73 protein-coding genes and 2 pseudogenes (2 of these 75 cut by a window edge) are annotated in these 52431 nt (G+C 52.5%); 62 read left to right on the top strand and 13 right to left on the bottom strand.

The features are described from left to right. The 42 genes and pseudogenes from AC6ESO_RS22025 to AC6ESO_RS21820 form a co-directional block, all read left to right on the top strand. A protein-coding gene (locus AC6ESO_RS22025) for a hypothetical protein (protein WP_497093270.1) crosses the window boundary here: on the top strand, positions 1-108 show its 3' portion. 96 nt of this gene lie to the left of the window's left edge; 108 of the gene's 204 nt are visible here — the last part of the coding sequence; its start codon lies beyond the left edge, outside the window; the stop codon is at positions 106-108. Then, entirely contained in the window at positions 80-313 is a 234-nt protein-coding gene (locus AC6ESO_RS22020; RefSeq protein WP_497093269.1) for a hypothetical protein, read from the top strand. The genes AC6ESO_RS22025 and AC6ESO_RS22020 overlap by 29 nt, the downstream gene beginning before the upstream one ends. A gap of 218 nt (positions 314-531) precedes the next feature. Continuing rightward, positions 532-975: a hypothetical protein gene (locus AC6ESO_RS22015; protein ID WP_497093268.1), complete on the top strand. Its 444-nt coding sequence runs from the start codon at positions 532-534 to the stop codon at positions 973-975. Further along, a complete protein-coding gene (locus tag AC6ESO_RS22010; protein WP_497093267.1) occupies positions 972-1181 on the top strand; it encodes a hypothetical protein in 210 nt (69 codons plus the stop codon). The genes AC6ESO_RS22015 and AC6ESO_RS22010 overlap by 4 nt, the downstream gene beginning before the upstream one ends. After that, entirely contained in the window at positions 1165-1383 is a 219-nt protein-coding gene (locus AC6ESO_RS22005; RefSeq protein WP_497093266.1) for a hypothetical protein, read from the top strand. Before AC6ESO_RS22010 ends, AC6ESO_RS22005 begins: the two co-directional genes overlap by 17 nt. A 14-nt stretch (positions 1384-1397) precedes the next feature. Then, complete coding sequence (locus AC6ESO_RS22000) at positions 1398-2588, top strand: DUF2800 domain-containing protein (RefSeq protein ID WP_497093265.1); 1191 nt, start codon at positions 1398-1400, stop codon at positions 2586-2588. 25 nt (positions 2589-2613) lie between these two features. Beyond that, a complete protein-coding gene (locus AC6ESO_RS21995) occupies positions 2614-3183 on the top strand; it encodes a DUF2815 family protein (RefSeq protein ID WP_497093264.1) in 570 nt (189 codons plus the stop codon). Between the two features lie 255 nt (positions 3184-3438). Further along, on the top strand, positions 3439-3954 hold the full coding sequence (locus AC6ESO_RS21990) for a pyrophosphohydrolase domain-containing protein (protein ID WP_497093263.1): 516 nt from the start codon (positions 3439-3441) through the stop codon (positions 3952-3954). Next, positions 3951-5891 carry a DNA polymerase gene (locus tag AC6ESO_RS21985; RefSeq protein WP_497093262.1) on the top strand — a complete coding sequence of 647 codons (1941 nt, stop codon included), beginning with the start codon at positions 3951-3953 and terminating at the stop codon, positions 5889-5891. Before AC6ESO_RS21990 ends, AC6ESO_RS21985 begins: the two co-directional genes overlap by 4 nt. 48 nt (positions 5892-5939) lie before the next feature. Then, positions 5940-6458: a hypothetical protein gene (locus AC6ESO_RS21980; RefSeq protein WP_497093261.1), complete on the top strand. Its 519-nt coding sequence runs from the start codon at positions 5940-5942 to the stop codon at positions 6456-6458. 29 nt (positions 6459-6487) lie between these two features. Then, positions 6488-8851, top strand: coding sequence for a virulence-associated E family protein (locus AC6ESO_RS21975; protein WP_497093260.1), 2364 nt, complete (start codon positions 6488-6490; stop codon positions 8849-8851). 312 nt (positions 8852-9163) lie between these two features. Continuing rightward, positions 9164-9457: a VRR-NUC domain-containing protein gene (locus tag AC6ESO_RS21970; protein ID WP_497093259.1), complete on the top strand. Its 294-nt coding sequence runs from the start codon at positions 9164-9166 to the stop codon at positions 9455-9457. Beyond that, positions 9454-10818: an SNF2-related protein gene (locus AC6ESO_RS21965; RefSeq protein ID WP_497093258.1), complete on the top strand. Its 1365-nt coding sequence runs from the start codon at positions 9454-9456 to the stop codon at positions 10816-10818. The genes AC6ESO_RS21970 and AC6ESO_RS21965 overlap by 4 nt, the downstream gene beginning before the upstream one ends. Before the next feature lie 153 nt (positions 10819-10971). Beyond that, positions 10972-11205, top strand: coding sequence for a hypothetical protein (locus tag AC6ESO_RS21960; RefSeq protein ID WP_497093257.1), 234 nt, complete (start codon positions 10972-10974; stop codon positions 11203-11205). 1 nt (position 11206) lies between these two features. Then, a complete protein-coding gene (locus tag AC6ESO_RS21955) occupies positions 11207-11596 on the top strand; it encodes a DUF3310 domain-containing protein (protein ID WP_497093256.1) in 390 nt (129 codons plus the stop codon). Positions 11597-11932: 336 nt separating this feature from the next. After that, positions 11933-12349 (top strand): HNH endonuclease, encoded by a 417-nt coding sequence (locus AC6ESO_RS21950; RefSeq protein WP_497093255.1) that lies wholly within the window; start codon positions 11933-11935, stop codon positions 12347-12349. A gap of 157 nt (positions 12350-12506) precedes the next feature. Further along, entirely contained in the window at positions 12507-13013 is a 507-nt protein-coding gene (locus tag AC6ESO_RS21945) for a phage terminase small subunit P27 family (protein WP_497093254.1), read from the top strand. Continuing rightward, positions 13010-14707 (top strand): terminase large subunit, encoded by a 1698-nt coding sequence (locus AC6ESO_RS21940; protein WP_497093253.1) that lies wholly within the window; start codon positions 13010-13012, stop codon positions 14705-14707. Before AC6ESO_RS21945 ends, AC6ESO_RS21940 begins: the two co-directional genes overlap by 4 nt. A 13-nt stretch (positions 14708-14720) precedes the next feature. Then, complete coding sequence (locus tag AC6ESO_RS21935) at positions 14721-16004, top strand: phage portal protein (protein WP_497093252.1); 1284 nt, start codon at positions 14721-14723, stop codon at positions 16002-16004. After that, positions 15994-16617, top strand: a complete 624-nt coding sequence (locus tag AC6ESO_RS21930) for an HK97 family phage prohead protease (RefSeq protein ID WP_497093251.1) — start codon at positions 15994-15996, stop codon at positions 16615-16617. Before AC6ESO_RS21935 ends, AC6ESO_RS21930 begins: the two co-directional genes overlap by 11 nt. 15 nt (positions 16618-16632) lie before the next feature. Further along, a complete protein-coding gene (locus tag AC6ESO_RS21925) occupies positions 16633-17844 on the top strand; it encodes a phage major capsid protein (RefSeq protein WP_497093250.1) in 1212 nt (403 codons plus the stop codon). A 51-nt stretch (positions 17845-17895) separates the two neighbouring features. After that, on the top strand, positions 17896-18297 hold the full coding sequence (locus AC6ESO_RS21920; protein WP_497093249.1) for a hypothetical protein: 402 nt from the start codon (positions 17896-17898) through the stop codon (positions 18295-18297). A 109-nt stretch (positions 18298-18406) separates the two neighbouring features. Further along, positions 18407-19057: a glycosyltransferase family 2 protein gene (locus tag AC6ESO_RS21915; protein WP_497093248.1), complete on the top strand. Its 651-nt coding sequence runs from the start codon at positions 18407-18409 to the stop codon at positions 19055-19057. Beyond that, complete coding sequence (locus AC6ESO_RS21910) at positions 19054-20457, top strand: glycosyltransferase (RefSeq protein WP_497093247.1); 1404 nt, start codon at positions 19054-19056, stop codon at positions 20455-20457. Before AC6ESO_RS21915 ends, AC6ESO_RS21910 begins: the two co-directional genes overlap by 4 nt. Further along, positions 20442-20690: a hypothetical protein gene (locus AC6ESO_RS21905; RefSeq protein ID WP_497093246.1), complete on the top strand. Its 249-nt coding sequence runs from the start codon at positions 20442-20444 to the stop codon at positions 20688-20690. The genes AC6ESO_RS21910 and AC6ESO_RS21905 overlap by 16 nt, the downstream gene beginning before the upstream one ends. Further along, on the top strand, positions 20638-21213 hold the full coding sequence (locus tag AC6ESO_RS21900) for a head-tail connector protein (protein ID WP_497093245.1): 576 nt from the start codon (positions 20638-20640) through the stop codon (positions 21211-21213). The genes AC6ESO_RS21905 and AC6ESO_RS21900 overlap by 53 nt, the downstream gene beginning before the upstream one ends. Further along, on the top strand, positions 21210-21575 hold the full coding sequence (locus AC6ESO_RS21895; RefSeq protein ID WP_497093244.1) for a phage head closure protein: 366 nt from the start codon (positions 21210-21212) through the stop codon (positions 21573-21575). The genes AC6ESO_RS21900 and AC6ESO_RS21895 overlap by 4 nt, the downstream gene beginning before the upstream one ends. Then, positions 21572-21940 carry an HK97-gp10 family putative phage morphogenesis protein gene (locus AC6ESO_RS21890; protein ID WP_497093243.1) on the top strand — a complete coding sequence of 123 codons (369 nt, stop codon included), beginning with the start codon at positions 21572-21574 and terminating at the stop codon, positions 21938-21940. Before AC6ESO_RS21895 ends, AC6ESO_RS21890 begins: the two co-directional genes overlap by 4 nt. Continuing rightward, positions 21937-22341: a DUF3168 domain-containing protein gene (locus AC6ESO_RS21885; protein WP_497093242.1), complete on the top strand. Its 405-nt coding sequence runs from the start codon at positions 21937-21939 to the stop codon at positions 22339-22341. Before AC6ESO_RS21890 ends, AC6ESO_RS21885 begins: the two co-directional genes overlap by 4 nt. A 24-nt stretch (positions 22342-22365) precedes the next feature. Beyond that, positions 22366-22788, top strand: a complete 423-nt coding sequence (locus AC6ESO_RS21880) for a phage tail tube protein (RefSeq protein WP_497093241.1) — start codon at positions 22366-22368, stop codon at positions 22786-22788. A 30-nt stretch (positions 22789-22818) separates the two neighbouring features. Next, entirely contained in the window at positions 22819-23178 is a 360-nt protein-coding gene (locus tag AC6ESO_RS21875; protein WP_497093362.1) for a hypothetical protein, read from the top strand. Beyond that, positions 23175-23234, top strand: a pseudogene (locus tag AC6ESO_RS21870) (hypothetical protein); the annotation flags it as partial. The gene AC6ESO_RS21875 and the pseudogene AC6ESO_RS21870, both read left to right, overlap by 4 nt. A 33-nt stretch (positions 23235-23267) precedes the next feature. Beyond that, entirely contained in the window at positions 23268-23483 is a 216-nt protein-coding gene (locus AC6ESO_RS21865; protein ID WP_497093361.1) for a hypothetical protein, read from the top strand. A gap of 52 nt (positions 23484-23535) precedes the next feature. Then, the gene (locus tag AC6ESO_RS21860) at positions 23536-25761 is read left to right on the top strand and encodes a phage tail tape measure protein (protein WP_497093240.1); all 2226 of its coding nucleotides are present in this window, start codon (positions 23536-23538) and stop codon (positions 25759-25761) included. Positions 25762-25773: 12 nt separating this feature from the next. Next, positions 25774-27768 (top strand): hypothetical protein, encoded by a 1995-nt coding sequence (locus AC6ESO_RS21855; protein WP_497093239.1) that lies wholly within the window; start codon positions 25774-25776, stop codon positions 27766-27768. Beyond that, the gene (locus AC6ESO_RS21850; RefSeq protein WP_497093238.1) at positions 27762-28238 is read left to right on the top strand and encodes a hypothetical protein; all 477 of its coding nucleotides are present in this window, start codon (positions 27762-27764) and stop codon (positions 28236-28238) included. The genes AC6ESO_RS21855 and AC6ESO_RS21850 overlap by 7 nt, the downstream gene beginning before the upstream one ends. A 12-nt stretch (positions 28239-28250) precedes the next feature. After that, positions 28251-30023 (top strand): hypothetical protein, encoded by a 1773-nt coding sequence (locus tag AC6ESO_RS21845; protein WP_497093237.1) that lies wholly within the window; start codon positions 28251-28253, stop codon positions 30021-30023. Between the two features lie 17 nt (positions 30024-30040). Continuing rightward, on the top strand, positions 30041-30367 hold the full coding sequence (locus AC6ESO_RS21840; RefSeq protein WP_497093236.1) for a hypothetical protein: 327 nt from the start codon (positions 30041-30043) through the stop codon (positions 30365-30367). Between the two features lies 1 nt (position 30368). Continuing rightward, positions 30369-30539 carry a hypothetical protein gene (locus AC6ESO_RS21835; RefSeq protein ID WP_497093235.1) on the top strand — a complete coding sequence of 57 codons (171 nt, stop codon included), beginning with the start codon at positions 30369-30371 and terminating at the stop codon, positions 30537-30539. Between the two features lie 34 nt (positions 30540-30573). Further along, positions 30574-31521 (top strand): annotated as a pseudogene (locus tag AC6ESO_RS21830) (S8 family peptidase); the annotation flags it as partial. A 201-nt stretch (positions 31522-31722) separates the two neighbouring features. Beyond that, the gene (locus AC6ESO_RS21825) at positions 31723-32130 is read left to right on the top strand and encodes a phage holin family protein (protein WP_497093234.1); all 408 of its coding nucleotides are present in this window, start codon (positions 31723-31725) and stop codon (positions 32128-32130) included. Further along, positions 32117-32893 (top strand): DUF1906 domain-containing protein, encoded by a 777-nt coding sequence (locus AC6ESO_RS21820; RefSeq protein WP_497093233.1) that lies wholly within the window; start codon positions 32117-32119, stop codon positions 32891-32893. The genes AC6ESO_RS21825 and AC6ESO_RS21820 overlap by 14 nt, the downstream gene beginning before the upstream one ends. Before the next feature lie 39 nt (positions 32894-32932). Here AC6ESO_RS21820 and AC6ESO_RS21815 read toward each other — a convergent pair whose 3' ends face one another. The 9 genes from AC6ESO_RS21815 to AC6ESO_RS21775 form a co-directional block, all read right to left on the bottom strand. Next, a complete protein-coding gene (locus AC6ESO_RS21815) occupies positions 32933-33094 on the bottom strand; it encodes a hypothetical protein (RefSeq protein ID WP_497093232.1) in 162 nt (53 codons plus the stop codon). Positions 33095-33338: 244 nt separating this feature from the next. Continuing rightward, complete coding sequence (locus tag AC6ESO_RS21810) at positions 33339-33488, bottom strand: DUF7336 domain-containing protein (RefSeq protein ID WP_497093231.1); 150 nt, start codon at positions 33486-33488, stop codon at positions 33339-33341. A 12-nt stretch (positions 33489-33500) separates the two neighbouring features. Next, a complete protein-coding gene (locus AC6ESO_RS21805) occupies positions 33501-33782 on the bottom strand; it encodes a DUF5362 family protein (protein WP_497093230.1) in 282 nt (93 codons plus the stop codon). Between the two features lie 53 nt (positions 33783-33835). Continuing rightward, positions 33836-34051, bottom strand: coding sequence for a hypothetical protein (locus AC6ESO_RS21800; protein WP_497093229.1), 216 nt, complete (start codon positions 34049-34051; stop codon positions 33836-33838). Next, a complete protein-coding gene (locus AC6ESO_RS21795; protein ID WP_497093228.1) occupies positions 34044-34259 on the bottom strand; it encodes a hypothetical protein in 216 nt (71 codons plus the stop codon). The genes AC6ESO_RS21800 and AC6ESO_RS21795 overlap by 8 nt, the downstream gene beginning before the upstream one ends. Before the next feature lie 24 nt (positions 34260-34283). Next, the gene (gene thyX / locus AC6ESO_RS21790; protein WP_497093227.1) at positions 34284-34955 is read right to left on the bottom strand and encodes an FAD-dependent thymidylate synthase; all 672 of its coding nucleotides are present in this window, start codon (positions 34953-34955) and stop codon (positions 34284-34286) included. Beyond that, entirely contained in the window at positions 34936-35163 is a 228-nt protein-coding gene (locus AC6ESO_RS21785) for a hypothetical protein (RefSeq protein ID WP_497093226.1), read from the bottom strand. The genes thyX and AC6ESO_RS21785 overlap by 20 nt, the downstream gene beginning before the upstream one ends. Positions 35164-35186: 23 nt before the next feature. After that, complete coding sequence (locus AC6ESO_RS21780) at positions 35187-35378, bottom strand: hypothetical protein (RefSeq protein WP_497093225.1); 192 nt, start codon at positions 35376-35378, stop codon at positions 35187-35189. Continuing rightward, positions 35375-35560, bottom strand: coding sequence for a helix-turn-helix domain-containing protein (locus tag AC6ESO_RS21775; RefSeq protein ID WP_497093224.1), 186 nt, complete (start codon positions 35558-35560; stop codon positions 35375-35377). The genes AC6ESO_RS21780 and AC6ESO_RS21775 overlap by 4 nt, the downstream gene beginning before the upstream one ends. Positions 35561-35710: 150 nt before the next feature. Between AC6ESO_RS21775 and AC6ESO_RS21770 the strand changes: the two genes are divergently transcribed. Then, on the top strand, positions 35711-36082 hold the full coding sequence (locus AC6ESO_RS21770; RefSeq protein ID WP_497093223.1) for a YhjD family protein: 372 nt from the start codon (positions 35711-35713) through the stop codon (positions 36080-36082). Between the two features lie 76 nt (positions 36083-36158). Here AC6ESO_RS21770 and AC6ESO_RS21765 read toward each other — a convergent pair whose 3' ends face one another. Genes AC6ESO_RS21765 through AC6ESO_RS21755 form a run of 3 tightly spaced genes read right to left on the bottom strand, consistent with a single transcriptional unit; the run spans position 36159 to position 36703 of the window. Next, positions 36159-36317 (bottom strand): helix-turn-helix domain-containing protein, encoded by a 159-nt coding sequence (locus tag AC6ESO_RS21765; RefSeq protein ID WP_497093222.1) that lies wholly within the window; start codon positions 36315-36317, stop codon positions 36159-36161. After that, on the bottom strand, positions 36314-36532 hold the full coding sequence (locus AC6ESO_RS21760; RefSeq protein ID WP_497093221.1) for a hypothetical protein: 219 nt from the start codon (positions 36530-36532) through the stop codon (positions 36314-36316). Before AC6ESO_RS21760 ends, AC6ESO_RS21765 begins: the two co-directional genes overlap by 4 nt. Then, positions 36533-36703 carry a hypothetical protein gene (locus AC6ESO_RS21755; RefSeq protein ID WP_497093220.1) on the bottom strand — a complete coding sequence of 57 codons (171 nt, stop codon included), beginning with the start codon at positions 36701-36703 and terminating at the stop codon, positions 36533-36535. Positions 36704-36954: 251 nt separating this feature from the next. On the opposite strand from AC6ESO_RS21755, the gene AC6ESO_RS21750 reads away from it, so the two are divergent. From AC6ESO_RS21750 to AC6ESO_RS21685, 14 genes are all read left to right on the top strand, one after another. Beyond that, positions 36955-37680, top strand: coding sequence for a phytanoyl-CoA dioxygenase family protein (locus AC6ESO_RS21750; RefSeq protein WP_497093219.1), 726 nt, complete (start codon positions 36955-36957; stop codon positions 37678-37680). Beyond that, complete coding sequence (locus AC6ESO_RS21745; RefSeq protein ID WP_497093218.1) at positions 37677-37901, top strand: hypothetical protein; 225 nt, start codon at positions 37677-37679, stop codon at positions 37899-37901. Before AC6ESO_RS21750 ends, AC6ESO_RS21745 begins: the two co-directional genes overlap by 4 nt. Positions 37902-38029: 128 nt before the next feature. Next, on the top strand, positions 38030-38830 hold the full coding sequence (locus tag AC6ESO_RS21740) for an AraC family transcriptional regulator (RefSeq protein WP_497093217.1): 801 nt from the start codon (positions 38030-38032) through the stop codon (positions 38828-38830). 106 nt (positions 38831-38936) lie between these two features. Beyond that, the gene (locus AC6ESO_RS21735) at positions 38937-39599 is read left to right on the top strand and encodes an MBL fold metallo-hydrolase (RefSeq protein ID WP_497093216.1); all 663 of its coding nucleotides are present in this window, start codon (positions 38937-38939) and stop codon (positions 39597-39599) included. Beyond that, the gene (locus tag AC6ESO_RS21730) at positions 39596-40072 is read left to right on the top strand and encodes a CcdC family protein (RefSeq protein WP_497093215.1); all 477 of its coding nucleotides are present in this window, start codon (positions 39596-39598) and stop codon (positions 40070-40072) included. Before AC6ESO_RS21735 ends, AC6ESO_RS21730 begins: the two co-directional genes overlap by 4 nt. Before the next feature lie 19 nt (positions 40073-40091). Beyond that, the gene (locus AC6ESO_RS21725) at positions 40092-40433 is read left to right on the top strand and encodes a DUF1801 domain-containing protein (protein WP_494819901.1); all 342 of its coding nucleotides are present in this window, start codon (positions 40092-40094) and stop codon (positions 40431-40433) included. A 23-nt stretch (positions 40434-40456) separates the two neighbouring features. Continuing rightward, positions 40457-41113, top strand: coding sequence for an HAD family hydrolase (locus AC6ESO_RS21720; RefSeq protein ID WP_497093214.1), 657 nt, complete (start codon positions 40457-40459; stop codon positions 41111-41113). 250 nt (positions 41114-41363) lie between these two features. Then, positions 41364-41807, top strand: coding sequence for a MarR family winged helix-turn-helix transcriptional regulator (locus AC6ESO_RS21715; RefSeq protein ID WP_497093213.1), 444 nt, complete (start codon positions 41364-41366; stop codon positions 41805-41807). Between the two features lie 17 nt (positions 41808-41824). Beyond that, positions 41825-43396: an MDR family MFS transporter gene (locus tag AC6ESO_RS21710; protein WP_497093212.1), complete on the top strand. Its 1572-nt coding sequence runs from the start codon at positions 41825-41827 to the stop codon at positions 43394-43396. 134 nt (positions 43397-43530) lie between these two features. After that, complete coding sequence (locus AC6ESO_RS21705) at positions 43531-44259, top strand: hypothetical protein (protein ID WP_497093211.1); 729 nt, start codon at positions 43531-43533, stop codon at positions 44257-44259. An 87-nt stretch (positions 44260-44346) separates the two neighbouring features. Further along, entirely contained in the window at positions 44347-44871 is a 525-nt protein-coding gene (locus AC6ESO_RS21700) for a DinB family protein (protein ID WP_497093210.1), read from the top strand. A 155-nt stretch (positions 44872-45026) separates the two neighbouring features. Beyond that, positions 45027-45503 carry a DinB family protein gene (locus tag AC6ESO_RS21695; RefSeq protein WP_497093209.1) on the top strand — a complete coding sequence of 159 codons (477 nt, stop codon included), beginning with the start codon at positions 45027-45029 and terminating at the stop codon, positions 45501-45503. Between the two features lie 20 nt (positions 45504-45523). Then, positions 45524-45934 (top strand): VOC family protein, encoded by a 411-nt coding sequence (locus AC6ESO_RS21690; protein WP_494819894.1) that lies wholly within the window; start codon positions 45524-45526, stop codon positions 45932-45934. 74 nt (positions 45935-46008) lie between these two features. Beyond that, on the top strand, positions 46009-46602 hold the full coding sequence (locus AC6ESO_RS21685) for a YdeI/OmpD-associated family protein (RefSeq protein ID WP_497093208.1): 594 nt from the start codon (positions 46009-46011) through the stop codon (positions 46600-46602). On the opposite strand, the gene AC6ESO_RS21680 is transcribed toward AC6ESO_RS21685, so the two are convergent. Further along, complete coding sequence (locus tag AC6ESO_RS21680; protein ID WP_497093207.1) at positions 46599-46964, bottom strand: MmcQ/YjbR family DNA-binding protein; 366 nt, start codon at positions 46962-46964, stop codon at positions 46599-46601. The genes AC6ESO_RS21685 and AC6ESO_RS21680 overlap by 4 nt on opposite strands. Before the next feature lie 333 nt (positions 46965-47297). Here AC6ESO_RS21680 and AC6ESO_RS21675 point away from each other — a divergent pair, with 333 nt between their 5' ends. The 5 genes from AC6ESO_RS21675 to rpoN form a co-directional block, all read left to right on the top strand. After that, the gene (locus tag AC6ESO_RS21675) at positions 47298-48098 is read left to right on the top strand and encodes a phosphodiester glycosidase family protein (RefSeq protein ID WP_497093206.1); all 801 of its coding nucleotides are present in this window, start codon (positions 47298-47300) and stop codon (positions 48096-48098) included. A gap of 141 nt (positions 48099-48239) precedes the next feature. Next, the gene (locus tag AC6ESO_RS21670) at positions 48240-48530 is read left to right on the top strand and encodes a chorismate mutase (RefSeq protein WP_497093205.1); all 291 of its coding nucleotides are present in this window, start codon (positions 48240-48242) and stop codon (positions 48528-48530) included. A gap of 158 nt (positions 48531-48688) precedes the next feature. Beyond that, positions 48689-50050 (top strand): 4-aminobutyrate--2-oxoglutarate transaminase, encoded by a 1362-nt coding sequence (gabT, locus tag AC6ESO_RS21665; RefSeq protein WP_497093204.1) that lies wholly within the window; start codon positions 48689-48691, stop codon positions 50048-50050. A gap of 14 nt (positions 50051-50064) precedes the next feature. Continuing rightward, positions 50065-51492 (top strand): aldehyde dehydrogenase family protein, encoded by a 1428-nt coding sequence (locus AC6ESO_RS21660; RefSeq protein ID WP_497093203.1) that lies wholly within the window; start codon positions 50065-50067, stop codon positions 51490-51492. A gap of 49 nt (positions 51493-51541) precedes the next feature. Then, positions 51542-52431 carry the 5' portion of an RNA polymerase factor sigma-54 gene (rpoN, locus tag AC6ESO_RS21655; RefSeq protein WP_497093202.1) on the top strand. 445 nt of this gene lie beyond the right edge of the window, so the window shows 890 of its 1335 coding nt (coding positions 1-890); it begins with the start codon at positions 51542-51544; the stop codon falls past the right edge of the window.

Raw genomic sequence — 52431 nt, 5'->3', positions numbered from 1 at the left:
GTAAGAATGCCGAGCGACGGCGCTGAGCTGGAGAGCCTGTCGGGGCCTTGCATTACGATCATTAAAGGAGGTGACAAAGATGCAAACAACGGAACGCCGAATAGTTGAGCTTGAACATATCCGCGATTGGGTTCACAGCCATCCCGAGAAGGTCGACGCCGAAGTCCGGCCCGCTGCTATCGATTGGATTAACGGTGAAATCGCACAAATGAAAAAGAGCCTCAGCGGGGTAGGAGCCGCAGAAGCTCAAAAGGCGAAAGGCATGGATTTGATTCATTTTATCACACGTCGATTGAAAGCAGCAAGCCTATGAGCGAGCGGCGAGGGTTTAACGTCCTGCTAGATGGCGAAGAGGCGACGTATATCATGGAGGCGCTCCGCTGGATGGCGCTCACCACAAAGAACCAAGGCAAGGCCGACAAGTGTACCTTACTCTCTAACCGGGTTTGGGAAGCTAAGGCCGCATTTCACGCAACAACCTACGAGCAGATGAGAGCTCGATACAATTTACCTAACCGGGAGGATAACTAAATGATTACAATCACGATCACAGCGTCAACGAAAGACGAATTTCAATCACACCTCAAGACCCTAATCGCCGGGCTCGGCGCTACGCCTGCCGAGGCTTCGAATGTAACGGTCGAAGTGGACGGCAAAGTAATTGCTTCCTCCGTTACTCCGACAAAGAAGGAGCGCAAGGTGAAAGCCGCCGACGCCGTTCCGGTTAACGATCCGGGGCCGGACGTCGAGCCTGTCGCCGATCCAGAACCGGAGCCGGAAGCTGAGGACGCTGTCCCTTCGAGCCAATGGACGAAAGAGGACGTCGAGGCGAAGCTCAAGGAGCTGGCGCGTAACGGCAAGAACGACGGAGTCAAGGCAATCATCACAGGCTGCGGTGCTGCTAGGCTCTCCGCTATCGACCCGATGCATTATGATCGCGTTATGGAAGAGGCCGAAGCGCTGGAGGCCGAATGACAAGGGACTTGGATCACGACCTTGTGATTGTCGAGAACGCCAAGACGGATACGCTGACTTTTGTGCTTAACTGCCGGGAGGGCTGGCGTCATGCCATCCTTCGGGCCATCGAAGCAGAGGAGCGGATCGACAAGTTAGAGAACGAGCTCCGCATGATTCACGATCACTATCGAGGAGGTAACGGCCCGGATGGTAATCATGCCTAAGCGTACGTATCGTCAAAAGTACCGTTATACCGTGCGCTATAAAGGGTACCGCGGAAACGGATCAATAGGTTTTGTTGGCTCTATCTGTGTAGCTACTGATAAGGCGGTTCTCTCGCCCAGAGATGAGATAATGCTCTCCGAACAAATTAGTGAGGAAAACGACGGTGCGGTGATTGAGATTACTGGCATCTCCAAGGCTTAGAAAGGAGCGTCCAAATGGAAATAGCACATTCTGAACGAGCGCACGCCAAGCTCTCAGCCTCCGGCTCCAAACGCTGGATGAGCTGCACCGGGAGCGTCGAGCTAGAGGAGTCAATCGGCGGCGGGGATTCAAGCAGCGAGTTTGCCAACGAGGGCACAGCAGCGCATGAGCTCAGCGAGATTAATCTGAGGCACTACCTCAGCATAATAACACCTGACGAGTTTATCGCTAAAACTAGGGAGTTTGTCGAGAAAAACAAGACGTATCACAGTCGCGAGATGGCTGAGGCTGTCGGGCGATACGTCGACCTTGTCCTCGAACGCTTTAACGAGGCACTCGCAAGGGATAAGGACGCCGTAATCCTCATCGAGCAACGGCTCGACTTCTCGGAATGGACAGCGCCGGGGCAATTCGGCACCGGGGATATCATCATCATCTCCGACCGCCGCCTTGAGATCATCGACTTAAAGTACGGCAAGGGCATCCCGGTATCAGCCGTCGGCAATCCGCAGATGAGGCTCTATGCGCTCGGCGCGATCAACGGCTACGATTGCCTCTATGAGTTCGATACCGTCCGCATGACGATCGTACAGCCGAGGCTCGACAGCGTCTCCGATGATGAGATGACCGTCGCCGAGCTGCTCCAGTGGGCCGAGGATGAAGTCCGGCCTGCTGCTGAGGCTGCGATCTCCGGAAATGGGACGTTCGAGGCTGGCGAGCATTGTCGCTTCTGCAAGGCTAAAGCTACTTGCCGGACACGCGCCGATGCTAACCTTGAGCTTGCCCGGCACGAGTTCGCCGATCCGCAGCTCCTCACGTTAGATGAGATTGCCGGAGTGATAGGCAAGGCCGAGCAGCTCAGCCTGTGGGCGAAGGACGTCGCCGAGTATGCGCTTAAGCAGGCCCTCGGAGGGAAGAGCTTACCGGGGTATAAGCTAGTCGAAGGAGTAAGCCGACGCACCATAACGGACGCCGAAGCTGCCCGCGATAGGCTCATGGAAAAGGGTGGGTACTCTTGGAACGACATTCACAAGCCGCAAGACTTGCTCGGCATCGGCGACCTTGAGAAGCTCGTCGGCAAGAAGAATTTTAACATTGTGCTCGATGGCCTGATCGACAAGCCTCCCGGCAAGCCGACTCTCGTTCCTGAGAGCGACAAGCGCCAGCCGTTATCGATTGGCTCTGAGTTCGACGTTTTAACCTAAAACAACCTAAAGGGGATATGTCCAAATGGCAACTATTAAACCGCGTAAACTCACTGAAACTTCTCTCGTTACTGGCAAGGTTCGTCTCTGCTACGTCAACCTATTCACGCCGCGTCCTAACGACAAGGGCGACGAGAAATATGAGTGCTGCGTACTGATCCCGAAGACGGATAAGGCGACGGTCGCCATGATTAACGAGTGCATCGCTAAGGCGAAGGAGCTCGGCAAGTCGAGCAAGTGGGGCGGCAAGATTCCTCCGGGCATGAAGCCGACTCTGCGTGACGGTGATGAGGAGCGCGACGTCGAGGAACAGCCGGAGTTCGCCGGACATTACTTCTTCACAGCTCGCTCGAACCGCAAGCCCGGCATCATCGACCGTAATACGGACGTTATCACCGACTCAACGGAGCTATACAGCGGCGTCTATGCTCGACTCAGCCTTAACTTCTATGCCTATGCGGCAGAGAGCAAGGGCGTCGCGGTCGGACTGAATAACGTGCAAAAGGTAGCGGACGGCAACAGCCTCGGAGGTGCGAGCGAGAAGCCGGAGGACGTCTTCGATGCACTGGAAGAGGACGACGATATGCTCAGCTAGTAAGTCCAATAGGGCGCGGGGTCGATTGGCTCCGCGCTTTTCTATCTAAGGAGATGATCCGATGAAGAAGCTCGCAAGAAAATTGTATATCACTCTTGTACCCGCTATATGGGTACTGCTGATTATGGTGTATCCGCATGTAATGAATCAGCGTTTACTTGCTCCGTCGTCGCTTTTCTTCCTCGTTTGCATGTACGCTGCGTTCTTCACGACGATATGGTTAACGCTCCAAATAGATGATAGGAGGAATGCCGAATGAGTCATTTCGAGCGGGTTAGAAAGTTTCACGAGGTAATCGGAGAGCAACTCCCGGAAGCGCCTATTATGTTGGATCGCGGAGAGATTACTCGCACCGCTGAATATTACGGTCAAAAGGTCGCTTACCTATCCGAGCGGATGAAGATATCGCACGCCGCGGGACTTGGCGGTCTTGTAACACTCCGGGCAGCGCTCATCCTTGAGGAGCTCGCCGAGCTTCTGCAAGCTGAGACGCTGGAGGATCAAGTCGACGCGCTGATCGATGCGGATGTTTTCATAAAAGGCTCGTTTGCATTCATGGGCGTAAATCCTGATCCGATCTTCGGCGACGTCATGACTGCGAACGAGGCGAAGGTATGGCCCGACGGTACGATCCATCGAGATGAGAACGGAAAGTGGATTAAGCCTCCCGGCTGGCAAGGCCCTGAGGAAGCAATCCGGCAGGAGCTTAAGCGGCAGAGCGCCGGGTGCGCGGATTGCTGGCTGTGTAGCGACTGCGAGGGGTTTGAGTGAGAGAGCTCAGAATCGATATCGAGACTTACAGCAGCGTCGACATCAAGAAAGCAGGCGCTTACGCTTACGTGGATTCGCCGGACTTCGAGGTTCTGATCTTCGCCTATGCTTTCGACGACGAGCCTGTTCGAGTCATCGATCTGCCAGACCTTGAGGATATCCCGAGCGACGTCGTCAAGGCGCTGCTCGATCCGGCCATTATCAAGAAAGCATTCAATGCTAATTTCGAGCGGACTTGTCTCGCTAAACATTTCAAGCTCGCTATGCCTGCCGAGGAGTGGCGCTGCACCGCAGTCAAGGCTTCCTATATGGGCCTCCCAGGTTATCTCGAAGGGGTCGCCAAGGTGCTCGGGCTCGATGCTCAGAAAGACACCAAGGGTAAAAACCTAATCAAGTATTTCTCCTGTCCATGTAAGCCGACTAAGGCAAACGGCGGCAGGCTGCGAAACTATCCCGAGCATGACCCGGAGAAGTGGGCCGAGTACAAGGAGTATTGCAGGCAGGACGTCATCGTCGAGCGTGAGATCGATCGGGCTCTTGGCAAGTATGATCTGCCTGCCGAAGAGTGGCGTATGTGGGCGCTGGATCAACGTATTAACGACACAGGCGTCGGGGTCAACATGGCGCTAGTGGATCGGGCTATCGAGGCCGATGAGATTTACAAGGATCGACTCACCGAGGAGGCTGTCGAGCTTACCGGGATGAGTAATCCTAACAGCGCTGCACAGATCAAGGCATGGCTCAAGGAGGCCGAGGGGCTGGAGGTCGAGAGTCTGAACAAGGACGCGATCCCGGAGCTACTTAAGCAAGCCGATACCGAGGAAGTCAAGCGGATGCTCGGGCTTAGGCAGGAGCTCTCCAAGACGTCGGTCAAGAAGTATCAAGCAATGGAGCGGGCTGTGTGTTCGGATGGTAGAATACGCGGCTTGCTTCAATTCTACGGAGCGAACAGAACCGGACGATGGGCCGGGCGGCTGGTACAGGTGCAGAACCTTCCGAAGAATTTCCTCGAAGGTGCCGACCTTGATCTCGCTCGGGAGCTGCTGATCGCAGGCGACTACGATCTGCTTGAGATGCTGTACGGCAGCTTGTCAGACGTCCTCTCGCAGCTCATCCGTACCGCTTTCATCGGGGATTTCAAAATATGCGATTATAGCGCCATCGAGGCTCGGGTTATTGCATGGTACGCCGATGAGAAATGGCGGCAGGAAGTCTTTCGGACTCATGGCAAGATATACGAGGCGTCCGCTTCGCAGATGTTCGGCGTGCCGCTGGAGCTCATCAAAAAAGGTAATCCAGAGTACGGCCTCCGGGCCCGGGGGAAGATCGCCGAGCTCGCGCTTGGGTTTATGGGTGGGCCGAATGCGCTCCGCAATATGGATAAGAAGCGGGAGCTCACCGACGATGAGCTTCCCGGACTGGTCAAGGCTTGGCGCGACGCTAATCCGGGTATCGTCAAGCTGTGGAAGGACGTCGGCAATGCTGCCATTAAAGCAGTCAAGGAGCGACGGACGGTCAAGGTACATCATGGCTTAGCGTTCGAGTATGAGCCGGGCTTCCTGTTCATGAAGCTCCCGAGCGGCAGACGTCTTGCCTACTTCGAGCCGAAGCTGGAAGAAGGGCAGTACGGCCCTCAGATAAGCTACGCAGGGGTCGATCAAGACACTAAACGATGGGGCAGGCTGCGAACGTATTCCGGGAAGCTCGTCGAGAATCTCGTACAAGCGACGGCCCGGGACTGCTTGAGAGAGGGTATGCTCCGGCTGGATGAGTCAGGATACCGGATCGCGTTCCATGTTCATGATGAGATCATCACAGACCAAGAGAGCGGATCGGTCGAGGATATGGAGCGGATCATGGCTCTCCCTATCGATTGGTGCCCGGGCTTGGAGCTTGGCTCGGCGGGGCTTGCAACTAAATACTATATGAAGGACTAATTTTTTTAACCTAAATGTCACATGAACTGACGGAGGTGCGGTATACTTATGGACTACGAGGATATGTACGTCACGCCTGAGGAGTACGACGCAGCCGAGGCGCTTGGGATAAGCAAGGCGCGAGTCCAAGCTCGCATGTATAGCGGCTGGAAGAAAGTCGACGCGCTGACTAAGCCGATCCGAGTCCAAAACGACCGGAAGCACTGGAGAGAGATCGCTGAGGCTAACGGTATCAATCGGCTCCTATTCTATAAGCGCGTGAACGGTTACGGATGGGACGAGGAGCGAGCAGCTACGACGCCGCTCCAAGACCCGACGACGATCCTCATCGAGAGCAATCACCGTAAGCGGACTATCTCGGTCGAGGTCAAGAAGCAGGCCGAGGCTAACGGCATCTCTAACCAAGTCCTTCATTATAGGCTCCGGCATGGCTGGAGCTTGGAGGACGCCAGCACTCGGGCTATCATGACCGGGCCGGAGCGCGGCAAGCTGAGCAAGAACAAGCTTAATAGAAGGTACGGCGATTGGAACGGCTATATCTTGCGGAAACAAGGCACCGGGAAATGATCGAATCTTAATCAAAGGAGTTACACACTATGGACGACCGTATGCTCGATATCGCGACAGGCAAGGGCCGCGCGGAAGTGAATTGGAAAGTCTCCTATATGACTTGGGAAGAGTTCGCCGATGAGCTCCGCGACGTTCGCCGTACTGAGGAGACTATGTCCCAGTACGATGCTATGACGCTAGCGGAGCGGGGCAAAGTCAAGGACGGCCCTTGCTATGTCGGCGGGTCGGTGCTAGGGGGCCGGAGGCTCAAGACAGCGGTCGAGAGTCGTTCTCTTATCACGCTTGACTCTGATAGCGCGGACGATCATTTCCTAGGCATGGTCGAGCTCATCCTCGGCGGCAACGCCTACGCCGTCTACTCTACGCACTCCTACCGGGAGAGCAGCAAGAAGTATCGGCTCGTCGCTCCTGTCTCCCGGGATATGACGCCGGACGAATATGCTGCCGTAAGCCGTAAGCTCGCCGAGGAGATCGGCTGGCAGTATTTCGATGAGACTTGCTTCCGCGTGCATCAACTTATGTACTACCCGAGCTGCTCAGCGGACGCCGATCCGATCCTTGAGATCGGGGAGGGAGATTTCGTCGACGTTGACGACGTCCTCGCTCGATATGAGGACTGGAAGGATATCACGAGCTGGCCCGGCTACGACAGCAGCATGAGCCGTAAATCCTCCGCTAAGATGGAAGACCCTACGACCAAGCAAGGCGTCGTCGGTGCGTTCTGCCGAGCGTATGGGATCGCGGAGGCTATCGAGACTTTTATCCCGGACGCCTATGAGGAGACAGCCGTCGAGAACCGATGGACGTTCACCGGATCGGAGTCTCATGGGGGCATGATCGTATACGACGACCTGTTCGCCTACTCGCATCATGAGAGCGATCCGATAAGCGGCAGAGAGGTAAACGCGTTCGATCTTGTCCGGCTGCACCTCTTCGGCGAGCTCGATGCTAGCGAGCACGAGAACACGCCAGCTCACCGCAGGCCCTCCTATGATGCTATGTGTGAGCACGCGACGAGCGACTCGGTCGTCAAGCTGGAGCTCACCGAGAAATATAAGGCCCGGACGACAGCACAGGATGATTTCGAGCCGCTGGAGTTTGAGGACGAGGACGGCGAGGAGATCGAGGTCGACTCCGATGCATGGATGAGCGATCTTGAGATCAACAGGAAAACAGGAGCGATTCAGCCTAACGCGAGGAACATCGAGCTGATCCTCACGAATAGGCCCTTTAAGAACGTACTAGCCTATGATGCTTTCAAGAATACCGAGGTCATCCGGGGTCGGCTTCCTTGGCGGGGCCCGGAGAGGCTCGACGTAGATTATGAGCCATGGCTCGGAGCGGACGATAAGCAGCTCCGGCATCATTTCGCATACGCCTATGATATTAAGGCGTCGGGGATGCTGCTCGATGCATTTTCCCATGTAGTGAGGAAAAACAGATTTCATCCTATTAAGCGATACCTTGAGGCGCTGGAGTGGGACGGCATACCGAGGCTTGACCGCTTATTTATCGACTACCTTGGTACGGAGGATACAGAGTATACGAGAGCCGTTACTCGCAAAATGTTCGTCGCTGCGATCAAGCGGATATATCAGCCGGGCTGTAAGTTTGACGAGGTATGTGTGCTACAAGGCCCTCAGGGATGCGGAAAAAGTACGATCATAGCCCGGATGGGGCGCCAGTGGTTCTCCGATTCGCTTAAGACGTTCGACAGCAAAGAGGCCGGAGAGTATCTCCAAAACTCATGGATATTCGAGTTTGCGGAGTTATCAGCTATGAAGAAGACCGACGTCGAGGAGATTAAGGCATTCACCTCTAAGACGACGGATATGTACCGGGTCGCCTATGACCGGGTCGTCTCTGAGTTTCCAAGAAAGTGTATCTTCTTCGGCACGACGAACAACTTCAATTTTCTCAAGGACGAAACAGGCAACCGTCGATTTTGGCCTATCGCCTCCAACGTCGAGCAGCGGACAAAGAATCCACTCTCCGAGGATAACCTCCAAGAGGGGGAGATCGGGCAGCTATGGGCAGAGGCTAAAGCGCTTTATGATGCGGGTGAGTCTACCGTATTAACCTCCCGAGAGAAGGAAATGGCTGAGGCCGTCCAAGCTCGCCATGTAGAGAACGATCCGAGAGACGGACTAATAGCGGAGTATCTCGACAGCGCTCCCGATGAGTTCGCAGACATTAACGAGAAGCGCGTGAGAGTGTGCGCTATTGAGATATGGTGCAACGCTTTAGGTAGGAGTAAAGGTGATATGAAGTCTTGGGACGCGAAAGCAATCTGTGATGCTCTCCGTCGCATACCGGGATGGACGGAGCGACCGGGCCGGGTTAGGTTCAAGGACTTCGGACTACAAACCGCTTTCGAGCGTGACGCTTAATTTCCAAATGTTGGATATCACCAAAGTATCAGCAAGCCAAATGGTGATATCCATAAATTTACAGAAAAAGTATCAGTGTATCAGCAAAAGTATCAGCAAATTTAGTTTACTGATACACAAAAAACCCAGTCGCACCAAGGGTTTGAGGGGCCTTGTATCAGAATATCACCATTTTTACCTTTTTGAGTTTAAGTTGATTTAACCTATCTTTTAGAGTGGTGATGGGGTAAAAAGATGGGTTAAATCGAGTTTCAGAAGAAATAGGAAATTTGCTGATATTCTGATATCCAGAAAATGGGAGGAGTTTTTCGGGTGAGAGAATCAGCGTTGGAGCGTAATTTGGTTCGAGCAGTAAAGGACGTCGGCGGGCTGTGTTGGAAGTTCACGAGCCCCAGCTTGATAGGTGTACCGGATCGCCTCTGTATGTTCCCGGGAGGATGGGCCGTATTCGTCGAGATGAAAGCTCCGGGAGGAAAGCTCCGGCCCATCCAACAGAAACGGCACGATGAGATCAAGGATCAAATGCTGCCAGTGTTCACAATAGACTCACTGGAAGGTATCGAGCAGTTTATCGGATTGTATAGCAAGGGAGGAAAACGTCGGTGAGATTCGCAGCGCATAAGTACCAAGAGTACGCAATCGAGAAAATCATGGAGGAGCCGTTCGCTGGATTGTTTCTCGACCTTGGCCTCGGCAAGACGGTCATCACGTTAACCGCTATCGAGAAACTGTTATTCGATTCGTTCGAGGCGTCGAAGGTTTTAGTCGTAGCCCCGAAGCGGGTCGCCGAGGATACTTGGAGCCGCGAGTCGAGCAAATGGGATCATACACAGCACCTCCGAATCTCGAAGATTCTCGGAACACAGAAGCAGCGCGAGACGGCGCTCAAGGCCGCAGCAGACATATACGTCATTAATCGCGAGAATATCCCTTGGCTCGTAGCTCAGACCGGGAACCGCTGGCCCTTCGATACGGTCATCATCGATGAGCTCTCCAGCTTCAAGAGCAGCAGCTCGCAGCGCTTCCGGGCCTTGCGTAAGGTGAGGCCGTTCATCAAGCGACTATACGGCTTAACCGGGACGCCAGCACCTAACGGCCTTATCGATCTATGGTCTCAGCTCTACCTCCTCGATCAAGGCGAGCGTCTAGGTAAAACAATGTCAGCATACCGGGATCGCTTTTTCATCGCAGCGCCTAACTATGCCGCAGGCAATCCTCACGCTATGACCTATTCGCCTAAAGCGGAGTCCGAGCGGAACGTCTACGAGCGTATCGGTGATATCTGCGTGAGTATGAAGTCCGAGGACTGGCTAGAGCTCAAGCAGCCGATCCTTCGGACGGTTCCGGTCGTACTGGATCGCGAATCTCGGAGTAAATACGAGACGCTTGAGAAGGAGCTGCTTCTGCCATTCCTGGGGGGAGACGTCGTAGCAAATAGCGCTGCGGTATTATCTAACAAGCTGCTCCAGCTCGCAAACGGTGCGGTATACGACGAGGAGCGAAACGAGAGGCATATACACGACGGCAAGATCGAAGCGCTCGCTGATCTCGTGGAGGCATCGAATGGGAATCCGCTGCTAGTGTTCTACACCTATAAGCACGATCTTAGCCGGATCATGAAAGCTATTCCCGGGGCACGAAAGCTCGAAACGGAGAAAGATATCGCCGACTGGAATGCTGGCAAGATTGAGGTATTCCTCGCCCATCCCGCCAGCGCCGGGCATGGACTCAACCTCCAAGACGGCGGGAATCAGATAGTCTGGTTCGGGCTTACGTGGAGCTTAGAGCTCTATCAACAGGCTAACGGTCGTTTGCAGAGGCAAGGGCAGAAGAAGCAAGTCGTTATTCATCACATCATCACTGAGGGCACGATGGACGAGGACGTCATCAAACGACTAGACAGCAAGGCAGAAGGGCAAGAGGCCCTGCTCCAAGCGGTGAAAGCGAGGATAAGCAAATATGAGTGAGTATAGGCCCTTCGAGCTTACGTTCATTGAGGAGCTAAACGCTCTTTATTCTTTGCTGAGACATAAACGTAGACGATCAATTGCAGAGGATAGGCTGGTAGAGCTTATGCGTAGAGAGTATGAGCTGCGATTCGCAGAGGGGGAGGTATCTTTATGAGTAAAGATAAACGGATACCGCTGAGGCAGGCTATCGAGCTGCTGAATGAGCGTAACGATGCTGTGGTACGTTTCAGCTTGTCGGCAATCGAGAAAGCACTCCGGGAGGAGTTCGGGATCGGCACGAAGCGCTTCGAGAGATTCGCAGATGCATATATTAAGCACCTCGGCCCGGAGATCGCAAAAAGCGTTGACGAGTTTACCAAAAAAGCGAAGCGGAGGATTGGTTAACATGAAATGTCCAAAATGCGATCTAGGGATGATTACTAAAGGCACTATCGGTAGCGAATGGTTTTGTATTATCTGCGATGTAACGAGTGGCGATCCCCCAGCACCTCCGACCCAAAGGGGCTTAGGCGCCGGAGGGGTGCGGTCGACTGATATCGGGATCAAGCCTGCGAAGAAAGACGCCATTAATCCAGATCACTATAAATCCGGAAAAGTGGAATGCATCGACGCCTTAGAGGCAGCTACGCAAGGTCTGCAAGGAATCGAGGCGGTATGCACCGCGAACGCTATTAAATATCTGTGGCGCTGGAAGATGAAAAACGGCGTCGAGGATTTGAACAAGGCAATTTGGTATATTAGCCGGATCATAGAATCACAAAATAAGACAATATAAGATAAACGATATCAAACATCCACTGTGAAAAGGGCTAAGGTAGAGTCAATAGGGCGAATCATGCCCGGGCGGCCCCTTATGTCCTGACTAATTAGGGATTCTCAGTAACGTTGAATGGCCTACGGCCTTAGCGCTAGTCGCAATGACGTTATGTGAGGTATGCGGGGAATTAGAAAGCCCCTCATAACAGGAGATTATTTCTCGTCTCTTGTTCTCTGGATCGGATTATTTCCGGTATGGAGAATAATAGGCGATTATTTTTATTTGCATACAAGGTCACTACATGAGGAGGGCGTCAGATGGAGAATGGGTTCGCAGGATGGATAAGCAAGCAGCATGGGGTACACTGGGTCGTTAACCACTGGCGTACCGACAAGAGAACCGGGGTGGTACGTAGTGCCAAGTCTACCGATGAAGCCATGCAACAAACCCGGGTGCAATCAACTAACAAATGGACGCTATTGCGAGAAGCATACACAGAGCGAGAGCCAAGCCTATGAGCATGAGAGAGGCACACGAGAGGAACGAGGCTACACGTACAAGTGGCGCAAGGCTAGGCTGCGGTACCTCGAACGTCATCCGCTGTGCGTCCACTGTGAAGCGAACGGACGTCTCACGCCAGCAAACGAGGTCGATCACATCATCGCGCACCGAGGCGACAAGGCGCTGTTCTGGGACAGCGCGAACAACTGGCAGGCGCTCTGCAAGTCGTGCCACTCGAAGAAGACGAACAAGTTCGACATCAAACGGTGAAAACGAATGATACGAATTGTAACAAAAACGAATAGGGGTAGGGGGTCGAAAAAGCTGCCGACAAAAAAAATCGCCCCCGGCGGCCCCTTTAATTTGAAGGATTTTCCCTTTTCGGAGTCTCCAAAACTCTAAAAACTGGTAAAAAGGAGGTGATTCCATGGGAGGACGTAAGAGAGAACCTGTTAGTCTGCTACTGCTGAAAGGTAAGAAGCACCTAACCAAGCAGGAAGTAGAAGAGCGGAAAGCCGAAGAGGTCAAGGCTGGAACGGATAACATCGAGCCCCCGGATCACCTTCCTAAGGAATTGCATTCTGATTTTAATCGGCTGGCCTATGAGCTTAAGCGGGCCGAGATCATTGCTAACTTAGACGTCGACGCTCTGGCTAACTACTTGCTCGCTAGAGAGCAATACGCGAGAGTAGCCCTAACGCTGCGTAAGACGCCTATCACAAAACGCGAGAAGGACGACCGCGGCAAGATTCACGTATACTCGAATCCAATGTACGCCGAGACCTTGCTCAGCGTCGATAAGCTTTTCAAGCAATGCAGGCAAGCGGCCTCCGATCTCGGCCTTAACATCACATCGAGGTGTAAGCTAGTCGTTCCGAAGAAGCCGGAGGATAAGCCGAAGTCGGCAGACGAACAGCTTTTTGATGCTCTATGACCGAGATCGACACAATTTTAGAGAGCTTAGGGCGGTACGCCGAGGACGTCGCCGACGGTCGGATCACAGCTTGCAAGAAGCACCGAACAGCCTGCGAGCGGTTCCTCACCGATCTGGAGCGTAGCGAGTCTGAGGACTATCCGTTCCGGTTCGACGTCGACGAGGTGTATCGGTTCTATAGATGGGCTCGCATGTTCAAGCATAGCAAGGGCGTCCTCGCCAATCAGCCTATCGAGCTTACACCGTTTCAGCTTTTCGTCGTCGCTAATATCTTCGGATGGAAGCGGAAAGCGACAGGGCTGAGGAGGTTCCGCAAGGCCTATATCCAGCTCGCTCGGAAGAACGCAAAGTCTCAGCTCCTCGCATTGATAGGGAGCTATGAGGCTTTTTTGTCGCCTGAGCAATCTGAGGTGTATATCGCGGGATGGGGCCGGGAGCAGTCCGGTATTGTGTACGGCGAGATACTGACACAGATACAAAACGTCGAGATGCTCAAGGGTAAATACTCCGACGCCTACGGTCGCATAAGGCACACGAAGAGCGGCAGCGTAATCCAGCCGCTCAGCAAGGAAGCCCGCAAGACAGGCGACGGAAAGAATCCAAGCCTCGGCATAGTCGATGAGTATCACGTCCATGAGACGAGCGAGATATACGACGTGCTCATATCCGGTATGGTGGCTCGGCCTAATCCGCTCATCGTCATTATCACGACGGCGGGCTTCGATATGTCCAAGCCTTGCTTTACTGAGTATCAGTACGCCTCCGATATCATCGACCCGGCGAGCCCTATCGACAATGATGAGTATTTCGTCATGATCTGCGAGCTCGACAAGGACGACGATATTCGAGATGAGCGAAACTGGCCCAAGGCTAACCCAATCGTCGCGACTTACGAGGAGGGTCTTGCGTTCCTCCGCTCCGAGCTGCAAGCCGCGCTCGACGTGCCGGAGAAGATGCGAAACTTTCTAACAAAGAACATGAATCGGTGGGTCGACCAAAAGGAAAACGGCTATATGCCTATGGACGTCTGGAGAGCTTGCGGGACTAGCGAGCTGCCGGACTTATCCGTCCGGGACTGCTATGTCGGCGTCGACTTGTCGCAGAAGATCGACTTAACGAGTATCGGCGGCGTCGTGCCACTAGGCGACGGTCGCATATATGTTTGGCAGCATTCTTTCATCCCGGAGGATACGCTCGCGACCAAGCGCAAGACGGATAAATTCGATTATGATCTCGCCATCGAGCAAGGAGCGTTAACGGTTACGCCGGGCGCCGTCGTCGACTATCGGTTCATACAGTCGCACCTCAAGCGCGTTATGGCTGATAACTTATGGACGGCCCGAGAGGTTTGCTACGATCCGTACAACGCGACACAGTTCGCTCAGGAGATGGAGAGCGAGGGCTATATGATGGTCGAGATACGGCAAGGGGTCAAGACCTTATCCGAGCCGACCAAGCACCTCAGGGAGCTCGTCAAGAGCGGCAGGCTCATCCACAACGGCGACAAGCTGCTGACGTGGGCCGTACAAAACGCAGTAACGCGGCAGGATCACAATGAGAACATACAGCTCGACAAGGATAAGAGTACAAACCGGATCGACCCGATAGCCGCGGTCATAAACGCTATGGTGCGGGTCGTCGTGAACGACTATAAGCCTAGCGTTTATGAGGAGCGAGGTATACGCACTATATGAGGAGGTGAGGCCCTTGGGCTTGTTTGATAGATTCCGAAGAGAGAAACGGACAACAGGTGAGGAGCCCTTCTGGCGTAAGGTGTTCGGCGGCGGGTCGAAGATCGATGAATCCGTTTCAGCTATGCGGGCCATGCAGACGAGCGCGGTCTATGCTTGCGTGAAGCTAATCTCTGAGACGGTCGCGTCGCTGCCGTTCCCGGTATACAAGGAGAGCAAAGGCAGCAAGAACCGGGCGCTCAACTACCCGCTGTACAAGCTGCTGCAAAGTCAGCCAAACCCGGAACAGATCGCTATCCAGTTTCGCGAGATGATGACCGCTAACTTGCTGCTACATGGTGACGCCTATGCAGAGATCGAGTTCGATGAGAACGGACAGCCTGTCGCGCTGTGGCCTATCCCGACTTGGTGCGTCGAGCCTGTTCGCGGGCCTGACTACTCTCTTTATTACGTGGTCACGAATCCGCGAATGAATAACCAACAGTTTCAGCTCCCGCCTTACCGGGTCTTAAGGATACCGGGATTTGCTGTCGAGGGCGACAAAGGACTCTCGCCTATATCAATGGCGCGGAGATCGATCAACCTCTCGCAAGCGGTCGAGAGCTTCGGACACGAATACTTCTCGAATGGGACTAACGTCGGGGCGGTTATCGAGACGCCGAGCGCGCTAAGCGATAAAGCTTTCGCCCGCCTTAAGACAGACCTTCGAGAGAAATATGAGGGGCTCGGCAAGGCTCATAGGCTCATGCTGCTAGAGGAAGGGATGAAGTTCGCTAAGAACACGATCCCGCCGAACGACTCGCAGTTTCTTGAGACGAGGAAGTTCCAGCTCACAGACATAACTCGGATTTTCAGAGTGCCTCCTCATATGATAGGCGACCTTGAGCGGGCGACCTTCTCGAACATCGAGCAGCAGGATTTATTCTTTGTGAAGCACACTATCCTCCCCTATCTCAAACGGTGGGAGCAGGCAGTACAAAAGGCGCTCATAGCGGAGAACGATCAACGCTTCTACTACGCGGAGCATAACGTCGAGGGCCTCCTAAGAGGCGACACGACGAGCCGCTTCAATGCTTATCAAGTCGCATTGCAAAATGGCTGGATGAACCGCGACGAGGTTCGAGCGCTTGAGAATCTGAACGCGATCCCGGACGGCGACGGTCAAGCCTTTACAGTTAACGCTGCTACGCTTCCGCTGTCTTCTATGATTAACCCGCCTGAGCCTGCTCCGGCCCCGGCTCCAGCTCCCGGCGATACTAAACCGCTAGACGAGGGGGGAGGTGATGGAAATGAAACGTGAGCTTAGACATTTTGACGTGGAAGATGTTGAGATTAGGGCAAAAGACGACGGCGCGGAAAGTCGTACCATCACTGGGTATGCGGCTCGCTTCGATAAGCTGTCCGTCGATCTAGGAGGCTTCCGCGAGAAAATCAATCGCGGTGCGTTCACAAGATCGCTCAAGAGTGAGAACATCCGAGCACTATGGAATCATAACCGCGATATCGTACTCGGCAGCACCAAGGCCGGGACGCTCCGGCTATGGGAGGATGAGCGGGGCCTAAAGTTTGACTTCGATGCTCCGGCCTCCCCTTGGGGTGACGCAGCGCTTGAGGCGATCCGACGTAAGGACGTCGAGGGTGTAAGCTTCGGCTTTATGGTGCGCTCTGACTCCTGGGAGGAAAGCGGCAAGGAGTATATCCGAACGCTAGAGGACGTGGATCTCTTCGAGATTTCGCCAACAGCATTCCCGGCATACCCGAGCTCAAGCGCATCCGTCCGCAGCGCCGAGGAAGTCCTCGCCGAATACCGCAGCGCTCAGCCGCAGGCAAACGACGAGGAAGTAGAACAGGAAGAACAACGCAAAGCAAGAGAAGCGGAGCTAAATCTTAGAGCCCGCTTTTTACTATCCTAAAGGAGGCTGGACAGATTGAAAAATATCGAAGAACTAAAACGTCAATTAGCTGCTAAGAAAGACGAGGCTCGCGGTCTATTGGCAAACGAGCAACGCAGCACAGAAGATACGAGCCGCCTTGATTCTCTTCTCACTGAGATCGAGAACCGCTCCAAGGAGATCGTCACAGAGGAGCGCGCTCAAAAGCTTCTCATGGAGCAAGGTCGCCAGAACCAACAGAAGGAAGTCGACGAGCGCGGAGCAGGCTTTACGTCGCTTGGCGAGTACATTATGACAATTCGCTCCAATCCTCACGACGACCGTCTCGTCCAATTGCGTCAACAATCGATGGGCGTAGGCTCCGAGGGCGGCGTGCTTGTACCGACTACGTTCCGCGAGCAAATCCTGCAAGTATCACAGCAGGGAGCTATCGTCCGTCCTCGTGCGACTGTTATCCCGACTAACTCGGCACATCCTGACGCAGCCCTCACTATGCCAGCACTGAACCAAGTAGGTAACGGCATGTATGGCGGCGTTCAAGTCGATTGGATTGCAGAGGGCCAAACTAAGCCGGACACTAGCGCGAAGTTCACCGACATCACTTTGCAGCCGAAAGAAGTGGCAGGCTCCATCGTCGTTACTGACAAGCTACTCCGTAACTCTTCGGCGGTCGATTCGGTTCTCCGCTCCTTGCTTGGCGGTGCGATCCGCGCATCCGAGGACGACGCGTTCCTTAACGGTAACGGTCAAGGCAAGCCGCTAGGCGTAATCAATGCCGCTGCAACAATCGGCGTAAACCGGGCAACGGCTTCGCAGATCGGTTACGCGGACTTGGTCGGTATGCTGGCGAAACTTCGCATGGGTGGCGCGCCAATCTGGCAGGCGTCGCAGTCGATCCTTCCGCAGCTCATGAAGATCAAAGACGACAACGGGAACCTAATTTGGCAGGCGAACGCACGCGAGGGCTTGCCGGGTACGTTGCTTGGCTACGATCTGCAATTCAATGAGCGCTCGCCGCAGCTTGGAGCTAAGGGCGACTTGGTGCTTAATGACCTGTCGTACTACCTGATCCAAGACGGCGCTCCGCTGGCTATCAGCGCATCGGAACACGTCTACTTCCGCGAGAACAAGACAGTCATCAAGGCGTTCTCCTCGGTCGATGGTCAACCTTGGCTCGCTGGCCCGATCACTCAAGAGGGCGGCTATCAAGTTTCGCCGTTCATCGCACTCGACGTTCCGGCGGGTTAATGAGGGGGCTCCGGCCCTCTCTTCCAATTAAATTAAAGGGAGTGAGAATAAGTGACCGTTAATAACAAGAAAATCTCCGAAGCGCACGCTATTACACTAGCAATCGCGCCTCAAGCATCGGCAGCAGTATCCAGCTCGGTGCTCATCTCTGCGACGGCAGGCGCTCAGATCATGGCGAGCGTAAACGTCGGAGCACTGACAACGGCCTCGGCTGTGGTCGTAACGGTGTTCGAGTCGACAGCCTCCACTTGGAACGGCGCGGTAGCTACTGAGGTAGCGACTTACCGCTCGACAACTTCCATCGTGACAAGCTCGTCCGGTGTAATTAATGTCGATATCGACCCGGACGTTCTGAACAAACGTTATGTCGGTTTACGAGTAACCAAAACAGACTCAGCGGCTCCAGTGAGTGCAGCTTTCTTTGTTGGTCGTAACCGCTACGGCAATATGTAAAAATGCTTCGAGCGTCGGATAGGAATGCGCCTCCGAAAAGCCTTGTCCTGTGGGGCCTGCCGACGCTTAACACAGGTTTTTAAACTACTTTAAGGGAGTAGGGAAAACAATGAAAATTATGATAGGTATCCCATTCGGCAAGCCGATGGAGTTTCACGCGGTTCGCTCGCTGCTAGAATTGGCCGGGCTGGAATCGGACGTAAAGTTTCAGATATCGATGATATCTAATAGCCTTGTATACGAGGCTCGCGAGGAGCTAGGCCGTCAACTATTGGCTAGTGATTGCGACTATCTGTTCTTCCTTGATAACGATATGACGCTCGACCCGCGCACTCCGGTGCTACTGGTGAGACATAAGAAAGACTTTATCACCGCGAAAGCATTCAAGCGCGTACCTCCGTACTCGCCTTGTTTTTATACAAAAGTAAGAATACACGAAGACGGTCAAAAAGAAATGAGCATACCGCTGCAATATGGCGAGGGCCTGCTGCCTATCGAGGGCTGTGGTCTAGCATGTGCATTAATTCATCGATCCGTATTTGAAAAGACTCCTCAGCCTTGGTTCTTCCCTATGCCCGAGATGGGAGAGGACTTGGCATTCTGCTACCGGGCAAGGCAGGCCGGATTCGAGCTGTTTTGTGATACGACGATCCAAGCCGGGCATCTTGGTCTAACTCAGATCATGGAGCAGGACTTCCGCGATTACGTCCTCCGCGAGCAAAAAGCCGGACGGACTATCGAGGAGGTTGTCAACTCATGAAGCTGATCGGGGCCATGTTAGTACGCAATGAGTCAGGCCGATATCTGGAACGCGTCCTTGAGCAGCTAAGCAGCGTATGCGAGCGGATCGTTATCCTCGACGACGCCAGCACGGACAATACGGTCGAGATATGTGAGCAACACGGTGCAGAGGTCTACGTGACTCCGGCGTCACACTTCGAGCATGACGAGTCTAAGCTGCGGAGGCTGCTATGGGACGTTGCAAGCAAGCACGCCGAGCAAGGCGATTGGATCATAAGCCTAGACGCTGACGAGACGATCCCGGGTATCGAGAGACTCCCGGAGGCCCTCAAGAAAGCGGAGGAGCTGAGCGCCGACTCTATCGGCTTCCGGCTGCATGATATGTGGAGCGAGACCGAGTACCGGGATGATAGCCTATGGGCCGCTCATACCAAGCTCTGGCCTCTATGCGTTCGCAAGGACGCGGGCCGAGAGTATCAATGGTCTAACAAAGAGCTCCATGGTGGGCGCCTCCCTATCAACTCTGCACAGCGGACATTCGATCCTCGTATGGACGTGCAGCACTGGGGATGGGCGAGGGAGGAAGATCGGCAGCGGAAGTATGAATTTTACAAGCGGATCGATAAGAAGGGTTACGGCGTAGCCGCTCAGTATGAGAGCGTCCTCGATCCGGCCCCGGCGCTCCGCAAGTTCGGAGTCAAGCGCGTTCTGATCGGGGCCCCTGTCCGGCAGGATGAGACAGTTTTCCAGCTCTATCTCGATTCGCTCCGAGGGCTCAACGTGGAAGGGCTGGAGGTCGACTGGCTTTTCATCCTCCATAACTCGCCGGAGCTTGAGAAGTATTTGGGGCCTCATCAATACCTGATAGCGACAGGCGACGGAGATTACAAGCGGGACGACGATACGCACCACTGGACAAACGTCAATCTTAAGCAAGTCGCGACAATGAAAAACGAGCTTCTAAGGATCGCGAACGAGCAGAGGTATGACTACTTTTTCCTCGTCGACTCCGATCTGCTGCTCCATCCCGGTACGCTCCTGAAGCTTGTCGAGGCTAACGCTCCGATAGTGTCGGAGGTGTTCTGGACGCGCTGGCAACCGGGCGCCGAGGAGCTGCCGAATGCTTGGGACGTCGACCGCTACGACTTCTTTCCTAACAGCCTCACCACTTGGCGAGAGCCGGGTATACACCGAGTCGGTATGAGTGGAGCTTGCATCCTCATCCGGCGCGAGGTTATCGCCGCAGGCGTTAACTATTCACCGATCTATAACGTCTCTCATTCCGATTGGGAGGATCGGGCTTTTTGTATTCGGGCGGCTGTCGCAGGCTTCCCTATTTTCATGGACACTAACTATCCTGCCCGGCACCTATACCGGGAGGAGGACATAAAGGAGGCGATAGCTTGCGGTTCATTGTAAGAAGCGAATACATGGACAAGGAGCTCGAAAGGCGAGTGCTTGCCGGGGAAGAGATGGAGCTCTCCGCAGACCGGGCGAACGCGATCCAGTCGCTAGGAGTCCGGCTCGATCCGATCGGCTCGCCTCCGAAGCTGGAGACGGCAGCAGTCGAGCCGGAAGGTGGAAAGGCGGTGAAGCCAAATGGCAAAGGGTCGGGACGCGCTAAAGTTCCGGGTAGTAGTACAACCGACTGAGGAGCCTGTCGCTCTCGAAGAGATCAAGCTGCAAATGCGGATCGACGAGGACGACGATAGCCTCGATGAGGTTATCACGACTAATATCGTCGTAGCCCGCCAGTGGTGCGAAGAGTATCAGAACCGGGCGTACATCACACAGACCGTCGAGCTTGCTCGGGATGACTGGCCTTATGGTGATGAGATTCGACTCCCGAGGCCCCCGACGCAAACCGTCGAGGCGCTAACTTACGCGAGCTATACCGGATCGGTTACGACCGTATCAGCCTCGTCGTATATATTGGATAACTTCTCGGAGCCTGCTTTCCTAGTCGCTGCTGACTACTGGCCCGCGAGCGATCTCCAAGCAACGAACGCGGTTAAAGTCGCTTACGTGACAGGGTACGGTACGCCAAGCCAAGTCCCGGCTCGTATCCGACAGGCGATCATCCTGCTCGCGTCTCACTGGGTCGAGAACGGTATGTGTGAGCCTCCATGCGCTGTGACGAGTCTGCTCAACCTTGATCGGGTGACGCCAGTATGAAGCGCTGCAAGGGATGCGATACGGACACACTAACGAGCGCACTCAAGCACCGGATCACCATCGAGCAACTAACTCGCACACCGGACGGCGCCGGAGGATGGTCGGAAGCTTGGACAACCTTCGCGAGCGTTTACGCCGGGATCGAGCCTTATTTCGGACTCGTACAAACAGAGATATTCGAGCAGCAGCAAATTCAGACCGACGTCAAGCACAAGGTACGGATGCGATACCGGGCCGGGGTTACGAACGATATGCGCGTCGTATTCAAGGGGCGTATCTTCCGCATCCTCAACACGATCAACGCGCTTGAAGCGAGCCGAGAGCTGCAAATACTTTGTCAGGAGGTGGCAGACCCGCGATGAGCAACGCTATCAAGCTAAGTGTTAAAGGTATCGACAAGGTTATCGCGGAGTTTAGCCGCTTCGACAAGGATACCCGAGTCGCTGTCCGGGCAGCGGTCAAGAAGTCAGCGGACACGATCCGCAAGGAAGCACAAGCGCGAGTACCGAAAATCACGCGGGTCATGATGAAGAGTATCCGATCCTCATTCTCTTCGGACGGCCTAAGCGCCGAGATCGGGCCGCGCTCGTCCTTTGCTCACCTTGTCGAGTTCGGTACGGTCAAGACTCGCGCTAAGCCGTTCATGACGCCGACCGCTGAGGCTGAGATACCGAAGTATGAGAAAGCCATGGAGGAAGCGGTCAAAAAGGCGGTGAGCAAGCTATGAGCGGCTCGGCCTTACTTGCCTTACAGACAGCTATCTATGATCGCCTAACGGCAGACACGACGCTAATGGCTAAGATCACAGGCATCTATGATGACGTTAACCAAGATATTCAATTTCCCTATGTAACCATAGGAGACGTGACGAGCTCACCAATGAGGACTATGTCCCGGTTCGGTGAAGAGACTACAATCACGTTGCACATATGGAGCCGCTACCAAGGGTACAAGGAGGCGCTCGGGATTCTTGGCGACCTTAACAGGCTGCTATCCGATCAAGACCTTACCGTCCCCGGATGGGACGTGTGCTCCTGCTATTATGATTTTTCCGAGACAATGCGCGACCCGGACGGCTACACTCGCCATGTTCCGGTTAGATACCGCGTACAGCTTCAAGAAGCGTAAACCAAATCGAAAGGGTGATTATGAATGGCATCTTCTGCAACTCCCGGGTATAAAGGCGGGCTATATGTCCGTAACGGCACTGTGAGCAATAAGGTCGCAGAGATTCGCGAGGCTACCCTCACAGTCGAGCAAGCTGAGATCGACGTAACAAGCTTCGACTCGAACGGCTGGAACGAGTATATCGGCGGCTTGAAAGGATGGGAGCTCGAAGCTGAGGCTCTCTATCGCGATAACGACGCAACAGGACAGACGGCGCTATTCGCTGCTCTCACAGGCGGCACTCAGGCATCGGTCAACATCTTCCCTAAAGACTCGTCGAGCGCTCTTGGCTACTCCGGTAGCGTAATGGTGACAAGCTTCGAGGTAGGTAACACAATGGACGACGCTGTCGTTCTTTCACTATCGATGATGGGCACTGGCGCACTATCGACAGTTTCTAAGCCTTAATAATCTAAGCCTGCACAGGAGGGCGTCTGAATGAAAAATTACGTAGAGGTGGAGCTTGGGGGGCAAACCAAGGTTCTAAAGTTTGACTATAACGCGGTCTGCGATATCGAGGAAAAGTTCGGCAAGGGTATCGCTGCCATCTTCACTCAAACGCAGATCGGTTTTAACGTTGTCCGTCTGTTCTACTGGGCCGGGCTAAAATGGAAAGACCCGGGGCTCACCGTTCAACGCGTGGGGCAAATGTTGCAAAAAGAGATCGAGACCGGGCAGACGCTCGATACTCTAATCAAGCCTATCATGAATGCGCTAAAAGCTTCCAAGGTGCTAGGCGATACCAAGGAAAGCGAAGACGACGACGAGGGAAACGTACAGACCGAGACGGTCGGATAGATTGGGCAGGCTTAAAGCGCATAGCCTACGGCCCGCTCGGTCTAAAACCTGACGAGTTTTGGAGTCTCACTCATGCCGATCTGCTAGATATGATCGAGGGTTACAAGCTCAAGACTGAGCACGAGATGGAGCGGCTTGCATGGCAGACTGCCCTCCTGATGAATGTACACCTTAAGAAACGGAATCAAGTAACCGCCAAGGAGCTACTAGGCAAGGAACGCAAAAAGGCTATGACGGAGGACGCGAAAGCTGCGGAGCTGTCGAAGCTCGAAAAAGCACTAGACGACATCAAGGGGCGCGGGTAAAACCGCGTCCTTTTTTAGTATGCAGGCAATACCCGGAAGGGGGTTAGATATAGTGGCAGCAAAGACGATTGCAAGCTTAGCTATCGGGATCGGCGTCGACCTGACCGAGTTTGAGAAGAGCATGAAAGAGTTTCACAAGACTTGGGATAAACTCGGCGGGCAGATGCAGCAGAAAGGAGCACAAGTCGGGACGGCGCTGCTTGGAGCTGGCGCGGGGCTCGCTGCCGGGCTCGGTCTAGCGGTGAGTACGGCTGCAGACTTCGAGGCTCAGATGGATAAAGTCGGAGCGGTATCCGGTGCGACCGGGGGTGATATGGAAGCGCTCAGCGCCTCCGCGCTGGAGCTCGGGGCTTCAACGTCCAAGAGTGCAAGCGAGGTCGCCGAGGGTATGCAGAACATGGCAGCGATGGGCTATACAGCCAAGGACATCATCGGAGCTATGCCCGGCGTTATCTCAGCCGCAGAAGCTTCCGGCTCGGATATGGCACAGACTGCCGAGGTTATGGCCTCGACACTGAACATCTTCGGCCTAGCAGCAAGCGACGCGACAAAGGTCGCGGACGTCCTAGCTAAGACGGCGAACATCTCCGCAGCCGATCTGACCGATATGCAGTATGCGCTCAAGTACGCAGGCCCTCCAGCCGCAGCGCTTGGCGTCTCGCTGGAAGAGACAGCGGCGGCAATCGGTATCATGACCAATGCGGGCATGAAAGGTGAGCAGGCGGGTACAACGCTAAGAGGTGCGCTCCTTGGCCTCCTCGATCCATCCAAGGAGAACATTAAAACGATGGACGCACTCGGCATCTCGGTATCAGACGCACAAGGGAATTTCGTCGGTATCGGGCCTCTGATCCAGAACCTACAAACCTCTATGGAAGGTATGACCGAGACGCAGAAAGCCGCGACGCTTTCGCAGCTCGTCGGCAAGGAAGCCGTCTCCGGTATGCTATCCCTTATGTCAGCAGGCCCGGAAGAGATCGGCAAGATGACAACAGCCTTGGAAAATTCGGGCGGTGCATCTGCTGAGGCAGCGGCGATTATGAAGGATAACCTTAAGGGCGCTATGGACGGACTGAGCGGAGCCGTCGAGACGCTCCAGATCGGTCTCGGTATGGCGCTTATCCCTGCGATCCGAGGCGTAACGAATGCTCTCGCGGGAGTCGTTAACTGGTTCAACAATCTCTCGCCGGGGATGCAGCAGGCTATCGCCATAACGGCGGCAGTCGTCGCCGGGCTCTTAATCCTGGGAGGTATGCTAGCTTTCGTTGTGGCGGCTATCGGGATGGCGATCACAGCCTTTACTGCGGTAAGCGCGGCGATCCTTATCTCGGTCGGCATCGTAACGGCGGCTATCGTAGCGCTCGGGATCATCGTCGTTCTAATGGTCATGTACTGGGACGAGATAACCGCGTTCACCTCGGCAGCATGGGAGCTACTCAAGTCCATCGTCGGGGCTGGCTGGCAGTTCGTCGTCGACCTGTTCAAGAAAGCGTGGACAGTAATCGGGCCGACTGTTAAAGCTTTTTGGGAAAGCGCCAAGGCTGTATGGGAGGCTTATTTCGGAACGATCAAGGCGCTCCTATCTGCTTTTTGGGACGTCATCAAGACGATTTTTACATCGGCTTTCCTTGCGATCTTCTACGTCGTAACCGGACAGTGGGACAAGATCGGCGGCGTATTCGAGGCTGCAAAAGATAAGCTCTTTGGGATCATCAAGACGCTATGGGATACGGTCTCGCCGCTGTGGGCTAACGCTTGGGCCAAGCTGACCGAGGCAACCTCTAAAGCGTGGTCGGGAATCAAGACCGCATTTACAAATGCTTGGGACGGTATCGTCTCATGGTTCAAGGGCTTGCCTAGCGAGATGAAGGAGTTCGGGTCGAACATGATGGAGGGCATGATTAACGGTATCAAGCAGATGGCCTCCAGACTCGCAGACGCAGCGATAGCAGCTATCAAGAGCGCACTCGATGCAGCGAAGAATTTCCTCGGTATCCACTCTCCATCGAGGGTGTTCATGGAGCTCGGCGGGTACACTGGCGAGGGCTTCGCTATCGGGCTAGAAGATACGGCGAGCATGGTCGGGGCTTCGGCTCAGGTCATGGCGGCTCCGGCCTTAGACGCCGTTCAAGCACTACCGACGAGCTCCACTGGAGCAGCCGGAGGCGGCGAGGGATCGGTGAACGTCGTCGTCGAGCTGGATGGTCGAGTGCTGGCTAAAGCTATGGGGCAGCCTTTCGTCGATCTGATCCGGGTCAAGACTGGACTAAGAATTTAAGGAGGGGGCGGCATGACAGTAAGAATAGGCATCAAGCAAACCTCCCCCTCATGGTCGGAGGTCTTTCGGGTAGATGGATCTAATTTCTCTATCGCGGATTGGAATACGATCTCCGGGTCGGGTAACGCGATAACGATAGTCGCCGATGCTGACGCTTCGACCGGGAACGCGATCAAGTGTATAGGCGGTAGATACATCGAGTACAAGGAAAATATCCCATACAGCCCTCACAAGATATACCGCGTAACGGTCAAGGTCAAGCAGTACGTGACAACTTCCTTGGGAACGCCGAGGACTTATTTCGGCGTGGGAGGGATCGCCTCGGACGGAGTAACCCATGTCAACATTTTGGGGGCTGACTCGACGAGCTCGCAGCACTATCTCGCGATGAGTAGCGTTAACCTATCGACGGCAGCGGCTTATACCGAGTACGTCGGTTACTTCATGGGGCAGGCGACGACGAATAACTCAGGCTCTCATCCAAGCGAGGGATCGCCAGCTCAGTTATACAATGGTGCCTCCTACTTCCGGCCAATCTTCCTATTCAATAACGGTGCGACATCATCGGACGGAGATGAGCGGATCGACTACATCATGCTCGAAGAAAAGGCGATTAACCTCCAGCTCACGACGATGCTCGATACGCTCTCCATTGACGACATTATCGGGGAGCGCTCGACGGCTTCTTTCGTTGCTAAGACCGATACGAGCACGCACTTTCAACAGGGAATGGGCGTCGAGATTTACGACGACTTCGATTTGATCTTTGCCGGGGCCATCGATAGGCCGACCGAGAAGCGAGTCCCGGGGCGCAATGTCCTAATGCACACGATCCAGTGTAAGGACATGCACTATCTCGCGGATAAGCGGGTTATAGCCAAGGCTTACTCAGGCATGGACGCCGGGAGTATCGTCGCGGATATCCTCACGCTCAAGCTTGCCGATGAGGGCGTAACCGCAGGAACGATCCAAACCGGGCCGACTATATCGGAGGCTGTGTTCAACTATATCCCGGTCTCTAGGGCGCTGGAGTCGCTAGCGGAAAAAGCCGGGTTTATATGGTACATCGATTTCGATAAGACGCTCCACTTCAAAGACCGCTCGACGGATATCGCGCCTTGGATCGTAACCGGGGACGACGTTCTGAACGGCGTTAACGTGGAGAGGAGCAATCAGAAATACCGCAACTATCAATACATCAAGGGTGGTACGGACGTAACCGACGTTCAAGTCGAGTCATTCAAGGGCGACGGAGAGCAGCAGGCTTTCTCTCTCGGTTATAAGGTCGCGAAGTCCCCGACGATTAAGGTCAACGGCGTTACGAAGACAAAAGGCATCCGGGGGCTCGACACTGGCAAGGACTGGTACTGGTCGAAGGGCGAGAACGCGATCTCTCAAGACTTTAGCGGTACGCCTCTTACCTCATCGGATACGCTGGAGGTCACTTATCAAGGAGAGTTTCCGATCATCGCTATTAGTAAGGACTTGTCTCAGATCACGTATAGGCAGGAGCTCGAAGTGAATAGCGGTATCAATGAGGAAGTAACCGACGAGCCGGAGATCGATACCCGGGCCGCTGCTTTCCAATCTGCCGCCGCTAAGCTCGGCAAGTACGCGAACATAGGCCGGAGCATCAAGTTTGATACAAGGCGAAAGGGCCTAGCAGCCGGGCAGCTCGTCGAGATATACATCCCGGAGCATAACCTCGGTAATGCTTCAATGCTGATCGACAGCGTCGAAACGAACGACGAGGACGGCTTTCTCGTTTACAGCGTTTCAGCGTTAGAGGGTACGGAGCAAGGGAGCTGGGCGCGTATGTTTGAGCGCATGGCTAATAGGGGCGAGGCTTTCGTTATCCGCGAGAATCTCACCGAGGACGAGGTGCTCGTCATACTGGAGACGTTCTCCGAGTCGGTAACGTGGAGCGAGACGACGACAGCGAGTGTATACGCCTGCCCGATCCCTAATACGACACTATTCCCCTCGACAACATTATTCCCATGCTAGGAGGTGCGGTCTTGCACAAAGAAGCGGTAGGCTGGACAGGACGAATCAAGGTAACGACAACATATACCGACGGTACGGTCGAGGTCGAGGAGTTCAACAACCTCATAACCAACGCGGGCAAGAACATGCTCCGGGACGTACTCCGGGGGAGCGTTACAGACGGTCGGATTAAATACATGGCATGGGGCACGAGCTCGACCGCCCCCGCTGGCACACAGACACAGCTCGTCGCGGAGTCGGGCCGAAAGGTGGTTACGCTACAATCTGCCGGGAGCACCGGGGTCGTCACGACGACGACATACCTCGCTCCGTCCGATGCTAACGTGAACATTCAAGAGCTCGGATGGTTCGCCGGATCGACGGCAACAGCTACGGCGAATAGTGGTATCATGGTGGCGCGCGTGCTCTACTCGAAGAACAAAACGAATATAGAGTCGATCCAAGTCGACCGGGTCGATACGATCTCATAAGGAGGCGATTAGGTGGCTTATTCTAAAACAACATGGGTTAACGGAGGCGCCCCGGGCATCTCTGCTACTAACCTAAACAAGATCGAGCAGGGGATAGCCGACGCGCTTCCACTTGACGGCAGCTCGGCTATGACCGGGGCGCTCACTGTTCGGGGGGAGGTATCCCTCGGTACTAGCAGCTTTACGGCGTCTATCATACGTGCTCATTCCGCAGATGCGAACGGCACAGACGTTAGTTTCGGGGCGGGAGGCATGACGGTCGTCTCGGCAGGAGAGGCACATACCGCGGTAGTGGCGGGAACGACTAGCGCGGAGAAACTGATCCTCGCGGCTGACTCGGTCGCCTACATCATGTCAAACGTTAACGGCGGGTATGCGAGCCGTAAAGAGTGGGTATTCGGTACGAACGGAAACATTACCGCTCCGGGAGGCGCCGACTTTAGCGGTAATGTCACTGTATCCAACGGTTCGTATTTCGCTCAAATTGCGCCTGAGCTTATCACGTTTTCAAGAAATAACGCGAACTACTTCCGGGCGTCAACGGCGGGAGGTTACTTCGTATTCAATGTCAACGGCGACGGAGCAAGCACAGCAGACTCGCCCCTGTGGCTCGGAGCGGATAGGTCGACCAAGACGAGAAGCAACGTAATCGACAACGGAACGACCGGAGATGCGACCTTCGCAGCCGGAGCGACCTTCGGCAATGACGTTACATTCAACAGCGGAGCCGGAGCGATCAAGATAAAATCAGCCGCGTCTAATCAAGCCTATATGGAGTTCTACGCGAAGGACGCCGCGCCGACTACGCGCTCCGGCTTTTTCGGATTCGGCTCGGCGGCTAATGATATTTTAACTGTCCGTAACGAGATATCCGGCGGCAACATCGATCTAGACACGACAGGCGCGGGAGTCGTATCGGTTAACGGCGTCGAGGTCATGACAAAAAGCGGCGGGGCATTTACCGGGGACGTAACCGTCACTAGTGGAAGTCCTGCCTTTATCTTAAAAGAGACAGGCATCACAGCTAATAACGGTCAATGGGATATCCAAGCTAATGCCGAAGCCCTCCATTTCAGAGCTATAAACGACGGATATACCTCTTCTGCGGATTTCATAACCGTCAACAGAACCGGGATGACTATCGACTCGGTAGCGTTCCCGGCGGGCGACGTCTCTGTGTCGGAGGATATCGTCTATCAAGGCGAGACGCTTCTGCGGTCAAGGCTGAACGGAACTACAAACAGACCGGAATATTACGATGGAGTGGGGTGGAAGCCTTTGGGCGGCGGGGTAATGGTAGCGAGTAATAACATCAAACAGAACGATACAGCAACTTATACAGTGCCAGCCAGCACATACATGCTTGTTTGTAAGTTTATACCTCCTACGACTGGCGAGGCTAAAATCACATGGGACGTTAAAGGTGGGGCTGCTAACACTACGTACAACATGTACATGTACACCAGCGCCAGCGATTACAGAACATTCGTTACCGCAGCCGCTCGGGCCGCGACACCAATATCCCTGAGCGCAATGAACGCTACGGGGGCAGTACCTCCGATGGATTGGAGAACACCGCTAGGGACGGCTATCACTCCGAACGCTTCAATTTTTTCAGGTTCGTACGTGGCAGCCTTTGAGGGGGCTAGCAACATCGGCACAACGAACGTTAATCACGTTTCCATAATTAACGTCTTTGAATCCGTACCTATGTACCTCTTCATAGCGCCTCAAACCAACTCAGCCATCATTACTAACATTCAAATATCGTATGACATTCTGTAAAGGGGGGAGGAACATCCATGATTGCTATATTCTTAACCGATGTCGGCGATAGGGTCACTGGTTACAAAAGAATTGAAAGTCAGGAAGAGATTGACGGATTACAGCTCATTTACGTGCTAGTCGAGGAAGTCCCGGAGATACTCTTGAACATTCCAGCGGGAGCCTACGCGGTGTACAAGGACGGTGAGTTCTCGCTCGTCACTCCTCCCGCGCCTGAGCCCCCTCCTCTCTCACCGGATCAAATACGGATCGCTCAGCTCGAAGCGGAGAACAGCGATCTCACGACCCGGCTCGGCGACGTAGAGCTTGCGCTCGCCGATCTATTTACGATAGGAGGTGTATAAGATGGCTATGCCAATGTACAAGATTCGCATTATTGCTAATGCCTGCATCACTCGCTATAACGGCGGCGAGCGGGAAATGATCGACATCGTCGACGGATACAATCTAGCAGCAGACGACCGCGATCTCGTTCTCGCGGAGATTATCGCTAAGCGTCCCGATATCGAGATTTAACACTAACCGCCTCGGTGTATAAGGCTATCCTTGTATTAGTAGAGGAGGCTGTAAAGTGGATAAACGAATAAGACTTATTAAGCCGTTCCCTTCTGTGGGGGCGGCTGCTGCTTGGGACGCCGAGCTGCCGGACGGCGTATCGATGGTGCAAGCGCCGGGTCTGTGGGCGCTGGACGTAACCGGAGAGGGAGTCGTCGTCGCAGTCCTAGACACTGGCTGCATTGCTCATACTGATCTCGCGGGGCAGATCATCGACGAAAAGAATTTCACAAACGAGGGAAGTCCTGCTAGTGTTACCGATCTGAACGGTCATGGTACGCACGTAGCAGGGACGATTGCTGCAAGCAAGAACGCTGCCGGAGTGGTCGGCGTAGCGCCGTATGCCAAGCTGCTGATCTGCAAGGTACTCGACGCAGAAGGACAGGGCAGCTATAACGGACTAATCTCCGCGCTCAGTTATGTGAGATCATGGCGAGGGCCAAACGGTGAGAAGGTATCCGTCGCGAGCATGAGCCTCGGCGGGCCGGACGACGTTCCGCTCCTTCATGCCGCGATCCGGGCAACGGTCGACGCCGGGATTCTTGTCGTATGCGCTGCGGGTAACGACGGAGACGATCAAGCTGCTACAAACGAATACGCCTATCCGGGCCGTTATGCGGAAGTGGTGAGCGTCGGAGCGTGCGACGGCTTCGGGCATGTAGCGCCGTTCTCTAACTCTCACGACGAGATCGATCTAGTAGCCCCGGGCGTTGGTATCCGCAGCACGTACAAGGACGGCGACTATGCATACATGAGCGGTACGAGCATGGCGGCTCCTCACGTAGCAGGCGGGGCGGCTCTCATCGTAGAACAGTGGCGGCATGACCACGCCGGGGTTACTCCTACCGAGGCTCAGCTCTTCGCGGAGCTCACTAAGCGGACGACTTCGCTTGACGCGGATCGCAAGATGCAAGGAGCCGGGATGCTGCACCTCTTAGACAACTATACGCCGCCGCCAGCTTATGAGACGGTCACTATCGAGCAAGCGGTCGCGATCCTGAGCTCGAAGAGTATCATAGAGACTCCGGCGTTCTGGCTGAATCTCCTCGGTAAATTTGAAGCCGATCCGGTTAAATACTCAGATTTCAGATATGTAGAGCTGCTGATCCGCAAGGTCGCAGCACATTTAAAAGGAGGTGCTTAGATGGAACACGTAGCCAAAACAGGCGCGGCGGCTATTGGGGCAGTCCTATCATATGTATATGGGGGGTGGGACGCCTTGCTGATAGCCTTAGTCATATTCGTTACGGTCGACTATATAACTGGCGTCGCTGCCGCAGCGATTAACGGCAAGCTCTCAAGCCGCGTCGGTTCTATTGGGATCGCGAAGAAAGTATTCATTTTTGCAGTCGTGGGCGTCGCTCATGTTATGGACGGCATTCTCGGCGATAACTCGATGCTCCGGGATGCGGCTATATGGTTCTATCTGGCGAACGAGATTATCTCTTTCTTAGAGAACGGCGGGAAGATGGGAGCTCCTATCCCTCCGGTCATCCTCAAGGCCGTCGAAGTGTTGAAGACAAAAGGCGGTATATCGAATGACGACAAGTAAAGGATTCGACTGTGCTCGTCCGGTGCTGGCTAGTCAGGCGAGAACGTTCAAGGACTTCGGGCTGCAATTCGCGGCCCGGTATCTTGTACCGGAGAGGCTGGCATGGAAGAGGCTTATCCGGGGAGAGGCCGAGGCGTTAACCGCTGCCGGGCTCAAGGTCGTATCGGTATTCGAGACAACAGCAAGCAGGCCGAAAGGCGGGGCTCGAAACGGCTCAGAGGATGGGGCCGAGGCGTACCAGGAAGCGCAAAGGATCGAGCAGCCTGCCGGGAGTGCGATATATACGGCGGTCGACTACGACGCTAATCGGAGCGACTTCGATGATATCGAGGCATATATCCGCGCATTCGCAGCGAAGATTCCCGGCTACAAGGTCGGGCTGTATGCCGAGTACGCGGTCGTCGAGGAGATGGCGAAGCGCGGAGCGGCTGACTACTATTGGCAAACTTATGCATGGTCGGGAGGCGCTCGCAGTCAGCACGCCACTCTGTACCAATATAAGAACGGCGTAAGCATGGCAGGCATGGAGATCGATCTCGACGAGGCGACCGGGGATATCGGAGCTTGGGATACGAACAAGGTCGCAGAGGAGGCAGGGGACTTGGAGCTCACCAAGTATCAACGCGACACGCTAGTCGCAGGGCTGGAGAAGCTGCTCGCAGCAGGCCGGATCAATGACGAGACTTGGGTCACGAAAGCAAAGGCCGGGACGCTCACGCTCTCGGAGCTGAGCTGGCTTAACTTCATCTTAGCTAGCAACTAAAAAGAAAGAGCCTCTCAGGTCGAGGGGCTCTTTTTGCGTTTATATCCGGTTAACCAATAGGCCATCTTGCCATGTTTCGAGAATGTATTGCGTCATGCTTTCGTGGTATTTGCTAAGCGCTGCCTCTTGATCTTCGGTGACGAGCACTATCTCCGTAATACCTTCAAATTCCTCAACTGTGTAGACGATGAAAATCTCCACCCCTCAACGCCTCCTCATCTCATTTATGAATTGCAGCACTTCTTCTTTACTGACGCCAAGATTAATAAGTTGTATAAGAATGTCCCTAGCTTCTGCCTAGGTCATCTGCTCGCTTGTTTCGATTTCCTCTTTCATCCTCAACTCCTCCTCCATATGTAACCTAAAGAAATATTATCACATAGACTCACTACCGTCAATCATACTGACGTAATAGTCAAAATAAAAAGCCCCCGGGGAGGGAGCCCTATTCGATAGGTGTATTCAATTCGCGCTCGATGATCTCCAGCTCTCTATTCTCCCGAGCGGCTTCGATGGCGGCTTGCGCTTTCTCCTCGCTGTCGAATACGCCGAGGACGTAAGCCTCACACCAATGTTTAACGATAAAAAGTTTCAAGCTCTCGCCTCCTTACATATGAACAGTTTGCCCGCATTGCTCGCATCCGAAAAACTTAACCTTAGTCTCGACCTTGTTCGGGACTTGGCAGGATGAGCAAACGACATCGACAGTCTTGATCCGCTTCCGTAAGATGAGGACGACGATCCCGCCGATCACGAGCGGTAAGCCGAGAATCGCTCCGACGATAGTCGCGCACAGAATAGCTCCGAATATGAATAGCATGATTGCCGATATGAGATAGGCTTTCCGCTTTGGCTCTCTCTGCGATTGGTGTTTAGCTTCTTTTAACATATAATAGGCCCCCTGTTTGATTGGCAGTATATCCCATTATATGCCTCTTCGGATTATTTAGCTAGATAGTCGGCCTCATTTAATCGAGAGCCTACGGTGCGTACCCACTTCTTAGCCGCCGAGATCGTCTCCAGCAGCGGCAGCTCGGCCCTCAGCTTCTCCCGGGCTGGGAGGCTCCAGCTCATCGGCTCGGCCTCCCATTCCCGGGGCGCTGTGTTGTAAATCTTGAAGCCCATGTAATCATATTCGCCTTGCCACTTGTTAGCCATTTACGTACCTCTCGTATTTATGATCGACGTCTAATAGTCCTAGTTGTATTAGTTTGGCTCTACGATCGCGGACATAACCTTCGATATTCAGCAGCTCATCGGCTATGCTTATATCGCCTGAGTTAGCTCGGATAAACGCACGTATGGCCCATTGCTGCTGATCGTCTAAGCCCAAGTAAAACCTCACCGCATTATCTGAGAATCTCACTCTACCGCCTCCTTAGCTCTCATTCTACTTGACGAGGTGCTCGAGCGAAACAGGGAATAGCTCCTCCGCAAGATCGCGAACGGCGACAGCGTACTCTTGAATCTCCTTCTGTGCGTCGTGAGCTACCCGCTGATTAATGAAATGCGCGACGGATTGCAGCGACGCCGTCCAATACCATCGCACATACATGCCGTAAGCGGGGAGGAAGAGGCGAGCCTGTTCGGCACATATGCCCGCCGTCAAGGCCTCTTCGTAAAGCACGACGCTCTGATCGATATGCTCATGGAGGGCAGCGACCCATCCGATCGCCCGGAGGTCAGACAGAGGCTCGCCGCTGCCTTGCTTCGAGTTCTCTGGAGCGGATCGCCACTCGCTCGGCACATAGAAAGCAGGCTCCTCGGTGATATAGCGACGGCTGCTCTCGTTCCACGCGTCCATCGTATGATCGGAACCGACGACATACTTCCACCACTGGCGGGCCACCATGAGCGGGGCGTACACCTCGAATTGCAGGACGGCATGACGGAAAGGTGAGGTGTGACCCTCTCTGGCGAGAAAGCCGAGGAGTCCGGCGTCCTTATCGGTAAGCTCATGGCTCTCCTTGTCGTAGGACACGCGAGCCGAGTTAACTGGAGTTAGGTCGTCGCCCATATGGTTAACGAGCCGGACGTAACCCTTATCGAGTACGTTTATCATTAGACAATTCCTCCCCATATTTGCGGCGCAATATTTCGTCTGCACGTTGTTTAATCACTTCGTCGCCCATGTCTTTCGCTAGTCCGCGAATGCATAGCAATTGCTGATGAATGCCGAATTTATCCTTTTCAGATCGGCAGACGGGAGAATCAAGTGTTTCCTCAAGTTCGCGAATACGTTTCTTAATCAGAGATTCCCAACTTGGCACATGTACACCGCCTATTCATTGAATTACTTACACTCCCTTAATTCCTCCAATATAGTAGTAAGCGCCGCGTCGTGAGATCGGATCGTCGCGACATCGGGCCGGGCAAGTTGAGCCTTGAGTTGCTCGATCTCCAGCTTAAGCGCGACGTTCTTCGCTTCGAGCTCGCAGATATAGCACGAATCAAGGAACATGTAATGAGGACATTTTCCGCTCATTCCGCAGCACCTCCGTCGAGCCAATCCAGCAGAACCGCCTTGGATACTTTAACCGTCCGACCGATCCGCACAACATGAAATGCGCCGGAGCTGAGCAGCTCGTACGTCTGCCTCTCGCCGATTGATAAGAAGGACTGAACGTCCTTGGCGCTCAGGACGTCCGGCAATTGTTCTTTAGTCACTCTATCGCCTCCTATGTCACTTGAACTGACTAAAATGAGTTTAGCACACCGCCTTTAGCTTCCGCAAGCCTTTTTAAATAGCCTGTAACGTATAATATTGCAGGTTGAAATAGAACATAAGTTCTTATATAATACCCATGAGGTGAGAATATGGGTATCGCAATGCCGAAGAAAGAGGAGCTATTGCTAATCCGCGACTGCGTTATATTGCCAATGCTAATGAACGTTGTTGAGAAAAACCGAAAAGAAATGGAATGGACATCCTATTCCATGAAGCCGCTTTTTCTGGCTTCACTTAATCGGATACAGGACGTCATACACTCCGATCTTGTGGAAACAAGGAAGAGGATGAGGCAAGCTGATATCAAGGTATGGGAATTGGACGTGGTGGATTTCGCTTTACGGTATAGGTATAGATGTCGTGGATACGAAGATGATTTCAGTTTAATGCGCGAAGTGGTCAAGACGGAGCTGTCTGTACGGTTCGGGCAGTACATTGCGAGAGTGTTTAAAAATGAGTAAAAAGCGGCCTACCGGGTTAAATTCGGCGGGTCGCTTTTGTATATTATAGCGATTCGTAACAAAAAAAAGCCCCTCGCTAGGAAGGGCTTACGGATGATTTAAGTATGAGCCATACGCCGCCAGCCTCGCGGCATTCCAGCTTTCCGGCTTTACAAAGGCGCTGCACTTGCCGAGGCGTTACCCTCAGCAGCGCGGCAGCTTCTTGGACTGTGATTACTAGGTCGAGCGGGTTCATCGAGTCGAGCCTCCGTTCAACAGTCCTGCAACTTCTTCGGCGTCTTCGAGCTCCATGCCGGATACTAGCAACACGCTGCCATGCACACCGTCATTGAATCGAAGGTCGACCCGGAAGCGATCCGAGCGCCAGCCTGTGCTCTCAACAACAGCAGAGGCGGCCCGGTTCGGGTCAAGAGTTAAAGCGCGATCAAGAATACGAGCATATTTTTCCACTCAGATCACCTCCTGTTCGTCGTTCCGTTCTAAGCCCACGATCTCAAGATCGGTACGGCGGAGTTCTCTAAGGTCACATAGGACGTTCATGCGAGCGAAGCGCTCCTCTGATCCATATACTCGCGTTAGTGTCGTTCCATCGGAAAGGATAACTGTCCATAAGTTGCTCATTGGTAAATTCCTCCTATAATATAGTTTAGGGGAGGGGCCGGAGCCCCCTTGATCTCATAAAGCTTCGATTTCATCTAGCGCTCTGACTGACTTGAGATCAATATTAGCAGGTCGCATATGCGACGTCAATAGCAATTCGTATCATATTCGTATCATGAGCTAATTCGTATCAACAAAATGCCAGTAAATACGCGACGTTACTGGGTTAAAAGAAAACAACCTTCATCCACTATCGAGGAGTGAAATGAAACATGCTGAATGCGGAACAGTTGAAGCAGTATCATGAGTTGGGATATGTCATCTTAGATCGCCTATTTACAGCAGAAGAAATGGACCGAATTCGAGCGATTATCGACGTATTTGACGGAGAAGCCGAAGAGGCGCTGAAACAGAGCGGCAAAGGTTTTATCAATATTCCGAATCAAATCAATTTCACCTGCAATTTGGCCAGACGAAATGAGGAACTCGAGCAATTTATCGGCGATCAGCGATTTGTCGATCTGACCACTAGCGTGCTAGGGGGGGACATCCGTCTGTATTGGGATCAATCCGTCTACAAACGTCCGGAAGCGAAGAAAGACTTCCCATGGCATCAGGATAACGGCTATGTGCCGACTGATCCGGTTCATTATATGACGTGCTGGCTGGCACTCGATGATGCAACGATCGAGAATGGCTGTATCTGGATTCAGCCAAGCTCGCATCTTCAAGGTTATGTGGAGCATGTGCAGACGGACACGGGCTGGCAGTGTTATTTCGGAGAAGATCCGGGACAACCGGTTCCACTGCCTAAAGGCAGCATGGTAATCTTCCATTCCCTTCTCTTCCACCGCAGCACGCCGAATCAAAGCGACCATACGCGCAAAGCCTATGTCATTCAATATTCCGTTGAAGGTGCGAGGAATCCGGTAACCGGCAAAGTGTTCGACAATGGGCCGCTTATCGCTCAAGACGGTAGAGCGTTGATTACCAAATGAGTGCGGTCATCGTCGTTTGTTTGCGAAATTTGCAGGAGAATCGTCATGGCGCCATGCTTGACCAGCTCGTTCAAGAGGGCCACGATGTCTCGCTCAGCCACTGCTTGAATCAGTGCGTCGGCTGCAGAAGAGGACCGGCACTCTCGATCAATGGGTCATGGATCGGAGCTGACGATGAAGCCGCGCTTCGTAATGAGGTTGACGTGAAGCTGTTGAAATAACGTTTCCAAACCATAGATGAGCTGGTGTAAACTAGAACTATACTAGCTGATAGGATTGGCGGGGGAACCGGTGGAAACCAGATCGCTTACAAGCACAAGCTTCGATCAGTGGCAGGGTCAATGTCTACATGGTGGATGAAGGTAAATACGAGACGCTTAATCATCAGCGCATTATGTATCCGAATTGGGTCATCAGCCATGTGCGTCAAGGGCATGTGATCACAACGACGAATGGCGAACAGCATGAGGTACGTGAAGGAGGGGTAATGCTGCACCCTCCTTTTTTGCCGTTCTCGGAACGGGCGGACCGACCCGGCATACATGAATGGGTTTCGGTTCAAATCCAAACAAGCTACAACGTAGACCTGTTCCAGCTCTATCAAGTCCAGCCCGTTGTGAAGCTGCTCGATGGAGACGCGTATAGTCACGTGTTTCAATCGCTGCTTCGTACTTGGAAGAGCAGCTCATCCTTTCGCGAGGTGTCGCTCACGGCTGACATGCTTCGATTGTCTGCGATGCTGCTCGAGAGCTGGGAAGCACATGGAAGAATTGGCCGCAGCGAAGCCTATTCCGCGAAATATGACAGGTTCTTTCCTATCATTCGTTATATGGCTGACCATATGGCGATGAAGCTATCGCGCGACATGCTCGCGGAGCAGGTGCATTTGAATACGAATTATTTTGACCGAGCTTTCCAGGAAGCCTATGGCATTAACCCGATGCAGATGCTGAGGCAGATGAGGCTGAACAAAGTGAAGCGTCTGCTTGAGACGACGGAGGAGCCGCTCAGCCAGCTGGCGCAACTATGCGGTCTTGGTGACGCTGCCTATTTGAACCGCCAGTTCGTGAAGACTTTCGGTATGACGCCGGGCAAATACAAGCAGACGATTCGTTCGGCGCAAACGAATTTTATGGCGGCTAAGAAATAAAGACTAGTGAAGTAAAAGTAACTGACTTTTGTTCATGCGGCACAAATGGTACGATTATTAGGTAGAGTTTACAAGGCTGCAAAGTTGAGAGGAGTGGCAAGTAACAATGGAGAAATCAGGAATTAAGGCGCTTCAGCTAAACATGTTGGCGAATGGGAATGACTTCATTGTCCATGCAGCTATTGTGTGGGACGAGCAGGAGCTTATCCTCGTGGATACCGGAATCCCCGGACAAGTCGAAGTGATTCGCGAAGCGATGGCGAAGGAAGGCTTCTCTATTGCGGATTTGACCAAAATCATCATTACACACCAAGACCGTGATCACATCGGCTCGCTTCCGGAGCTTGTGGAATTGTTAGAGGGTCGTGTGGAAGTGCTTGCCCATGAAGTAGGCGTCCCTTACATTGCCGGCGAGCTTCCGCTTCTGAAGAGCAAAACATTGGTGCCTCCAGTTAAAGTCGATACTGTTCTGAATGACGGGGATCTGCTGCCGGTTGCCGGTGGTTTGCAAGTCATCTATACGCCGGGACATTCGCCGGACCATATCGCGCTGTATCATATTCCAAGCAAGACGCTGGTTACCGGCGACTCACTGACCGCTAACGAAGGCGCACTGATGCCGCCTGCTCCGAATTTCACCCCGGACTGGGCGACAGCGATAGAGTCCGTTAAGAAGTTCCAGGAGCTTGATATTGCCACTGCCATTGTCTATCATGGCGGCCTGTGTACGGAGAATCTGCAAGAGCGATTGGCGGAAATCGTGAAATGAATCCACAAGTCATCACGATCCTGATCGTCGTTGCCGGTTTAGTCATCTGGCGCAGAAGGAACAGTATGTATCGGCCTATTAAAGGAAATGGCAGACGCCTGCTGCTTCCGCTTATTTTCCTACTTCCAGCCTTCTCGTTATTGTTTAATCCGGATTTCAAGCTGCCGGCAAGCGAATTGGCTGCAGCAGTTGGTGCTGGACTTCTGCTATCGATACCGCTAATTCTGACGACGAATTATGAAGTACGATCAGACGGCCAGATCTATGCGAAGAAGAGCATCGGGTTCATGATCTCGTTTGTCGGTTTGCTGCTCATTCGTCTCTTCATGCGCGACTACTTATCTGATCTGGATCCGAATGAACTAAGCGCTATTTTCATCCTAGTCGCTGTTGGTTACGTCATTCCTTGGCGTATCGCGAGTTATATTAAATTTCGCACGGTGTATACAGGCAAAATGCAAGTATCCGAATAGCTGTAGGAGGCGTAGGGCAATGAATCAAGAAGTGAGCAGCTTTATCGAGGAATTGAAACAGCCATGGCAGGTGGAAGCTTGTAATCAACTGCGTCAGTTGGTTCATCAAACGGTTCCTTCGATCGATGAGCGTATCCAGTATAAAAAGCCGCATTTTCTGAAGGATGGCAAATACGCGGCCGTAATTAGCACGGCGAAAGATACGGTTACATTCATGATTTTCAATACGACGAACCTCGATCTGTCAGGCGGGAAGTTTGAAGGACCTGTGGAACGAAGATGGATGAAGTTTCGCGAAGGGGATCCGATTGATTTGCCATTGCTCGGCAAAGTGCTTTCAGAGGCGTCGAGTACACTGTAGTCGAGGGAGAGTCGGCACTCATCATGTATAAGGCCATATTGTTCGATCTGGATGGAACGCTTACCGATCCGAAGCAAGGCATAACCAGAGCGGTGCAGTACGCGCTGGCCAAGTATGAGATCATTGAGCCGGACTTGGATCAGCTGGAGCCGTTTATCGGGCCGCCGCTCGCGAATTCTTTTCAAGAACGATATGGGTTCTCGGCATCCGAAGCGCGAACAGCGGTGGATTGCTATCGCGAGTATTTTGCCGATAAAGGCATCTATGAGAATGAGTTATATGGCGGGATTCGAGAGCTGCTTGACATGCTCGCGGAGCAGAAGAGAACCTTAATTGTCGCCACTTCCAAACCTACTGTGTTTGCGGAGAAAATTTCAAGCCATTTTGAAATCGACTCTTATTTCGACTATGTATGCGGAAGCAATCTCGATGGTACGATGTCGGATAAAGGTGACATTATCGCTCATATTCTACAATCGCAGCAACTCACCGCGGAATCGGCCGTGATGATCGGTGACCGCAAGCATGACTTGATCGGCGCCCATCGTAACGGAGTTGCATCCATTGGAGTAGAGTACGGCTACGGAAGCGAAGAAGAGTTACGGGCACAATCGCCGAAGTATTATGTGCGGAGCGTACAGGAGCTGCATGAGCTGTTCCAAATTACATTGCGAATATAAAGATTCCGGCAATCATCATCATCCAGTAGCTTTTCGTTGATAAGCCTGAGCTTTCGTGTACCTACGCGAGAGTTCGGGCTTTTTTTGTTTGAATCACAAGACGTTATGTAAAAATTTTTATATGAAAACTATTGACGACAGCCGTCATTGTGTAGTATTTTCTTAAAGGCCTAATATCTTATTGAGTAAGATAATGAATGGGTAAGCAACTGATTGAGGGAAGTAACGCATTGTTCAGAGTGGAGGGAGAATGATTACACATTCAGGCGGAAATAAACTTGCTGAGCTTCAGCTCCTCATGGAACGATTTGCGCAGAGAGCTAAGAATCAGATCAAGCTGATTGAAAATCCGTTCAACCTCGCGAACGGGCATATTTTCGTATTGATGTACTTAAGACGTACGGAAATTTGCCGGGTGAATGATGTCGTGAAGCTCCTCGGCATTACATCAGGCGCTGCTACGGGATTGACGGATAAGCTTGTTACGCTCGGACTCATTGAACGGACGAGACCGGAGGATGACCGCAGAGTCGTACAATTAAGCTTAACGGAGAAGGGCAAGGAAACGGTTGAGCAGATTCGTAGCCAAAGGATGGAATGGTTCACTAGCTTAGTCGGACAGCTGGAAGAGGAACAGGTAGATCTTATCACGGATGCTTTTAAGCTGCTATTGCAAGCACTCGAGGAAAAATGACAGAAGGAAGTGGTACGATGACAAATTTAAGTCCAAGACAGCTTCGCTGGATCGTTACGGGACTTATGCTAGGCTTGCTGCTCGGATCGCTCGATCAAACGATTGTATCGACGGCCATGCCGCATGTTATTGCAGAGCTAGACGGTTTTAGCCTGTATAGCTGGGTATTTACGATTTATATGCTAACCTCAACAACGGCTGTTCCGATATTCGGAAAGCTTGCCGATTTGTTCGGCAGAAGGCTTGTTTATTTGATCGGGATGGGGCTGTTCCTCGTAGGTTCGGCGCTTTGCGGTCTGTCCCACAATATGACGGAACTGATTATCTTCCGTGCGATTCAAGGTATCGGTGCAGGTGCGCTTATGCCGATCGCGATGACCATTATCGGGGATATCTATCCGCCGGATCGTCGCGGTAAAATGCAAGGTATTTTCGGCGCGGTATTCGGCTTGTCCAGTGTTGTCGGTCCTGCAGTAGGCGGATTTATCGTTGACCATATTGCTTGGCAGTGGATTTTCTACATCAATCTTCCTTTCGGTATTTTCGCAGCTATTATTCTATCCATGGCACTGAAAGAATCCAAAAGCTCGGAGAAAAAATCGATCGACTGGGGCGGAGCATCTGCACTAACTGGTGCGGTAGTAGCCTTCTTGCTCGCCATTGAGATGGGCGGTAGCGGTCCGTCCGAGGGCGGCATCACGAAATACGCTTGGGATTCGCCGCAAATTCTCGGTTTGTTCGGAGCGAGCCTGCTGCTCATTCTGATCTTCATTTGGATCGAATCCAAAGTGAAGGAGCCGATTATTCCGCTTAAATTGTTTAAGCTTCAGGCGATTTCGGTATCCAGTATTGTTGGTTTCATGATGGGGATGGGCATGTTCGGCGCGATTACGTACATTCCGCTCTATTCACAAGCTGTTATCGGCACGTCAGCATCGAATTCCGGTTATATTCTCACTCCGCTCATGCTATCGCTTATTCTCTCCAGTATCATCGGCGGGATTCTGATCAAGAAGCTGAGTTACCGTACAATTGTAATGTCAGCTATGGCGATTATGACGGTCGGTTACTTCTTCATGTCCCAAATGAATGTAGATACTACCCGACTAGAACTGATTCTGTACATGATTATTATCGGCTTCGGTATGGGGGCGCTTATGCCGGTACTCACCATCGCAGCTCAAAGCGCGGTTGGCCATGACCTGCGCGGCGTTGCGACCTCTACTACGCAATTTACGCGCTCCATCGGCGGTACCGTTGGTGTTGCGATCATGGGCGTCATCATGACGAATAACATGACGAGCGGAATCAAAGATATTCAAGGTGATTTCACCGATATACCGGCAGATAAGCTTAGCCAGTTTGCTAATCCGCAAGCGCTGCTTCAGCCCGAGGTGAAGGCACAAATTCCCGATAAGCTGCTTGCAGCATTGCAAGGAATTCTGAGCGATGCGATCACGTCCGTGTTCGTAATCGGTATTGTTGTCGTCTTGATCGGTTTGGTTGCGGCTATCTTCTTCGGCAAGCTCCGTATGCCTAGAAGCGAAGAAAGCGCGAAGGCTGTCAAAGCTGAACTGAATATGCATTAGATGCCAGAGGGTGGACAGTTGAAATAACTGTCCGCTTTTTTCTTTGCATAGTTTCACACTCCGCATAGCTCTGTTAATAAGCGAGGAGTAAAAAAAGCGTTTTCCACTGAAACTAACATAGGGGTGATGAATCATTGGGGAGCAATAAATCCAGGGTTATCCAGTATGGTTGGTTAACGCTTTGTATTGTGCTGGCTTGCACTGTCTTCCTGCAGTTTAGAGCGTTGACCAATCAGCATAACGAGCAGCAAGAGATGCAGGCGCTCTATGAGGAGAAAACAAATGATTATTTTTTGGAAATGCTTGCAAACGTAAACTCTTTTCAGCCGCTTGTGAAATCCTTGACCGAAGTCTCGGCTATCCATGATATGAAAGATCGCATACATAACCAGAAGGTACTCGATCTCGCCAAGGAACAGGCCAGCCAAGTGACCAATCAACTGCTGCTGTTGATTCAGGCCGCGGATCTCAAAGAGCAGGACCAGGAACTTCGACATCGTGTCAATAACCTGATTATGACCTCTCAGCAGCAGGAAGATGTAGCGATTCTTGCTTTTGAAGCCGATCTCTGGAGAACCGTATATAGCACAAGCTCGAGGTACTGGTTAAGCAAGCCGCAGGTAATCGATCAAATTTCACTCGAAGCCAATCGTGATGCCGCCGTGGAGATGGCCAATCTTGATAAGACCATGCAGCAATTCAAAGAACGTGCGAACGAAATGAGAATGAGTAATCGGTACGTAGGCATGCAATTGGATTTCATTATGTTATTAAAGAAGGACCTGTTGCAAGAGCTTGTCCCGCATTTGAAGAAGTTGACTGCTGTCAATGAGTCGTTCAACAAACGGAAGGCAGTGGGCTGAAATCAGCAGTGGCAAAAAAATCCATACAAACGCTGCGGAAGCTGATATAATACGGCTTGTTACCAATTTGCCAATGAGGTGATCAGCATGTACATACCGAAACCCAAAGCAGGAGAATATAATTCCGTATGGGACAATTACTATGCAACGGTTGATGAAGGCGACATCCTTCAACTACTTGTGAACCAAGGTAAGCAAATTTGCGAGTTGTACAGTTCGCTGACGGAGGAACAAAGTCTATATCGCTATGCGGAAGGCAAGTGGAGCCTCAAAGAGGTGATAGGCCATATTATTGATACGGAGCGTTTGATGACGTATCGGATTCTTGTTGCCGGCAGGGGCGATTTGACGCCATTGCCTAGACATGCGGATGTATATGTGAGCTTAACCAACTTTGATCGTCGGCCGCTAATTGACTTAGTCGAAGAGTATCGCACTGTGCGAGCGTCTTCTGCATCCCTGGTTCATGGATTGACAGAATCGGAGATCCAGCAATTCTGCATCCTCAATGAAACGAAAACGTCGGCTGCAGCCGGTGCGTATTTCATCCTTGGACATGCTCAGCATCACATGAATGTCGTACATGAACGATATTTGCCTCGTCTAACTTAATGTAAGTAGCCGCGATCAAAGTCGCGGCTTATTTATTTTCAAGTAGCCCAGGCAATGATGTTCGCTTCCGGAGACAGGATTTACGAACACTTTGGCGAATTAATAGGAGGTTGTAGTGTTTATAGTAAATTCTGGTCATGAAGGAGCGACTTCAAATGCAGAAACTGTTTGAATACAATTGGCAGGTCCGCCAGGACTGGTTTGCATGGTGTGAGAATGTAACAGAAGAGGAATTGCTTAAGAAACGTATTGGCGGAATGGGCAGTATTCTCTATACCTTGTTTCATATTATCGATGTTGAATTTAGCTGGATTAACGGCTTGCAAGGGAATGGTGAACCGCCGTTACCACCTTTCGAGGAATTAGCTTCTATTCAGAAAATAAGAGCATTTTCGGAGCAATGTCATGCAGCTATTGCCCCCTTCGTATATGACTGGAACGACAGCTTGGAAGAGAAGCTTCTAACCGATCTGAATAATGAAGGCGAGACAGAGCTCTTTAAATACGGTGAAATTATGCGGCATGTCATTGCGCATGAAATTCATCATATCGGTCAATTGTCGATGTGGTCGCGTGAGCTGGGATTGAAGCCGGTAACAGCCAATCTCATTCGAAGAGGACTGTTCGATTAAACAATAGAGGAGTTAATTTGATGCCGAAGGATATTTGGATCAACCTGCCGGTAAAGGATGTCCGCAAGTCAAGTGCGTTTTTTCAAGAAATTGGTTTTACGTTAAACAAACAGTTCGAAGGTCAGGATGATAAAGCAGGACTGATCATTGGCGAGAAAAACGTTGTCGTGATGCTGTTCCCCGAAGAAACGTTCCGCACATTTACAAGCAGCCCCATCGCAAATGCCAGTGAAGCATCGGAAGTCTTGCTCTCAATCGGCGCTGACAGCAAGGAAGAGGTGGACGAGCTGCTTGTGAAGGTCACTGCGGCCGGCGGAACGATTTATAGCAAACCTCATGATGCGGGCTGGATGTATGGCGCCGGATTCGCGGATCTGGACGGACATAAGTGGAATGTGCTCTACATGGATTTCAGCAAAATGAATGGTTAATCGACCGGTAAGGCACTCCTTGTCGGAGTGTCTTTGTGCTATACCTGCAATATGATGACGAGGAGTATACGGAGATGGCTAATAGCAGATTGAATCACAAAGCGGATGTGTTCATAAGCAGTGCCAAGAAGTGGCGAGAAGAGTACGAAGAATTACGGAATATCGTTCTTGCTTGCGAGCTGACCGAAGAGTTTAAGTGGATGCATCCTTGTTACACCTTCCAAGATAAAAACATCGTATTAATCCATGGCTTTAAAGAATACTGCGCGCTGCTGTTCCATAAAGGCGCTTTGTTAAAGGATCCCGAAGGCATCCTCATTCAGCAAACTGAGAACGTGCAAGCCGCGCGCCAGATTCGGTTCACCAGCGTGCAGCAAATAGTAGCCATGGAAGCTACATTGAAAGCCTATATTCGTGAAGCCATTGAAGTCGAAAAATCCGGCTTGGAAGTGACTTACAAGAAGAATACCGAATATACGGTACCTGAAGAATTTCAGTCGAAACTCGATGAAGTCCCAGCATTGAAAGCAGCCTTCGAGGCGCTAACACCGGGACGACAAAGAGCGTACCTTCTTCATTTCTCCGAACCTAAACAATCCAAAACACGCGTGTCTCGGGTTGAGAAATATACGGAGCACATTCTCAGCGGCAAAGGATTAAATGATTAGTCCACTTCCATGAGCTGTTTAATCAGACGTTTCGGCGCAGCGTGCAAATAGGCTTCCTTGAGCAGAATGCCCATTTGGTCCCAGTCTGTTGGTGAATTTACACCGACCCAGCCGCGATGCCCGATATACTTCGGTATATAGAACTGCTCCTGCTGCACTATGATTTCTTGATTCTCCAGATCGGACTTAAATGTGATGCCATAATCGCTCATGATAATAAAGGATAAGTCTTTCACTTTAAATGTAGTATGGCCATGTCCGTCGATGATTTCCGTTGTTTCGGGAAGGCTGCCGCAAACTCTCCTAACCTGCTCCAGCATGTGAATCCCTTCCGGTGTCTGCATGCCAATGGGATGATTCATTCCTGTTTCCTCCTTATGAAATGACCGGCTGTCCGCATACCTTCCAGACAAGCACCGCATTCTCCTTATATAAACATGACAGGAAAGAGTTCGCATTTCAAGCAGATCATGCTGGGTGCAACCTTTTGATACGCAACGGAGTCAGTATAAGTGAAGTGCAGCTTGACTAATGAGGGGGTTAGAGAATGAAAACATCCGTTCTCTTTATGTGTCTACTTAGTGGAGTCGTGTTGGCAGCCGGCGTGTGGGGCTATATTGTCGTTCAAACGATCTAAGTCGGATTTCGTGTAGTTATAGATAGAGCAAGTGAAGAGAAGGTGACCTGCCCTGCAATTGACAACCAGATGGCGTATGATTCGAGCTTCAACCATTCTGCTGGGAATCCTCGCGGTTCTCGGCGGAATGTTACTCTTACTGGTGAAAGCGTTAAATGCGCATCACACACCGAGAGTGGTTCGATACCCTGCGCATGAGTATCACTATTTCGAGCGGGAAGCATCGAATGGCTTCAAGCTCCATGTGCTGCAAACGCAGCCATCGAATATTACCTTTGAAACGATACGTAATAATATAACGTTATCCGATTATTACGGCATTAACGGCGGGTTCTTCTATGAGTCCGCTCTACTCAGCATGGCAGTTGTGAATGGAAGTCCCGTGGCAGGCGTCTTAAATCAATATGGCTCCGGATCGGAAAATGCGAAATACCCGCGCGGCACGCTCGTATGGGATGAAGCCGCTAATCAAATGAGCGTGCAGGTGGTATCCAACGTTTCTGAGCTGCAAGTCATGGACCGAGCCCATTTCTGGGCGCAAGGCGGAATCAGCATGAGTCTTGGACATGACGAAGAATGGCTGATGAAAGCACAGCTTGAGAACGCGCCTAACATGGACGATGAGAGGCTCCGAACCGCGGCCGTTTACGACAACTCGGGAATGCTTTACTTAATCGTTAGCAGTACAAAGGGGACGCTGGCGGATTTTCGAGCGGCGATTATGGAGCAAATTGGAGAAGGCCAGCTGACTGACGGTATTTTCCTCGATGGCGATGGGTCCTCACAGATGCAAGCTGCCGAAACCGTACTTCCGGGTGATAATAGGCCGGTCGTACAGATGATTCGGCTCATTCATTGAGTTATTTCCGAACATTTTACACTTACATAACGATACAATCTGTGGTAATCTAGTAGCTATTATTGCTTTATTGCAAAAAAGCGTCAAAGCGCGAAACCGCGAACCTGCGACGCTTGCTAAGCGACTAAGGAGAGACAATACATGACTACTAGATTGGGTGAACTCAGACAAAACATCGATAGCATTGATAATGAACTGGTTGCGCTGCTTGCTAAACGCTTCCAACTAACGGAAGAAGTGGGCAACTATAAGGCGATCCACAATTTGAACGCTCAAGATGCGAACCGTGAAGCGCAGCAGTTTGTCAAAATCGTTCAATTGTCAGAAGCTCACGGACTAAACGCTACCTATGCAACAGCTATATTCAGATGTGTAATGGATCACGTGATTGCTAGGCATGAAGAATTACGCAACATGAGTGTGCCTCGGTAACCACGCGGCGATACAATTGCAGCTAGAAGGAACAGACGCCCGGAAAGAGGCGTCTTTTTCTTGTTTTCGCCCGAGGTTGGCATGAGAATTGCTCATTCAGCAAGCAGAAGGAAGAGCAGAAGACCACCTCGCGCGTAAGGCGCGGAAGGAGCGCGTTAATGAGGAAGCATAGAGACTATGTATCGGTTCAGGAGCCATTCCCAGGTCCAAAGGCGAAAGAGCTGCTGGCGAAGCGGAAGCAATTCGTACCGCTTGGCATTGGCAATACGACTCCGGTCTTTGCCATGCAGGCCAGCGGCGCGCTGGTGACGGATGTGGACGGCAATGTGTTTCTTGATTTTGCCGGTGCGATCGGGACGCTAAATGTCGGGCATTGTCCGCCGGAGGTAGTAAATGCTGTGCAGAATCAAGCTTCGAAGTATATTCACACCAGCTTCCATGTGGCCATGTATGAACCTTATGTCCAACTGGCGGAGAAGCTGGCGGAGATCACGCCTGGGCGATATCCGAAGAAAACCATTCTGCTGAACAGCGGGGCAGAGGCGGTTGAGAATGCGGTTAAGATTGCGCGGAAATTTACCGGGAAGCCGGGGATTGTGTCTTTTACCCGCGGATTTCATGGGCGGACCTTGCTTGGCATGTCACTAACCAGCAAAGTTCGGCCGTATAAATATCGTATGGGTCCCTTTGCGCCTGCTACTTATAAGGCGATGTATCCCTATCCGCTGCACAGACCTGAGGGGATGACGGAAGAGCAGCATGCCACCCACTGTGTCTCGCAGTTCGAGGATTTTCTCTTGACGGAAGCTGCCCCTGAAGAGCTGGCAGCTGTCATTATGGAACCGGTGCAGGGCGAAGGGGGCTTCATCGTTCCACCCGTTTCATTCGTTCAGGGAATCTTTGAATTATGCCGAAAACATCATATCCTGTTTATTTGTGATGAAATCCAGACCGGCTTCGGACGAACGGGAACGATGTTTGCATCGAGCTATTTTGGCATAGAGCCCGATCTCCTTACAATGTCTAAATCACTTGCTGCGGGGATACCGCTGAGCGCCGTTACAGGCCGAGCAGAGATAATGGATGCCCCTTCTCCCGGGGAAATCGGCGGTACCTACGGAGGCAGTCCGCTTGGGTGCGTCGCGGCACTTGCTGTTATCGAGAAGATTCAGAGCGAGAAGCTCTGCGATCGCGCGCTGGAAATCGGGAAGCAAATCATTGACTGCTTCGCGGCTCTACAAGAACGAGTACCTGTCATTGCAGAAGTGCGCGGTTTAGGTGCGATGTGCGGCGTTGAATTTATCGATCCTGCGACTAAGAAGCCAATGAAGGAATTTACAGCGAAGGTTGTTCAAGCGTCTCATGAAGCGGGTGTCATCTTGCTTAGTGCGGGCATCTATGGGAATGTGGTTCGTTTCTTAACGCCGCTGGTCATAACCGATGAACAGCTGCAAGAGGGACTGGACATCCTAACTGATATCATAGAACAACTCTATACGCAGGAATTATCAACCATATAAAGGAGGCTTGGCAGATGATCAAGAAGCAGCTCTATATAGGTGGACAGTGGCTGGAGGCCAAGTCCTATACGACGTTGACAGCGCCTTACTCCGGTGAAGCATTAGCTGAAATTCCTCTCGCAGACCGAGAGGAAACGGAGCATGCAATCGAAGCCGCCTACTTGGCAAGGGGCGTAACGGCGAAGCTGCCCGCACATAAACGGGCAACGATCTTGGAAACATTAAGCCGCCTGCTGACTGAGCGTGCCGGTGAGGCAGCCCGTATTATCGCGATGGAGGCGGCTAAACCGCTCAAAGCTGCGAAGGCTGAAGTGGATCGTACGATTCAGACCTATAAGTTTGCCGCTGAAGAAGCGAAACGGTTGAGCGGAGAAATGATTCCGCTCGATGCCGCTCCGGGCGGCGAAGGTCGAATCGCGTATACGATGAAAGAGCCGATCGGCGTCATCGGTGCGATTACGCCGTTTAATTTTCCAATGAACCTAGTGGCTCATAAAGTAGGACCTGCAATTGCGTCCGGGAATACAATTGTGCTCAAGCCTGCATCGCAAACGCCGCTATCCGCCTTCTTCTTAGCCGAATTGCTTGAGGAAGCGGGACTTCCCGCCGGCGCGCTGAATGTGGTAACAGGCTCCGGTTCCGTTATCGGGGATGTCATCGTGAAGGACGACAGAGTCAAGGCGATCTCGTTCACAGGCAGCCCGAAAGTGGGCATCGGCATTCGCAATCGCGCCGGATTGAAGCGTGTTGCGCTTGAGCTGGGCTCGAATTCCGCTTTAATTATCGATAAAGGGGTCCATGTGTCCAAGATCATTCCGCGCTGCGTAGTCGGTGCGTTCTCCTATCAAGGCCAGGTATGTATTTCCTTGCAGCGCATTTATGTGCATACGGACAGCTATGATGACTTCGTGGCTCAATTCTGCGCGGCAGCGGCAAAGCTGAAGGTCGGTGATCCGCTTGACCCGGATACGGATCTATCCGCGATGATCACGCAGGGCGATGTTGGCCGGGCACTCTCATGGATTGACGAAGCCGTGCAGCAAGGGGCAGTGATAGCTAGCGGAGGAGGTACTTCGTCTGCTCAGATTCTGCATCCTACCGTGCTGCTGGAAGTAGATCGTGCAGCCAAAGTATGCTGCGAGGAAGTATTCGCTCCAATCGTGCTCATTAATCGGATCCGGAACGTGGAGGAGGGGATCGAGCTTATTAATGATTCCAGATTCGGTCTCCATGCCGGCATCTATACGGACAATATCCATACGGCGCTCGATGCAGCGGAGAAGCTGCATGTCGGAGGCGTCATGATTAACGATATCCCGACATTCAGAGTGGATCAAATGCCGTATGGCGGTGTGAAAGAAAGCGGTCTTGGACGCGAAGGCGTTAAATATGCCATCGATGAAATGACGGAAATCAAAACGGTAATTATTAATCGGACCTAGCCCATGCCGAATATACTATAGGAATCCACCCTCAAAGCAGGTGATTCTTATGACTTCCCGGTACGGGTTCGGGATGTATCAACAGCAGAAGTCCCACATGCATATGTCGCCGCAGCTGCAGCAAGCGATCAAAATTTTGCAGCTGCCAACTTCGGATTTACTTGATTTTATTAGGAATGAGCTTGAAGAGAATCCGTTTCTGGAAGCTTTGGATGGACAGGGAGGAGCCGGACTAGGCGTGGATTGGGCTCGAAGCCCGCGAAGCGCGGCTCCGTTCGATTTCATCGCAGCAGATCAGGGTCTGACACTGGAGGAACACTTGAACGAACAGCTGCGTTTCGATTCGGAGATTCCGGTTTCCATGAAGAAAGCGGTCGACTATATCATCGGAAATTTAGACGCGAATGGTTATTTGGACTGCCCGCCGGAGCAAATTGCCGCAGAACTGAAGATTTCGGCCGCTGAGTTCGAAAGCGCGTTAAGCTATGTGCAGGGCTTGGAGCCCGCAGGGGTGGGTGCCAGAAATTTGGCAGAATGTTTGCTGCTGCAAGTACAGAAGACGGAGGGCTGCAGCCCACTGGTCATCACTTTGATTACTTCCCATCTGGAAGCGGTTGCGGATTATCGCATTCAGAAATTAACGCGCTTGCTGCATGCCTCGCATGAGGAGATCGTGTCGGCAATCGGAATCATTAAATCGCTGAATCCAAGACCCGGTGCTGCTTATCAGCCGAAACACGCAGATTACATCATCCCGGATGTGCTCATTCGCATGGTCGGCGATCAATTTGTCGTTTCCGTACAAGAATCGGCAGCCCCTAGACTGAGGCTGAACACGAAGTATGAAGGGTTCGCCAAGGAGCTGGGGCAATCGGATGAATCAAGCCGCTATTTCTTGGCTAAACGAAGTGCCGCTGCATTCCTGCTTAAGTGCTTGGA

Source organism: Paenibacillus rhizoryzae (assembly GCF_059686995.1).
The sequence above is the reverse complement of the archived record's forward strand: the minus strand, read 5'-3'. Positions and strand labels throughout refer to the sequence as shown.

Bases quoted from the DNA above. Each gene is read 5' to 3' on its own strand.
- gabT (WP_497093204.1), top strand. From the start codon at position 48,689: ATGAGGAAGCATAGAGACTATGTATCGGTTCAGGAGCCATTCCCAGGT.
- AC6ESO_RS21820 (WP_497093233.1), top strand. From the start codon at position 32,117: ATGACGACAAGTAAAGGATTCGACTGTGCTCGTCCGGTGCTGGCTAGT.
- AC6ESO_RS22005 (WP_497093266.1), top strand. From the start codon at position 1,165: ATGGTAATCATGCCTAAGCGTACGTATCGTCAAAAGTACCGTTATACC.
- AC6ESO_RS21720 (WP_497093214.1), top strand. From the start codon at position 40,457: ATGTATAAGGCCATATTGTTCGATCTGGATGGAACGCTTACCGATCCG.
- AC6ESO_RS21910 (WP_497093247.1), top strand. From the start codon at position 19,054: ATGAAGCTGATCGGGGCCATGTTAGTACGCAATGAGTCAGGCCGATAT.
- AC6ESO_RS21715 (WP_497093213.1), top strand. From the start codon at position 41,364: ATGATTACACATTCAGGCGGAAATAAACTTGCTGAGCTTCAGCTCCTC.
- AC6ESO_RS21930 (WP_497093251.1), top strand. From the start codon at position 15,994: ATGAAACGTGAGCTTAGACATTTTGACGTGGAAGATGTTGAGATTAGG.
- AC6ESO_RS21880 (WP_497093241.1), top strand. From the start codon at position 22,366: ATGGCATCTTCTGCAACTCCCGGGTATAAAGGCGGGCTATATGTCCGT.
- AC6ESO_RS21700 (WP_497093210.1), top strand. From the start codon at position 44,347: ATGTACATACCGAAACCCAAAGCAGGAGAATATAATTCCGTATGGGAC.
- AC6ESO_RS21735 (WP_497093216.1), top strand. From the start codon at position 38,937: ATGGAGAAATCAGGAATTAAGGCGCTTCAGCTAAACATGTTGGCGAAT.
- AC6ESO_RS21840 (WP_497093236.1), top strand. From the start codon at position 30,041: ATGATTGCTATATTCTTAACCGATGTCGGCGATAGGGTCACTGGTTAC.
- AC6ESO_RS22010 (WP_497093267.1), top strand. From the start codon at position 972: ATGACAAGGGACTTGGATCACGACCTTGTGATTGTCGAGAACGCCAAG.
- AC6ESO_RS22000 (WP_497093265.1), top strand. From the start codon at position 1,398: ATGGAAATAGCACATTCTGAACGAGCGCACGCCAAGCTCTCAGCCTCC.
- AC6ESO_RS21690 (WP_494819894.1), top strand. From the start codon at position 45,524: ATGCCGAAGGATATTTGGATCAACCTGCCGGTAAAGGATGTCCGCAAG.
- AC6ESO_RS21980 (WP_497093261.1), top strand. From the start codon at position 5,940: ATGGACTACGAGGATATGTACGTCACGCCTGAGGAGTACGACGCAGCC.
- AC6ESO_RS21660 (WP_497093203.1), top strand. From the start codon at position 50,065: ATGATCAAGAAGCAGCTCTATATAGGTGGACAGTGGCTGGAGGCCAAG.
- AC6ESO_RS21695 (WP_497093209.1), top strand. From the start codon at position 45,027: ATGCAGAAACTGTTTGAATACAATTGGCAGGTCCGCCAGGACTGGTTT.
- AC6ESO_RS21765 (WP_497093222.1), bottom strand. From the start codon at position 36,317: ATGAACCCGCTCGACCTAGTAATCACAGTCCAAGAAGCTGCCGCGCTG.
- AC6ESO_RS21865 (WP_497093361.1), top strand. From the start codon at position 23,268: ATGATCGAGGGTTACAAGCTCAAGACTGAGCACGAGATGGAGCGGCTT.
- AC6ESO_RS21995 (WP_497093264.1), top strand. From the start codon at position 2,614: ATGGCAACTATTAAACCGCGTAAACTCACTGAAACTTCTCTCGTTACT.
- AC6ESO_RS21900 (WP_497093245.1), top strand. From the start codon at position 20,638: ATGGCAAAGGGTCGGGACGCGCTAAAGTTCCGGGTAGTAGTACAACCG.
- AC6ESO_RS21950 (WP_497093255.1), top strand. From the start codon at position 11,933: ATGGGGTACACTGGGTCGTTAACCACTGGCGTACCGACAAGAGAACCG.
- AC6ESO_RS21915 (WP_497093248.1), top strand. From the start codon at position 18,407: ATGAAAATTATGATAGGTATCCCATTCGGCAAGCCGATGGAGTTTCAC.
- AC6ESO_RS21960 (WP_497093257.1), top strand. From the start codon at position 10,972: ATGAGTAAAGATAAACGGATACCGCTGAGGCAGGCTATCGAGCTGCTG.
- AC6ESO_RS22020 (WP_497093269.1), top strand. From the start codon at position 80: ATGCAAACAACGGAACGCCGAATAGTTGAGCTTGAACATATCCGCGAT.
- AC6ESO_RS21780 (WP_497093225.1), bottom strand. From the start codon at position 35,378: ATGAGCGGAAAATGTCCTCATTACATGTTCCTTGATTCGTGCTATATC.
- AC6ESO_RS21835 (WP_497093235.1), top strand. From the start codon at position 30,369: ATGGCTATGCCAATGTACAAGATTCGCATTATTGCTAATGCCTGCATC.
- AC6ESO_RS21725 (WP_494819901.1), top strand. From the start codon at position 40,092: ATGAATCAAGAAGTGAGCAGCTTTATCGAGGAATTGAAACAGCCATGG.
- AC6ESO_RS21850 (WP_497093238.1), top strand. From the start codon at position 27,762: ATGCTAGGAGGTGCGGTCTTGCACAAAGAAGCGGTAGGCTGGACAGGA.
- AC6ESO_RS21750 (WP_497093219.1), top strand. From the start codon at position 36,955: ATGCTGAATGCGGAACAGTTGAAGCAGTATCATGAGTTGGGATATGTC.
- AC6ESO_RS21990 (WP_497093263.1), top strand. From the start codon at position 3,439: ATGAGTCATTTCGAGCGGGTTAGAAAGTTTCACGAGGTAATCGGAGAG.
- AC6ESO_RS21800 (WP_497093229.1), bottom strand. From the start codon at position 34,051: ATGGCTAACAAGTGGCAAGGCGAATATGATTACATGGGCTTCAAGATT.
- AC6ESO_RS21670 (WP_497093205.1), top strand. From the start codon at position 48,240: ATGACTACTAGATTGGGTGAACTCAGACAAAACATCGATAGCATTGAT.
- AC6ESO_RS21885 (WP_497093242.1), top strand. From the start codon at position 21,937: ATGAGCGGCTCGGCCTTACTTGCCTTACAGACAGCTATCTATGATCGC.
- thyX (WP_497093227.1), bottom strand. From the start codon at position 34,955: ATGATAAACGTACTCGATAAGGGTTACGTCCGGCTCGTTAACCATATG.
- AC6ESO_RS21805 (WP_497093230.1), bottom strand. From the start codon at position 33,782: ATGTTAAAAGAAGCTAAACACCAATCGCAGAGAGAGCCAAAGCGGAAA.
- AC6ESO_RS21745 (WP_497093218.1), top strand. From the start codon at position 37,677: ATGAGTGCGGTCATCGTCGTTTGTTTGCGAAATTTGCAGGAGAATCGT.
- AC6ESO_RS21755 (WP_497093220.1), bottom strand. From the start codon at position 36,703: ATGAGCAACTTATGGACAGTTATCCTTTCCGATGGAACGACACTAACG.
- AC6ESO_RS21945 (WP_497093254.1), top strand. From the start codon at position 12,507: ATGGGAGGACGTAAGAGAGAACCTGTTAGTCTGCTACTGCTGAAAGGT.
- AC6ESO_RS21730 (WP_497093215.1), top strand. From the start codon at position 39,596: ATGAATCCACAAGTCATCACGATCCTGATCGTCGTTGCCGGTTTAGTC.
- AC6ESO_RS21770 (WP_497093223.1), top strand. From the start codon at position 35,711: ATGGGTATCGCAATGCCGAAGAAAGAGGAGCTATTGCTAATCCGCGAC.
- AC6ESO_RS21825 (WP_497093234.1), top strand. From the start codon at position 31,723: ATGGAACACGTAGCCAAAACAGGCGCGGCGGCTATTGGGGCAGTCCTA.
- AC6ESO_RS21680 (WP_497093207.1), bottom strand. From the start codon at position 46,964: ATGAATCATCCCATTGGCATGCAGACACCGGAAGGGATTCACATGCTG.
- AC6ESO_RS21955 (WP_497093256.1), top strand. From the start codon at position 11,207: ATGAAATGTCCAAAATGCGATCTAGGGATGATTACTAAAGGCACTATC.
- AC6ESO_RS21940 (WP_497093253.1), top strand. From the start codon at position 13,010: ATGACCGAGATCGACACAATTTTAGAGAGCTTAGGGCGGTACGCCGAG.
- AC6ESO_RS21740 (WP_497093217.1), top strand. From the start codon at position 38,030: ATGGTGGATGAAGGTAAATACGAGACGCTTAATCATCAGCGCATTATG.
- AC6ESO_RS21855 (WP_497093239.1), top strand. From the start codon at position 25,774: ATGACAGTAAGAATAGGCATCAAGCAAACCTCCCCCTCATGGTCGGAG.
- AC6ESO_RS21890 (WP_497093243.1), top strand. From the start codon at position 21,572: ATGAGCAACGCTATCAAGCTAAGTGTTAAAGGTATCGACAAGGTTATC.
- AC6ESO_RS21685 (WP_497093208.1), top strand. From the start codon at position 46,009: ATGGCTAATAGCAGATTGAATCACAAAGCGGATGTGTTCATAAGCAGT.
- AC6ESO_RS21875 (WP_497093362.1), top strand. From the start codon at position 22,819: ATGAAAAATTACGTAGAGGTGGAGCTTGGGGGGCAAACCAAGGTTCTA.
- AC6ESO_RS21975 (WP_497093260.1), top strand. From the start codon at position 6,488: ATGGACGACCGTATGCTCGATATCGCGACAGGCAAGGGCCGCGCGGAA.
- AC6ESO_RS21710 (WP_497093212.1), top strand. From the start codon at position 41,825: ATGACAAATTTAAGTCCAAGACAGCTTCGCTGGATCGTTACGGGACTT.
- AC6ESO_RS22015 (WP_497093268.1), top strand. From the start codon at position 532: ATGATTACAATCACGATCACAGCGTCAACGAAAGACGAATTTCAATCA.
- AC6ESO_RS21895 (WP_497093244.1), top strand. From the start codon at position 21,210: ATGAAGCGCTGCAAGGGATGCGATACGGACACACTAACGAGCGCACTC.